General features: G+C 65.4%; 48 protein-coding genes (1 of these 48 running past the window's edge). 25 read left to right on the top strand and 23 right to left on the bottom strand.

What is annotated here, in order from left to right; translation table 11 throughout:
* Both GUI70_RS03205 and GUI70_RS03210 read right to left on the bottom strand, forming a co-directional pair.
* Positions 1-237, bottom strand: a 237-nt coding sequence (locus GUI70_RS03205; RefSeq protein ID WP_161880868.1) for an IS3 family transposase, incomplete at its 3' end; no start/stop codon positions are given.
* The gene (locus tag GUI70_RS03210; RefSeq protein WP_161880869.1) at positions 234-533 is read right to left on the bottom strand and encodes a transposase; all 300 of its coding nucleotides are present in this window, start codon (positions 531-533) and stop codon (positions 234-236) included. The genes GUI70_RS03205 and GUI70_RS03210, both read right to left, overlap by 4 nt.
* Positions 534-629: 96 nt before the next feature.
* Between GUI70_RS03210 and GUI70_RS03215 the strand changes: the two genes are divergently transcribed.
* The 7 genes from GUI70_RS03215 (at position 630) to GUI70_RS03245 (ending at position 7,782) form a co-directional block, all read left to right on the top strand.
* The gene (locus tag GUI70_RS03215) at positions 630-1,460 is read left to right on the top strand and encodes a transposase (protein WP_272952804.1); all 831 of its coding nucleotides are present in this window, start codon (positions 630-632) and stop codon (positions 1,458-1,460) included.
* Positions 1,461-1,673: 213 nt separating this feature from the next.
* Positions 1,674-1,859 carry a hypothetical protein gene (locus tag GUI70_RS03220; RefSeq protein WP_161880870.1) on the top strand — a complete coding sequence of 62 codons (186 nt, stop codon included), beginning with the start codon at positions 1,674-1,676 and terminating at the stop codon, positions 1,857-1,859.
* Between the two features lie 67 nt (positions 1,860-1,926).
* A complete protein-coding gene (locus GUI70_RS03225) occupies positions 1,927-5,055 on the top strand; it encodes an ATP-binding protein (protein ID WP_161880871.1) in 3,129 nt (1,042 codons plus the stop codon).
* Positions 5,056-5,178: 123 nt separating this feature from the next.
* Positions 5,179-5,613: a hypothetical protein gene (locus GUI70_RS03230; RefSeq protein WP_161880872.1), complete on the top strand. Its 435-nt coding sequence runs from the start codon at positions 5,179-5,181 to the stop codon at positions 5,611-5,613.
* A gap of 311 nt (positions 5,614-5,924) precedes the next feature.
* The gene (locus GUI70_RS03235; RefSeq protein ID WP_161880873.1) at positions 5,925-6,296 is read left to right on the top strand and encodes a hypothetical protein; all 372 of its coding nucleotides are present in this window, start codon (positions 5,925-5,927) and stop codon (positions 6,294-6,296) included.
* 237 nt (positions 6,297-6,533) lie between these two features.
* A complete protein-coding gene (locus GUI70_RS03240; RefSeq protein WP_161880874.1) occupies positions 6,534-6,818 on the top strand; it encodes a hypothetical protein in 285 nt (94 codons plus the stop codon).
* A gap of 208 nt (positions 6,819-7,026) precedes the next feature.
* Complete coding sequence (locus GUI70_RS03245; RefSeq protein ID WP_161880875.1) at positions 7,027-7,782, top strand: SDR family NAD(P)-dependent oxidoreductase; 756 nt, start codon at positions 7,027-7,029, stop codon at positions 7,780-7,782.
* Between the two features lie 329 nt (positions 7,783-8,111).
* On the opposite strand, the gene GUI70_RS03250 is transcribed toward GUI70_RS03245, so the two are convergent.
* The 3 genes from GUI70_RS03250 to dgoD form a co-directional block, all read right to left on the bottom strand.
* Positions 8,112-8,744: a bifunctional 4-hydroxy-2-oxoglutarate aldolase/2-dehydro-3-deoxy-phosphogluconate aldolase gene (locus GUI70_RS03250; protein ID WP_202630386.1), complete on the bottom strand. Its 633-nt coding sequence runs from the start codon at positions 8,742-8,744 to the stop codon at positions 8,112-8,114.
* Entirely contained in the window at positions 8,741-9,694 is a 954-nt protein-coding gene (locus GUI70_RS03255; protein ID WP_161880876.1) for a 2-dehydro-3-deoxygalactonokinase, read from the bottom strand. Before GUI70_RS03255 ends, GUI70_RS03250 begins: the two co-directional genes overlap by 4 nt.
* Positions 9,695-9,803: 109 nt before the next feature.
* Positions 9,804-11,000 (bottom strand): galactonate dehydratase, encoded by a 1,197-nt coding sequence (gene dgoD / locus GUI70_RS03260; protein WP_161880877.1) that lies wholly within the window; start codon positions 10,998-11,000, stop codon positions 9,804-9,806.
* 411 nt (positions 11,001-11,411) lie between these two features.
* On the opposite strand from dgoD, the gene GUI70_RS03265 reads away from it, so the two are divergent.
* Both GUI70_RS03265 and GUI70_RS03270 read left to right on the top strand, forming a co-directional pair.
* Complete coding sequence (locus GUI70_RS03265; RefSeq protein ID WP_161880878.1) at positions 11,412-12,023, top strand: AfsR/SARP family transcriptional regulator; 612 nt, start codon at positions 11,412-11,414, stop codon at positions 12,021-12,023.
* Positions 12,024-12,101: 78 nt separating this feature from the next.
* Positions 12,102-13,166, top strand: coding sequence for a hypothetical protein (locus GUI70_RS03270; protein WP_368733628.1), 1,065 nt, complete (start codon positions 12,102-12,104; stop codon positions 13,164-13,166).
* A gap of 621 nt (positions 13,167-13,787) precedes the next feature.
* Here GUI70_RS03270 and GUI70_RS03275 read toward each other — a convergent pair.
* Positions 13,788-14,468, bottom strand: a complete 681-nt coding sequence (locus GUI70_RS03275; RefSeq protein WP_161880879.1) for a winged helix-turn-helix transcriptional regulator — start codon at positions 14,466-14,468, stop codon at positions 13,788-13,790.
* Between the two features lie 182 nt (positions 14,469-14,650).
* Between GUI70_RS03275 and GUI70_RS03280 the strand changes: the two genes are divergently transcribed.
* The 4 genes from GUI70_RS03280 (at position 14,651) to GUI70_RS03295 (ending at position 17,865) form a co-directional block, all read left to right on the top strand.
* Positions 14,651-15,205, top strand: coding sequence for a dihydrofolate reductase family protein (locus GUI70_RS03280; protein ID WP_161880880.1), 555 nt, complete (start codon positions 14,651-14,653; stop codon positions 15,203-15,205).
* A 73-nt stretch (positions 15,206-15,278) separates the two neighbouring features.
* On the top strand, positions 15,279-15,827 hold the full coding sequence (locus tag GUI70_RS03285; protein WP_161880881.1) for a DUF4287 domain-containing protein: 549 nt from the start codon (positions 15,279-15,281) through the stop codon (positions 15,825-15,827).
* Positions 15,828-16,005: 178 nt separating this feature from the next.
* Positions 16,006-16,377, top strand: a complete 372-nt coding sequence (locus tag GUI70_RS03290; protein WP_161880882.1) for a VOC family protein — start codon at positions 16,006-16,008, stop codon at positions 16,375-16,377.
* Between the two features lie 27 nt (positions 16,378-16,404).
* Positions 16,405-17,865, top strand: a complete 1,461-nt coding sequence (locus GUI70_RS03295; protein WP_161880883.1) for a DHA2 family efflux MFS transporter permease subunit — start codon at positions 16,405-16,407, stop codon at positions 17,863-17,865.
* 47 nt (positions 17,866-17,912) lie between these two features.
* On the opposite strand, the gene GUI70_RS03300 is transcribed toward GUI70_RS03295, so the two are convergent.
* Entirely contained in the window at positions 17,913-18,728 is an 816-nt protein-coding gene (locus GUI70_RS03300; RefSeq protein WP_161880884.1) for an AAC(3) family N-acetyltransferase, read from the bottom strand.
* Positions 18,729-18,929: 201 nt separating this feature from the next.
* Here GUI70_RS03300 and GUI70_RS03305 point away from each other — a divergent pair, with 201 nt between their 5' ends.
* Complete coding sequence (locus tag GUI70_RS03305; protein ID WP_161880885.1) at positions 18,930-19,907, top strand: Gfo/Idh/MocA family protein; 978 nt, start codon at positions 18,930-18,932, stop codon at positions 19,905-19,907.
* Between the two features lie 413 nt (positions 19,908-20,320).
* Positions 20,321-22,630, top strand: a complete 2,310-nt coding sequence (locus GUI70_RS03310) for a diguanylate cyclase (RefSeq protein WP_161880886.1) — start codon at positions 20,321-20,323, stop codon at positions 22,628-22,630.
* A 22-nt stretch (positions 22,631-22,652) separates the two neighbouring features.
* Here the strand turns inward: GUI70_RS03310 and GUI70_RS03315 are convergent, their stop codons facing one another.
* The 3 genes from GUI70_RS03315 to GUI70_RS03325 all read right to left on the bottom strand — a co-directional run bounded on the left by GUI70_RS03315 (position 22,653) and on the right by GUI70_RS03325 (position 28,736).
* Positions 22,653-23,279 (bottom strand): hypothetical protein, encoded by a 627-nt coding sequence (locus GUI70_RS03315; protein WP_161880887.1) that lies wholly within the window; start codon positions 23,277-23,279, stop codon positions 22,653-22,655.
* A gap of 10 nt (positions 23,280-23,289) precedes the next feature.
* Positions 23,290-27,732, bottom strand: a complete 4,443-nt coding sequence (locus tag GUI70_RS03320; protein ID WP_161880888.1) for an alpha-2-macroglobulin family protein — start codon at positions 27,730-27,732, stop codon at positions 23,290-23,292.
* A 188-nt stretch (positions 27,733-27,920) separates the two neighbouring features.
* Positions 27,921-28,736, bottom strand: a complete 816-nt coding sequence (locus GUI70_RS03325) for a DUF1175 family protein (protein WP_161880889.1) — start codon at positions 28,734-28,736, stop codon at positions 27,921-27,923.
* A gap of 51 nt (positions 28,737-28,787) precedes the next feature.
* Between GUI70_RS03325 and GUI70_RS03330 the strand changes: the two genes are divergently transcribed.
* Positions 28,788-31,070 (top strand): ATP-binding protein, encoded by a 2,283-nt coding sequence (locus tag GUI70_RS03330; protein WP_161880890.1) that lies wholly within the window; start codon positions 28,788-28,790, stop codon positions 31,068-31,070.
* Between the two features lie 90 nt (positions 31,071-31,160).
* On the opposite strand, the gene GUI70_RS03335 is transcribed toward GUI70_RS03330, so the two are convergent.
* Together GUI70_RS03335 and GUI70_RS03340 are read right to left on the bottom strand one after the other, a co-directional pair.
* Positions 31,161-32,627 (bottom strand): glutamate synthase subunit beta, encoded by a 1,467-nt coding sequence (locus GUI70_RS03335; protein WP_161880891.1) that lies wholly within the window; start codon positions 32,625-32,627, stop codon positions 31,161-31,163.
* A gap of 73 nt (positions 32,628-32,700) precedes the next feature.
* Entirely contained in the window at positions 32,701-37,404 is a 4,704-nt protein-coding gene (locus GUI70_RS03340) for a glutamate synthase-related protein (protein ID WP_237724693.1), read from the bottom strand.
* Between the two features lie 383 nt (positions 37,405-37,787).
* Between GUI70_RS03340 and GUI70_RS03345 the strand changes: the two genes are divergently transcribed.
* Positions 37,788-38,885, top strand: coding sequence for a GGDEF domain-containing protein (locus GUI70_RS03345; protein WP_161880893.1), 1,098 nt, complete (start codon positions 37,788-37,790; stop codon positions 38,883-38,885).
* A gap of 81 nt (positions 38,886-38,966) precedes the next feature.
* Positions 38,967-40,736, top strand: a complete 1,770-nt coding sequence (locus tag GUI70_RS03350) for a hypothetical protein (protein ID WP_161880894.1) — start codon at positions 38,967-38,969, stop codon at positions 40,734-40,736.
* Between the two features lie 17 nt (positions 40,737-40,753).
* On the opposite strand, the gene GUI70_RS03355 is transcribed toward GUI70_RS03350, so the two are convergent.
* Both GUI70_RS03355 and GUI70_RS03360 read right to left on the bottom strand, forming a co-directional pair.
* Entirely contained in the window at positions 40,754-41,119 is a 366-nt protein-coding gene (locus GUI70_RS03355; RefSeq protein ID WP_161880895.1) for a hypothetical protein, read from the bottom strand.
* A gap of 47 nt (positions 41,120-41,166) precedes the next feature.
* Positions 41,167-42,189: an IS630 family transposase gene (locus GUI70_RS03360; RefSeq protein WP_161880896.1), complete on the bottom strand. Its 1,023-nt coding sequence runs from the start codon at positions 42,187-42,189 to the stop codon at positions 41,167-41,169.
* 70 nt (positions 42,190-42,259) lie between these two features.
* Between GUI70_RS03360 and GUI70_RS03365 the strand changes: the two genes are divergently transcribed.
* Positions 42,260-42,628: a hypothetical protein gene (locus GUI70_RS03365; RefSeq protein WP_161880897.1), complete on the top strand. Its 369-nt coding sequence runs from the start codon at positions 42,260-42,262 to the stop codon at positions 42,626-42,628.
* A gap of 10 nt (positions 42,629-42,638) precedes the next feature.
* Here GUI70_RS03365 and hpaI read toward each other — a convergent pair whose 3' ends face one another.
* From hpaI to hpaE, 9 genes are read right to left on the bottom strand one after another with little or no spacing between them, the layout of a single operon-like run.
* Positions 42,639-43,460: a 4-hydroxy-2-oxoheptanedioate aldolase gene (gene hpaI, locus GUI70_RS03370; RefSeq protein ID WP_161880898.1), complete on the bottom strand. Its 822-nt coding sequence runs from the start codon at positions 43,458-43,460 to the stop codon at positions 42,639-42,641.
* Positions 43,457-44,263, bottom strand: coding sequence for a 2-oxo-hept-4-ene-1,7-dioate hydratase (hpaH, locus tag GUI70_RS03375; protein WP_161880899.1), 807 nt, complete (start codon positions 44,261-44,263; stop codon positions 43,457-43,459). Before hpaH ends, hpaI begins: the two co-directional genes overlap by 4 nt.
* A gap of 13 nt (positions 44,264-44,276) precedes the next feature.
* Complete coding sequence (locus tag GUI70_RS03380) at positions 44,277-44,660, bottom strand: 5-carboxymethyl-2-hydroxymuconate Delta-isomerase (protein WP_161880900.1); 384 nt, start codon at positions 44,658-44,660, stop codon at positions 44,277-44,279.
* Positions 44,660-45,445, bottom strand: coding sequence for a fumarylacetoacetate hydrolase family protein (locus GUI70_RS03385; protein ID WP_161880901.1), 786 nt, complete (start codon positions 45,443-45,445; stop codon positions 44,660-44,662). The genes GUI70_RS03380 and GUI70_RS03385 overlap by 1 nt, the downstream gene beginning before the upstream one ends.
* 28 nt (positions 45,446-45,473) lie before the next feature.
* Positions 45,474-45,980 (bottom strand): flavin reductase family protein, encoded by a 507-nt coding sequence (locus tag GUI70_RS03390; protein WP_161880902.1) that lies wholly within the window; start codon positions 45,978-45,980, stop codon positions 45,474-45,476.
* 54 nt (positions 45,981-46,034) lie between these two features.
* Positions 46,035-47,021, bottom strand: a complete 987-nt coding sequence (gene hpaD / locus GUI70_RS03395) for a 3,4-dihydroxyphenylacetate 2,3-dioxygenase (protein WP_161880903.1) — start codon at positions 47,019-47,021, stop codon at positions 46,035-46,037.
* Positions 47,014-48,504 carry a 4-hydroxyphenylacetate 3-monooxygenase, oxygenase component gene (gene hpaB / locus GUI70_RS03400; RefSeq protein ID WP_161880904.1) on the bottom strand — a complete coding sequence of 497 codons (1,491 nt, stop codon included), beginning with the start codon at positions 48,502-48,504 and terminating at the stop codon, positions 47,014-47,016. The genes hpaD and hpaB overlap by 8 nt, the downstream gene beginning before the upstream one ends.
* A gap of 1 nt (position 48,505) precedes the next feature.
* Entirely contained in the window at positions 48,506-48,922 is a 417-nt protein-coding gene (locus tag GUI70_RS03405; RefSeq protein ID WP_161880905.1) for a hypothetical protein, read from the bottom strand.
* 3 nt (positions 48,923-48,925) lie between these two features.
* Entirely contained in the window at positions 48,926-50,434 is a 1,509-nt protein-coding gene (gene hpaE / locus GUI70_RS03410) for a 5-carboxymethyl-2-hydroxymuconate semialdehyde dehydrogenase (protein ID WP_161880906.1), read from the bottom strand.
* Between the two features lie 131 nt (positions 50,435-50,565).
* Between hpaE and GUI70_RS03415 the strand changes: the two genes are divergently transcribed.
* The 6 genes from GUI70_RS03415 to GUI70_RS03440 form a co-directional block, all read left to right on the top strand.
* Entirely contained in the window at positions 50,566-51,765 is a 1,200-nt protein-coding gene (locus GUI70_RS03415; RefSeq protein ID WP_161880907.1) for a PucR family transcriptional regulator, read from the top strand.
* 584 nt (positions 51,766-52,349) lie between these two features.
* Positions 52,350-53,711, top strand: a complete 1,362-nt coding sequence (locus GUI70_RS03420; RefSeq protein WP_161880908.1) for a replication initiator protein A — start codon at positions 52,350-52,352, stop codon at positions 53,709-53,711.
* A 299-nt stretch (positions 53,712-54,010) separates the two neighbouring features.
* Entirely contained in the window at positions 54,011-54,766 is a 756-nt protein-coding gene (locus GUI70_RS03425) for a GntR family transcriptional regulator (RefSeq protein WP_161880909.1), read from the top strand.
* Positions 54,763-55,950 (top strand): ABC transporter substrate-binding protein, encoded by a 1,188-nt coding sequence (locus GUI70_RS03430; protein ID WP_161880910.1) that lies wholly within the window; start codon positions 54,763-54,765, stop codon positions 55,948-55,950. The genes GUI70_RS03425 and GUI70_RS03430 overlap by 4 nt, the downstream gene beginning before the upstream one ends.
* A 57-nt stretch (positions 55,951-56,007) precedes the next feature.
* A complete protein-coding gene (locus GUI70_RS03435; protein ID WP_161880911.1) occupies positions 56,008-57,177 on the top strand; it encodes an ABC transporter substrate-binding protein in 1,170 nt (389 codons plus the stop codon).
* 113 nt (positions 57,178-57,290) lie between these two features.
* On the top strand, positions 57,291-57,671 hold the 5' end (the start) of the coding sequence (locus tag GUI70_RS03440) for a branched-chain amino acid ABC transporter permease (RefSeq protein WP_161880912.1). The gene runs 504 nt beyond the window's last position; 381 of the gene's 885 nt are visible here — the first part of the coding sequence; its start codon is at positions 57,291-57,293; its stop codon lies off the right edge, out of view.

Consider the following 57,671-nt stretch of genomic DNA (forward strand, 5'->3'; position numbering starts at 1 on the left):
CAGGACGCGTTTGTGATTGACGCCCTGCCCTCTGCGTGCCAGTTCGCGGGTGACCCGCCGATACCCGTAGCCGCTCCACTTCAGCACGACGGCCTCAATATCAGCAGCTAGCAGTTGGTCCTGGTCAACGATTTCGCGGTTTTGCTGACGGAGATACCACGAGCGACTGACCGCATGCAGCTCACACAGGCGACGCACCGACACCGTGGGATGCGCGTTTCGCGCATCCGAGATCATTTGGTGCCTTTGTTCAAGCGGTACGTCGCCAGCGATTTTTTCAAGATGGTATTTTCCAGGGCAAGCTGGCCGCAGTAGCGCTCCAGCTCAGCAATCCGTAGCTCAGTGCTGCGATCCGTGGTCGCGCCGTCGGTAAAGGCGGCTTCTCCACGCGCCTCGACCTCTTTACGCCAACGGTGGATCAGACTGGGCACCAACCCATGTTCCCGACTGAGCTGAGCGGTTGTTTGCTGACCGGAATTGACTTGATTGACCACCTGAAACTTGAATTCACGGCTGTGATTGCGTCCTGGCATTGAGGCTCCTTCGCGCTGTGAGCAGCCTAGCGGCTGGTCTGGGCGAAGTGGCTTGGCCGTTGGTCCGCTCGAGGGGGTTCATTCCAGCTTGAACTCATTGTTGATCTCACCTCGATCGCGAAGGAAGGTCGCTTCGAAGGGTTGGGAGACTGGATGCATACCTTGAATTCGGTGCATGGCATCCACGTTGTGCTGCTCTACCTGTGCTGCGGAGAGCTGCGCCTGCCGTGGTCCTTCCTGATCTGGCGGGGCAAGGGACAACCCTCGCCCACTCAACTGGCCTTGAAGCTCCTGCGCGGACTTCCCTCGGAAGTCCGCAACAGCACCAAGACGATTCATTTGCTGGCCGCTGGAGGATTCAGTAGCAAAGAGTTCATCCAGGGCGTCATCGCCCTGAAGTTTACGGGATTCATTGGGATGCGTGCAGATCGAAAAACCTCCACCGGGCAACACTTGCGAGACATCACGACATCCGGCCGGAAGATCGAACTGCACGATCTTCCTGGGGTCTCACTGTGGGTGACGTGGGTGTGGCTGCCGGCCAAAAAAGGTGACGCCCAGGAACGGCGCTTCATCGTCTCGACCGTGCCGCGCACCGCTCAAGTGATCAAGCGCACCGGGAAACGTCGCTGGAAAATCGAGGCCCTCTTCAAAACCCTCAAGAGTCGCTTTGGCTTTGGGATGTTCGGCCAACACAGTAAACGCGGCGTGCTGCGCTTCCTCTGCTTGAGTATCCTCAGCTTCTTGTTGTGCCACTTCGAGTTCTTGGATCGCCCGGATCCGGGCGATCCAGCCTGGCCGGACTGGGGCAAATTGGCACGAGACGTTCGACAAAAATTCCTTGCCGAGGTGCGCCTCGCGGAACTCTCTCTGGAAATGAATACGCTAAATGCCGTTCAGGACGCTCTTCTTCGTATGGAACTATAAACCGCAATATCTCAGTTCAATAACAGCATCGGGCAGTCCCAGCGATCTATAAGGATCAGGAGCGACAACAAGGGTTTAAGCAGCGGAAACGAGCGCAAAAATCCTTCGACCTACACGCCAGAATCGGCTGCCTTCACTATTACACTCGCACCAGCGTTTCTGCCTTACCCAGGAGAAACAACCAAAAACGAGCGTTGCAAACGTGGTCAATGATTGCCGCTGACGCAGTTCGTCAGCGATAAACGGCAAAAATTTCATGTTTCACTCGCGAATGGCACCGTAGCCAACCTCAACTCTTCGCAGTTGCTGTACATCCCGGTCACTGAGCGGGAACGGTGCGGCAGCCAGACGGCGGGCTGGATCATTGTTATTGAACACCGGGAGTGGTGGGGCTTGTGATCAGTCAAGGCCCCCACCCCACCGGTTAATCTGACACAACCATGCTGACCCTATCTTCGCCCTCCCCATGACGTACCCTGCCTCCTCTCTGCGCTCTCAGCTCCTGGCCCACTTGCGGCCCGTGCTCTCACGGCGGGTGGTGTCTCCCCAGATGGTGTGGGGCGACGCTGGGGTGGGGAAATCACACCTCGCGCGGCAGGTGCTGACCGAACTCGGGTGCCGCACCCAGACTGTGCAGGCGTCGGCCCCGGACGCGGCCTTGGTCCGGCTGCTCGACGGCAGCGAACTTCCCACCTGGGTGCGCCGGGTGATCGAGCGGACAGGGGTAGGGGAAACGGTGTCTGCTCCAGCCCTGGCGGACGCATTTGCGGCGGGACTGGGCACCCTTGCTCCCGTGGCGCTGCTCGTGGAGGACCTGCATGAAGCGGGGCCGGAGCGCCGGGCCTTCTGGATACAGGTGGCGAGCACACTGGGCCGCTCGAAGGGCGTGGGCCTTCTCGTTACGTCGCGCACACCGGTTCCGGAAGGCTTTGCGCCCTGGCACCTGGAAGAACTCCCGCCAGGGAAGGCGCTGGCCCTGCTGGAAGCCGAGGCGGGCGCAGCGTTGCCGGAAGATGCCGCGCGCTGGGTGCTCGCCCGCGCGGGCGGCAATCCCCTCTTTCTGAAGGAGTACCTGCGCTTTCTGACACGGGGCGGCTGGCTGTGGAGCGACGGGCGTACCTGGCATTGGCGCGCGCCAGCAGGCGAGGTTATGCCCGACACGGTAGAGGCGCTCATCTTCCGGCGCCTCCAGTCCGAGGGCGATGAGGGGCGCGCGGTCCTGGCCGCGGGAAGTCTGCTCACGCCGGACCAGTGCATGCGGCCAGGGCTGTGGGCGGCCCTCAGCGGCCTGCCTCCTGCCACCTTCGGACACGTCCGCGCGCGGCTGGAGGCGAGCGGCGTGCTGGTTTGCGCAGGCTTTGCCCAGCTTCTCTTCGCTGAGGTCACGCGGCGTGACCTGACCGCCCACGAACGGCACGGGGTGGCCCAGCGAGCAATCGAAACGCTCCGGGAGCAGCCTCGCGAGGCCGCCGCCTTCGTAGTGGACGCGGCGTTGCTCCCCGAGGCAGCGGCGGCCCTGCTGCTCCGGGCCGCCGAGAAAGCCCAGGCCGCCGGGGCCGAACGCGAGGCGGCGCACTGGTGGACCGCAAGGCTGCCTTTCTTGCCCGCCGGCGAATGGGCTGACGCGGCTCTGCACACCGCCCGTGCGTGGCGGCCTCATGACCCTGTGCGGGCCGAGGAGCAGGCCCGCGCCGTCTTCGAGGACTTCCGTGCGCCCGATAACCTGCGCGCGGAGGCGGCCCTGTTGCGCGCCGAACTCGCCTGGCAACTGGGCCGTGAGACGGAGGCGGAGGCCACCCTGCGCGCCCTCCCCGAAACGTGGAGGGCCCGTGTGGCGGACCGCTGGCACCTTGCCCTCATCACCCTGCGTGTGACCCGGCAAGACGCGGCGGGCGCGCTGGCCCTGTGGGACGCTCATCCTGAAGTGCACGCCCAGGCCAGCCCCGCCGACGTGTACGGCGTCGCCGACTCCCTGATGCGGCTTGGGCGGCTGGACGAGGCTGAGGCCCTGGTGTCTGAGCGGCTGGCGCACCAGGACCTTGGCGTGTCCGAACAAGCTGACCTACTGCTGGCCAGTGTGGGGGTGGCTTTTTTCCGGGGTGATCCCGTAGAGGCCCTGCGGCGGCTGGAGCAGGCAATGACAGTACTGGGTGAGGACACGCCGGACGAACCGCAGACCCTGACCCGTTTGCGTGAACTGGCCTCCTCGCAGACGGCTTATCTGCACTCGGTGGCAGGGCGCTACCCCGAGGCCCTGAGTTACAACCGCGCGTCGCTGGCCCTGCTGGAGCGGCTGGGCGACGGGCGGCGGGTGGCCCGGCAGGAGGGCTCGTTGGGCCTGACCCTGCTACATCTGGGGCGCTACGACGAGGCCGAGGATTTGCTGCTGCGCTCACAGCGCGAACTGGAGCGCCGGGGAGACCGGCTCTTTCTGGCGAGCACCAGTGTGCGGGGCCTGGTGCTGTTCGCCCTCGAAACCGCCCGCCCCCACGGTCCCGAACGTGCCTTGCGCCAGGCCCACTCGATCCTGCAACAGGCCCGTCGTCCGGGCGGCGAACTCATGCGGGGAGAGGCCCTGTGGCTCGCCGCGCTGGCTGAGGCGCGAGTGGGCGATGCCCAGGCGGCCCTGACCCTGCTGGACGAGCTCCCGGTGCCGGACGCCAATCAGGGGCAGCGGCAGTGGGTCCAGGGTCTGGCGCTCGCACGGCTGGGGAAGCGAGAAGAGGCGCAAGCGGCGCTGCAGTCTGCCGAGGCCCTGATCGGTGAGCAGGAAGGCCCCTTGCAGGCGGACCGCTGCGGCCTCGACCTCGACGCGCTTCTGGGCGACGAGTCCAGCGCACGCACCCGGCTGGCCCGCCTGGAAGCCGCCGGGCACGTCCACGCCGCCAATGTGGCCCGCCGCCTCTTTCCCACACTGGGGCACCCGGAGCCGCCGCTTGCGCCTGCCACACCTGAGTTCCGTATCGACATCCTCGGTCCTCTGCGCCTCACGGTGGGCGGCGAGAACGTGCGCCTGGGCGGAGCCAAGCGCCGCGAACTGTTGGCCCGGCTGGTGGAGGCCCGGCTGGGCGGCCATGCCAGCGTGTCCTCGCTGGACCTCGCACAGACGTTGTTTCCCGGCGAGGACGATCTGGAGACGCCCGCGCGGGTACAGCAACTCGTCTACCACCTGCGCCGCATGCTCGGCCCGGCCGCCGTCCAGACCACTGAAGACGGCTACGCGCTCGGCCCTGCCCGCCTGGACGCCCTGGATTTTCTGGAGACGGGCGACGGCAGCCTGTGGCGCGGTGCGTACCTGCAGGATCTGGGCGGCGGCCAGGACGAGGCAGCACGCGGCCTACTGATGGACGCGCTTCAAAACGCCGTGGAAGCGGGCCTGAACGCAGATCCCCGCGCCGCTGCCCGGGTTGGCCGCCTGCTGCTGGAAGCTGAGCCGTACAGCCGCACCGCCCTGGCCGTCACGCTGCGGGCCTTGCGTGCAGCGGGCAACCGCAAGGGCGCGCTCGCCGTGTACCGGCAGGCCAGGGAGCGCCTGCGTGAAGTGGACGAGGAACTCCCCGAAGGCTGGGCCGAGTTTCTGGCGGAAGAAGGGTAGGGGGAACGAAGGGGAAACGGCCACCTCGTTTCCTTCGCCCCGTTTCCCACCATCGGGCCGCAAGCAGGTGGGTAGCACACTCCTTTCAGGCGAGGAACGCTCGCCCCGACAAGGAGACTGACTATGCGACTGATCCTAACCCTGACCCTGCCCGCCCTGCTGATGCTCTCTGCCGCCCTTGCCGGAGCGCCTGGCGTGAATAACCTGCGCTTGACCACCGCGCCCGGCGGAGCCGCCACCAAGGTGCTGCGGACCGACACGCCCATGGTGTACGTGCTCGCCGATGTGAACGGCACCAAGGGCGCAGCGGCCCAGGTGGTGTGGATCGCCGAATCCGTAGCTGCCGACGTGCCGCCCAACACGGAGATTGACCGCATGAAATTGAGCCTGCCCGTGACCAGTGGGCGCGTTCTCCACAACACCCTGACGTTCTCGCTCTCCAGGCCCACGGCGGGCTGGCCGAAGGGGCATTACCGCGCTGACCTCTACGTGGCCCCTGCGCCGGGCGCGAAAGTGCCTGCCCACCCTACGGCCAGCATCGGCTTTGACGTGCGCTGAGCACTGCGCAAAAGCGCCCTTTTGCCCTTAGGTTTTTCTTTACTCCTTTGTTGAAGCGCAAGTTGAAGCTTAGAAGGACCGACAGGGAAGCGCCTTTTTCAGAAACCCTATTTCCTCCTCGCTTGGTTGCACCGCTTTGTAAATTCGCTTGATTTGCACATTGGCAAAACCTGTTGAACCGGAATCCGGATCACCTGTCATGCGGGAGACAGGTGGGCCTTCCCTTCCTCCCCACGGGACGCGCGTCTGCCGAGCCTGGCCTCTCCCGGAGGCTGGAGTGCCGCGCTGTCCCTGCCCCCTGGAGTCTTTCTATGCGCCTAATCACTCGCCCTGCCCTGACCCGCGCCGCCCTCGTGGCTGCCTTTAGCTTGAGTACCGCCCTCGCCGTCGACCTGTCGGGTACCTATACGGTCACGGGCACCAACCCCGACGGCACCCTGTACCGGGGACGACTCATTATCAAGAAAGTCGGCCCGGACCTTTACACCATGAACTGGAACGTGGGTGAAACCTACATCGGTACTGGCCTGTACAAGAACGGGTATCTGGCGGCGGGCTACACCTCCGAGGAGGACGACTTCTACGGGGTCAGCATGTATGCGCTGGAAGGCAGCAAGACGCTGCGCGGCATCTGGACGGCCTGCGGCTCGGTCCAAACGGGCGTGGAACTGGCCCAGCGCTGATATGCGCCGCTCACCCCACTCTTCTTCCGAGAATCCGCCGGACCGGGAGCTGGCCTTCGCTCTGTGCCCGAAGTGCTACCGCACGGTGCCCTGCGCCTCCCGGGAGCGGCACTGTCCAAACGACGGCGTCCTTTACGTGACGCAGTGCCCCGCCTGCACCTGCGCCATCACCTCTCCACAGGCCCGCTACTGCGTGAGCTGCGGCCACACGCTGACGGGTGCGCCAGAAACGCCAGGATGGTAATCATCCTGGCGCTGTTCGAGGCTGGAGTCGGCGTTCTGATTGCCGTGGTGCTGTTTCTGCTCGGCCTGCTGATCGGGCGGGCGCTGCCCTGGGCCCGTCCCCTATTCGGCGCACTGCTGTTTGGGGGCGCGGCCCTCGCCGGGTGGCTGGCCCTCACCTACATGCACAGCGGGCGGAACCCCGACGAACGGGTGATCTCGCAGATTCTGGCTCTGGGGCTGTTGCCGCCGCTACTCCTGGCACTGCTCGCTGGGTGGTGGCTAGTCCGGAGGCGGTAGCGAACAGGACGTTTCTTTAAATGAGAGGAGTGGCCCCAGAGCACACCTGTTTTCAAGATTGTGTTGCTTTGAGGCGCTCGGGGTCAGGTGACTTGCAAGGGCATAAATTCTGGTCCCATCTTTATTCTTGCAAGAGGTTTCGTTTCCCCGTGGATCGATCGAGACCAGTTGAGTGCGAACACGGCCCAGCCATGCTTCACTGGTAAGGATGACAACATTGGCTGGCAAAGTGGTGTTCGTGACGGGCGCGTCCCGTGGTATTGGAGCGGTAACGACAAGGAGCCTGCTCGAAGCGGGCGCATCGGTGGTGGCCCATTTCGGACGCACCGGTCAGGGCGCTGAGTCGTTGCTGGACACCTTCGGCCTGAACCGGGTGCATCCTGTGCAGGGAGACCTGGCCCGTGCGGGTGAGGCGACCCGCCTGTTCCAGGAAGCTGTGGCCTGGAAAGGTCGGGTGGATGTCCTGGTGAATAACGCCGGGATCGCGCCTTCACTGACCATCGACGTGCCGCTAGACAAATGGTCTGACGTTTGGGCTGAAACCCTGCAGGTCAACTTGCTCAGCGTTGCAGAGAGCTGCCGCGCTGCCCTCCTGCACTACGGTGAGCACGGCGGCGGAATCATCATCAATATTGCCAGTCGGGCAGCCTTTCGGGGCGATAACCCCGACGCAATGCATTACGCCGCTTCCAAAGGAGCAGTCATCACCCTGACCAAATCGATTGCGCGCGGCTTTGCTGGCCAGGGTGTCCTGGCATATTCGGTCGCACCCGGCTGGGTCATCACCGAGATGGCAGAGGCATATCTGGTGGAGCATGCAGAGCAGTTGCGCCGGGAATTACCCATGGGTCAGGCCGCACCACCAGAGGATGTCGCCAACACGGTTGTCTTCCTGGCTTCAGGAGCGGTACCGCATATGACGGGCGCGACCTTGGATATCAACGGCGCGTCGTATGTTCGGTAAAAGGAAGTTCTGCCAACGGGTCTAGAGCCGCCTACGGTCACTTCTAAGGTTGCTGGTCCATGCCGAGGTCAACTAGCAGGATCCGTATATGGAAAAAGTGAATTGGGCGCGGGGAAAATAGCCCCAGATACGTTGCAAGCGCAAGCTTGGTCCAAGTAACAGTCATCCTTTCATACAGACTCTGACTTGAAGCACTTTGCGGAAGCTGGTGAAATCCGACCAAAGTGGCTCCGCAGTAGGGGAGTCGTCCCATACGGGTGCTGCCCACCACATGATCTCAACTGGGTTTGCGTCGCTGAGCTTTCACACTGCAATGTCGCGGCGGTGTGTCACAGCGTAACCAGCGCAATAAGCTCTCTCGCGCGCAGGTCCAACGCGGCCCAATCCGGTGCCTGCCAGTCCGTGCGCGTCAGCGAGCCGCCGATCCCCGCCCCCACCGCGCCTGCCTGCATGAAGGCCGGAAGGTTCGAAGCGTCCAGGCTGCCGACCACCAGCAGCTTCAGGTCTGGATACGGCCCCAGCAGGCTTTTCACATAGCCTGGCCCCAGATCGCCCGCCGGAAAGAGCTTGACTACCTGGCTGCCCTGCTCACGCGCCTGCATGATCTCGGTGGGTGTCATGGCGCCGCTGATCAGGCCCAGGTTGTGCTCGGCGGCGTAGGCATTCACCTGCGGCACCAGGTGGGGCGTGAGGACGAAACTGGCTCCAGCTCGCCGCGCGGCATCGGCCCGTTCCAGCGTCGTCACCGTGCCCGCTCCCAGGTGCAGGCCCGGCAGGTTCAGCGTCCGAATGGCCCGCAAGCCCGGTTCACCGTGCTCGTCGCTGAAGGCGACCTCCAGCAGCCGGATGCCCGCCGCGTGGAGCTGGCGGGCCAGGGTGGGGGCGTGCTGCACTGGTACGCCCCGCAGGATGGCGATCAGGCGGTGGCGCTCGATGAGCGCTACCAGGTCAGGGCGGGTCATGGCTGCACCGGCATGGACGGCCTGTGCCCGGCCAGGTCGCGCCACAGGTCGTACAGATGGGCCGCTCCCGCGACGGCAGCCAGCGCCGAATCCGTCTCGGACGCGATCTGCACCGGGAAACCCCGCTCGGCCAGATAAGCGGCAAAGGGCCGCGTGACGGTTGAGCGCCCGTACAGCACAGTCAGGCGCTCCGGCCCTGCCTGCTCGATCCAGCGCCAGTTGCCCTCGGCCAGCGCCCCGAGCAGCCAGGACGTGCCCTGGCCCGGTGCCGCGCCGCGCAGCAGCCCACCGATTCTCACCAGAAAGGCCGCGCGGGAGAGCCCATGCTGACGGGCCGCCTCCAGTCCCTGCCGCCACCAGGAGAAGTCCACGTCCAGCAGCGCTGACGGGTCTTGTGTGCTCGATTTCAGAATGGTCTCCCCGGTCATGGCGCTCAGCAGTTCGCCGTTGAGGTTGGTCAGCGATCCCTGAATGCCGCCGTCGTCCGTCTGAATCAGCTTGTCGTGCGAGCCGAAGTGCAGGAAGTTGACCGGCCCGCGCAGGCCCAGCCTTTGCCGCAGGCCGGTGACCTCGGTTTCCTCGCCGCGCATCACGTCCATGTCCTGTGTGCGAATGCCTGGAATAAACAGGACGGGGCCGCAACCCTCGATCTCGCGGGACACCAGGCTGCGGGCGAGCCGTTCGGTGCTGACTGGAGCCAGAAGGTGCGGCACCTCGGTCAGGCCGGTGGGACTGGTGAGCATTCCGCAGGCCACCACCGCGTCAAGTGGGCAGAATTGCCTCGCCGTGGCGATCAGCTCCCGCACAGCTTCTTGCAGGGCCTGCCCACTTCCTTCAATCGCGCCGGTCCGGGCACCGATGGGCACGGCGGTATCCAGCCTGACGACCTGGCCGTCCCAGATTCTCAAGCGGGTTTGCGTGGTGCCGCCGTCCAGAAACGCGATCATCATTCCTCTCCCCTTTCAAAAGGCGTCAACCGCCGGGCCATGCAGATGGACGCTCGGGATGACACTCAGCAGTGTGGCCGCGTGCGCTCCAAATCTCGGTACGAGCATGCCTTCACCACTCGGCCACGCTACCGTCGTCGTAGCGCCAGACAGGATTCTTCCAGTTATGCCCGATCTTGGCCGCCTCGCGCACCTTGTTCTCGTCAATCTGGATCCCCAGCCCCGGCCCGGTCAGACGCTGCACGAAGCCCGCTTGATACTCGAAGACTGCCGGGTCGCTCAGGTATTCCAGCAGATCGCTGCCCTGGTTGTAGTGAATGCCCAGACTCTGCTCCTGAATAAAGGCGTTCGGTGTGCAGAAATCGACCTGCAAGCTGGCCGCCAGCGCAATCGGCCCCAGCGGGCAGTGAATCGCCAGCGCGACATCGTGGGCTTCGGCCATCGCCGCGATCTTGCGCGTTTCCAGAATGCCGCCCGCGTGCGCCGTGTCGGGCTGCACGATGTCCACGTAGCCGTCCTTGAAGACCTGCTTGAAATCCCAGCGGGTGTAGAGCCGCTCGCCCAGCGCAATCGGGGTGCTGGTGTGCTGCACGATGTCGCGCAGCGCCTCGATGTTCTCAGAGAGCACGGGTTCCTCGATGAACATCAGCTTGAATGGGTCCAGTTCACGAGCCAGCACCTTGGCCATACCCCGGTGAACCCGTCCGTGGAAGTCCACCCCGATCATCACTGATGGCTCCACCGCCTCGCGCACGGCAGCGATGGTGTTGACGGCGGCGGCGACTTTGGCGGGTGAATCGATCCATTCCATCCGTTCGCAGCCGTTCATCTTGAGGGCCGTGAAGCCCCGCCCGACGCTGGCGAGGGCCTCCTGCGCCACGTCTCTGGGCGAGTCGCCACCCACCCAGGAATAGACGCGCATGGTGTCGCGCACCGCGCCGCCGAGCAGATCATGCACCGGCACGTTCAGGGTCTTGCCCCGGATATCCCAGAGGGCCATCTCGATGCCGCTGATGGCGCTCGTCAGGATAGGGCCGCCCCGGTAGAAACCACCCCGGTATAAGGTCTGCCAGAGGTCCTCGATGCGGCTGGGGTCCTTGCCGATCAGGTACTCGGCGAGTTCTTCCACGGCGGCCTTGACGGTGGCGGCGCGGCCCTCGACGATCGGTTCGCCCCAGCCCTCCACGCCCTGCTCGGTGGTGATTTTGAGAAACAGCCACCTCGGCGGCACCGTGAACAGCTCCAGTGAGCGGATGCGGTCGGCGGACCGGGGGGCCGGAGCGGAGCTGGCAGGCAAAGTGTGGGTCATCTGGCTTCTCCCTGTCGGTGGAGGGCCTGGCAGATGCTGGCCTCGAACGGCTGAACCTGCCCGAGCATGGCCTGCTGCGCTCCCGACATCCGATACGATAGCCTCTTGCAGCTTCGCATGACCCCGCAGACTGGGTTCCAGACCGCCCTCGACGGACACAGTATAAAACCGTCCGACGCGGGTGATCTCGGTGATGGGCCGCATGGCGTCCAGCAGCCAGGGGATCGTGGTGCCTCGACCGGTGTCACGGCAGGCTGAGGGCCAAAGCAACCGCTTGAGCGGCAGGTTTCCTATAGTGAGGCTGTGTCCTCCCGCTCTTCAACCGTGACCTGAATCTTCTGGGCGCTCCGTCGCTGGTGGTGGCAGGCCAGGTCCGACTTCTGGAGCGCAAGATGGCAGGCGTTCTGGCGTATGTGTGCCTGGAGCGCCAAGGCGACGCGGGAGCGAGTGGCGGGCCTGCTGTGGCCCGATGTACCGGACCGGTCGGCGCGCACCAACTTGCGTCAGGTGCTCTGGCGACTGCGTTCCTACGGGCCAGACCTGGTGGTGGGTGAGCGACTGCTGACACTCTCCGGTCAGGTGCAGGTCGATGTGACGCAGTCCAATCTCGCGGCACTCGAGGGCCACGATCTGGAGCGACCGGCCTGGGCAGGCGAACTGCTGGCCGGAAAAGAGTTCAGCGACTGCCCGGCCTTCGAAGAATGGCTGCTTTTTGAGCGTGAACGGTACTGGTCTCTTCGCCGCGACGCGCTGTGGCGACGCTGCCGGGCCGATCAGGACGCTGGAGAGCTGGGCAGTGCCCTGCGGCACGCGGCGCGCCGGCTCGAACTCGACCCGCTGTCCGAGCCGGTCTACCGCTTGATCATGACCCTTCATGCGGGCGGGGGCGACCGTGCGGCGGCACTCACCGCTTTCCGCGAGTGCCGCGAGGTTCTGAGAGAGCAGCTGGGGGTATCGCCCATGCCGGAAACCCTGGCGCTGGCCGACCGGATCGGGCGGGCCGGAGGTGCAGGCGAAGCGTAGGGCCGACCCACGGCACCGGCAGCCTGGCAGCCTCCGCTGACGGGCCGCGACGCCGAATGGGGACGGCTGAACGCGGCGCTGAATGCCGGGCAGACTGTCATCGTCAGTGGTCCGCCCGGCATGGGCAAAACGCGGCTGCTGCTGGAGGTGCTGCGCGCGCGGCGCGGTGCTGTGCCTGGAGTCGCGCCCGAACGACGAGGCCGTGCCCTACCTGGCGCTGGGGCGGATGGCCCGCAGACTCCTGAAAGCCCACCAGGACGCGGCGCTGCTCGACCCGTCCCTCGCGCCCGAGCCGCTGGAAGGCTGGGTGCGTGCCCAGGTCGCACACCTGCTGCCGGACGTCTGGCCCGAGGAACCGGGACCGGGGCCACTCAGTTCGGCAGCCGCGCAACGCCGGTTTCTGGAAGCGATGACCCGGCTCGTCACCTCTCTGCGGCCGCTGGCGCTGGGCCTGCCGGGCGGCGGTGCGGGCAGCTTGCTGTTCGACGACGACCAGTGGACCGACGAGCGGAGCTGGGAAGCCTGGATGTTCATCTTCTCGCAGCCCGAATGGCGGGCGCTGGGCGTGCAGGTGGGCCTCACCTTCCGGCAGGGCGAACTCTCGCTGGCACGGCTGGAAACCATCAAGCGGCTGGTGGAAGGCTCGGCGGCAGTCAGCATCGATCTGCGTCCGCTGGACGAAGCCGGAGTCGAGAACCTGACCGACGCCTTTCTGGAGCACCGGAAACAAGACCCGGCGGCGGGGCGGGCCGTGGTCGGAGCCCTGTGGCGGCACACCGGCGGAAATCCACTGTTCGTGCTGGAAACGCTGCGCAGTCTGATGGACACCGGCGGAACCACGGCGCAGCAGAAAGAACTCAAGACGCTGCCGTTGCCGCCACAACTCGAAGCGCTGCTGCGCCGCCGTCTGGAACGTGTTTCGGCCCCGGCGCTGCGCCTGGCCCGCGTGGCCGCCGTGGCCGGGTCAGAGTTCGACGCGCAACTCGCCGCGCAGGTGATGGCCCCTCATCCCCTCGACCTGGTCCAACCCTGGGCCGAACTGGAGGCCGCCCAGACCATGAGCGGGGTGGGGTTCGTGCACGACATGATGGCGCAGGCGGCCCGCCAGGGGGTGCCGCTGCCGGTGCGCCAGCGCCGCCCTGAGTTACGCCACGGTGTAGGTGGCGGCTTACGCACCGCCACCTACACCGTACAAGACGTCTCAGTGGGCATGGGCGCGCATGTGGCCCTGCCCGGCAACCTCAATGCTGGAGCGGGTGCCGCACTGGTGCCTGCCAAGCGCACGTCGGTGTATGCCGCCAGTCTCAGCAAACAGGTGGAGGGCTGCGTTTCGGCGTTGGAGCCACCCTGACCACGCCTCCAGATACCGAATCGACGCTCACCACCCAAGCATCGGTGTCCGGGCAGCGCCAGCCCTGGCAGAGCAACCTGTACGCCTCGTATACCCGCAGTCCGACGAGTACCGCAGGGAGTGCCAACGGTACCTTCGGTTATGAGGCAGTGCAGAGCTGAGCGATCCCACACCCACCTTTCGCGTCTTGCCCTGATCTCTCACCTTGGACCCGTACCCAGCCCGAAAAGGTGCAACTTCAGTGGACAAGATGAGGTAAGAAGCAGGCGTGCAGACGCGGCATGATACGGACTCCGCTCCTCCCAGACGGGTTCCGTTCTGTCCAAGAATCAGTGGGCGCGAAAACGCGCATTCAGGAAGAAGACTAACGGAGCGTCATTTTGGCCCCATCATCTCTCCGGACAAATGCGCTCTTACCGGCGCTCAGGCGAGGCCACCGGCGTCGGCAGTGGAAATAGGGTCGCGTAGCGCTGAGCGAGCGCACGGTCGCCCAGCACGCTCAGGAGACCCGCCGCCTCGGCTTCTCCGATGGACTGGTCCCCCAAGAGCACCCTGCCGAGGGTGGCCACGTCGCCGCTCAGGGTCGCGTCTGCCGCCCCGCCGCCGGGTGTGATGTCCAGCGTGCCGCTCTCGATCCTGGCCGTGAAGCGTTCGCGCCCGACCTGCAGGGCCACTGCGCCCGCGATGCCGGTGGCGGCCTGGGCGCTGAACATGGTCTTTTGCGCGGTGATCAGGGTAGCGAGGCTGATTGGCGCAGGCGCCTTGTGCGGCGACTGCGCTCCCCAGCGGCCCAGCTGTTGCAAAACGGGTTCCAGCTCATGTCCCCAGGGTGTCAGAGCATACATCCAGCCAGCGGCGGGCGCAGGGAGCGGTTGGCATGTCAACACGCCGGTCCCTTCCAGATCGCTCAGGCGCTGGGCCAGCACCGTGGCGCTGATACCGGGCAGGCTGGTTTTCAGGTCCGTGAAGCGGCGTGGCCCGAGCAGCAACTCGCGCACGACCAGCAGGGCCCAGCGCTCCCCGATCAGGTCCAGGGCGTGGGCGGCTGCACAGCCGTCCTGATAGGAACGCTTTTCCCCCTTTCTTGAAGCCATCTCCAGAGTGTACCCGGTTCAATCTGGAAAACTGACGGAGTGGTTGCAATTTCCTACCGTTATGCTCTAAACTAAATAGGAGGAAGAATTACGATCTCTGAGAGAGTCAGCTCCTGTTTTGACCCGCTGCAGTGCTCGACTTTTCTCACCCTTTCCCGCCAATCTGGCACAGGAGCACCCACATGGGCCGACTGATCGTCTCGGAATTTCTCTCGCTCGACGGTGTCATGGACACCCCTGCCTGGACCGCGCCCTACTGGAACGACGAGATCGCGGCGTTCAAAGCATCGGAGACGGCGACGACCGGGGCCCTGCTCCAGGGCCGGGTGACCTACGACGGCATGGCGGCGGCCTGGCCCGCCAGAGGGGACGAGGACCCCGGGGCCGCGCTGATAAACAGCCTTCCCAAGTATGTCGTCTCGACCACCCTGGCAGAAGCCACCTGGAACAACTCGACCATCATCCGGGAAAACGTCGCGCAGGCGGTGCAGGCCCTCAAAGACCAGTACAGCGCAGACATCCTGGTGTACGGCAGCGGCGAACTGTCCCGGTTCCTGCTGGTCAATGGACTGGTCAATGGACTGAATCTGCTCGTCTATCCGGTCGTGCTGGGCCAGGGCAAACGCTTCTTCGGAGACCAGGCGGGGCCGCCACTGACCTTGACCGCCTCACGTGCCTTTGCCTCCGGCGTGGTGCTGCTTCAATACCAGCTCCCCGATACGGCTCAACAGCATTGATGGCACAGGTCGTCCTGCCGACGATCAGGTCGCCGGACAGCCTCGTCTTTTCAAGGGAACCCAAGGAGAAGCCATGTCATTTCAGGCGTATCTGGACAGCGTCGAAGCCCAAACCGGCAAAACAGTCGCCGAGTTTCGCACGCTGGCCGACGAGAATAAGCTGACCAAACACGGCGAGATCGTCGGGTGGCTCAAGGAGGATTTCGCACTGGGCCACGGCCACGCCACAGCGGTAGCGGCTGCGCTCCTGAAGGCCGACCACTTCAAGACACCCCGACTGGAGAAGGTAGAGGCCGTGTTCAGCGGCAAGAAGGCCAGCTGGAAACCCATCTACGACACGCTGTGGGCCGCTGTGCAAGGTTTCGGCGACGATGTGGACCTCGCCCCCACCGACAGCTACGTGAGCTTTATTCGTGGACCGAAACGCAGCAAGTTCGCCATCGTGCAGCCGGGGGCCGGTCACCTCGACCTCGGCCTTAAGCGCAAGGGGGTGGACGCCACCGGGCGATTCGAGGCGGCAGGGAACTGGAACAGCATGGTCACCCACCGTGTCCGCATCACCGACGCGGCCCAGATCGACGCTGAGCTGCTGAACTGGCTGCAGCTGGCGTACGAAGGGTGAGCTGACTGGGGTGAACCTCGCTCCGAATCTTACTGGCACTGCCATGCCATCAGCACCCTGCCGGAAGCGGAGCAGCGCCTGGTTCAACAGATCGGTGGGCCAGTCGTCCAGCAACCGTCACGCATTCTTTTCCGTTCCACCGCCACTCATTTTCGGTCTGCGGCAGTCAAGGAGTCCCATGTTCGAGCACGCTCCCGCCTTCAGTGGTTTTTCCGTCCGCGACATCAAAGCGGCCAAAGTCTTCTACGCAGAGGTCCTGGGCCTTCAGGTCAGCGAGGAGCACGGCATGCTCCACCTGCACGTCACGGGGGGAAGGCCCGTGCTGGTCTACCCGAAACCCAACCACAGCCCCGCCACCTACACCGTCCTGAACTTCCCGGTGAAAGATGTCGACGCGGCGGTAGCTGCCCTGGCCGGGCGCGGTGTGGACATGCTGCACTACGAGGGCATGAATCTGGACGCCAGCGGCGTCATGCGTGGGCAGGGGCCGACCATCGCCTGGTTCACCGACCCCTCCGGCAACGTCCTTTCCGTCATCGAAGACGCCTGAGTTTTCACTGACCCCGGAGGTCTGCCTATGCCTGCTGCACCCGATGTCCTGCCCGCCCGTGACCGCGCCGTGATCCTGATTTTGCTGGTCGCCACCTTCGTGGTCATCCTCAACGAGACGATCATGAACGTGGCCCTGCCGCGCCTGATGACCGACCTGCACGTGACGGCGGGCCGTGCCCAGTGGCTGTCGACTGCCTTCATGCTGACGATGGCGGTGGTGATTCCTGTGACCGGCTTCCTGCTCCAGCGCCTGAGCACCCGCGTGGTGTTCGGGGTGGCGATGGGCCTATTCAGTCTGGGCACGCTGCTGGCGGCGGTGTCACCCAGTTTCGTGCCGCTGCTGCTGGCCCGGATCGTGCAGGCCTCGGGCACGGCGATCATGCTGCCGCTCCTGATGACCACCGTGCTGACGCTGGTGCCGGAACGCGGGCGCGGGGCTGTGATGGGCAACATCTCGATTGTCATTTCGGTCGCACCTGCCCTGGGGCCGACCATCTCAGGGTTGATCCTTCAGGCGTTCTCGTGGCGGGCCATGTTCATCTTCGTGCTGCCGGTCGCGCTCTCAGCGCTGCTCTACGGCCTGCGGACCCTGACCAATGTCGGCGAGCGCCGCGACGCCCCACTGGACGTGCTGTCGGTTCCGCTCTCGGCGCTGGGCTTCGGCGGGCTGGTGTATGCCCTGAGCCAGTTCGGCACAGCGCATGGAGGCCTGGGTGACCCGGCCCTGAACCTGCCGCTGGGAGTGGGGACCGTGGCCCTGGGCCTGTTCGTATGGCGGCAGGTTGTTCTCACCCGGCAGGACCGACCGCTGCTGGATCTGCGTGCCCTGCGCTTCCCGATGTTTGCCCTGGGCGTGGGCCTGATGGTGATCACCATGATCGTGCTGTTCGGCGGAGCGATTTTGCTGCCGCTGTACCTCCAGAACCTGCGCGGCCTGAGCACCCTCCAGACGGGCCTGCTGCTGCTGCCCGGCGGCCTGCTGATGGGGCTGCTGGCTCCCGGCATCGGGCGGGCCTACGACCGTGTCGGGCCGCGCCCGCTGGCCTTGCCGGGTACCCTCCTGATGGCGGGCGTGCTGCTGGCGCTGGGCCGGATCGATACAGGAACACCGATCTGGGCACTCCTGGCCCTGCACCTCGCGCTCAGTGCCGGACTGGCACTGCTGTTTACTCCTGTGTTCACCAGTGCGCTGTCGGCCCTGCCGCCGCCGCTCTACCCGCACGGCAGCGCCATCCTGAATACCATGCAGCAGGTCGCAGGCGCGGCGGGCGTGGCGCTGCTGATCGCCCTGATGGCCGGGCGGGCGGCCACCCTCAGCGGGGCGGGCACGCCGGCGGTGGCGGCGCAGGTGGGCGGACTACACCTGGCGTTCAGCGTGGCAGGCCTGGTCGCCCTGATCGCGGTGGTCCTGGCCTTCTTCCTGAGGGCCGCGCCGCAGCCTGCCCAGGCGGAGACGTTTGAGGCTGCGGGACAGCCGGGCGACTGACTGCCGCCCTGAGCGACCCGCCAGCGTCTTGGCATCAGAGTGGACACTCAGGGCAACGAATCGGTCGAGGAATCAGCGCGCCACCACTGCACGGCAAAATCGACCAACGCCCGCTGAGACATGAGTTTCGCGGTGGCCGAACCGACCTTCCCAACCGTCACGCCGCCCCTTTGCTCGAAGGCGGCCTTCACGGGCGGGAAGGTCTTTTCGTCGTAGTCGCACTCATCGAAGGTCACCCACTGCGGCTGCCCATCCACCAGAAGAGGACCGCTGAACGCCACAGTAGACTGTTTCCCGGCCCGAACCTCAGCGAGGTGCAGACTGGTGTTGTTCTCTGTGCCCAGCAGCAGCACCCGTCCAGCCAGGTCATAGACGCGGGCCAGTGGTGAGCCTTCTCCCAGCGAGAAGGTCAGCGGGTGGTCTGCCGTGACGATCTCGGCGTGCCTGCCCCATGCGGCGAACGAACTGTGCGGATGGTCGCTGCGCTTCACGTCCGGCCAGGTCCGGAACAACTCGGCGATGCGTCCCATACCACGTGTGGGCGTCACGGCCGGATCGAAGGCAGGCATCTCGGCGCGAATGGTGTCCCACCACAACGGTGGCACGGGAGGGTTGCGCCAGTTTGCCGGATCACTCAGGTGCAGAGTGAAGGTGGGCATGACCAATGTTCCCGCTGGCGTCACGGCGTCCTGAAGCGCCCGGATGACGGCCACCGGGCCGCCCGCCACCCAGCCCAGCCGGCTCAGACTGCTGTGAACCATCAGCACGTCCCCCGCCTGCACGCCCAGCGCGCGGAGGTCAGCGGCGAGGCTGGCGCGGGTACGCGGAGCGTCCGCCAAGGCAACAGCTTCTGCTTCTGTCATGTTCAGTCCTTCACCCGTTCAGAACCTGGGAAAGCGAACGACCTCCCCCAGCTCCCGTCCTGGATTTGCGCTGCATCTGCACGTTGTCAAAACCTCTGGTATTTCACAAGGACGCTACCGTCAGGCGAAGCGGATCGGATGGGCCAGATGGCTTAGCTTGAGCTGCCGCCGACAAAACGGCTGGGGCGCTATGCTGGAGCCATGACTTTTCGCTGGGGCATTCTTGGAGCCGCCCGGATCGCCAGGGCCATGATTCCGGCCATCCGGGCCGCCGGCGGTGAGGTGGTGATGCTGGGCGCGCGTGAGCCGCAGTCGGCACGCGTTCAGCGGTACGCCAGCGACTGGGCCATTGGGCGGGTGGGCAGCTATCAGGACCTGATCGACGCTGATCTGGACGGCATTTACAACCCGCTCCCCAACGCCCTGCACCTGCCCTGGAGTGCGGCGGCCATGCGGGCGGGCAAGCCGGTACTGACCGAGAAGCCGCTGACCCTGAACGCGTTGGAGGCCCGGCAACTCGCCGACGTGGCGCAGCAGACCCGGCAGGTGCTGCTGGAGGGCTTTGCCTACCGCTTCACGCCGCAGCACCAGGCGCTGGCAGAGGCGGCCCGCAGCGGGCAGCTTGGTGAGTTGCGCGCCTACCGGGGCGCCTTCGGCTTCACCGTGCGCGATCCCGCCGACATCCGGCTCAGCCCGGTGCTGGGCGGCGGGGCGCTCTACGACATCGGCTGCTACCCGGTCAACGAGGCGCGGATGCTGCTCGGCGAGCCGTCAGCCGTGATTGCCCAGGCGCGCTGGACACCGGACGACGTGGACGTGTCATTTTCGGCGGTGCTCGACTACAGCCACGTCGGCGGCGGTGCACTGGCCAGCATCGACTGCGGCTTCGACTGGCTTTCGGGGGGCCGGGTCGGGCGCTCGCAGGTGCTGGGCACCGGCGGCGTGATGGAACTCGACCGGGCCTTTTTCAGCGACGAACCGGAGTTCACCCTGACCCGTGACAGTGAAGTGCAGGCGCTGGCCCCCGGCAACGGCTACGCCCTGATGGCGGCCCACTTTCAGCGGGTCGTGCGCGGTGAGGAAGCGGCGCTGTACCCGCCGGAAGACGCCGTGCAGCAGGCGCGGGTGCTCGACGCCCTACTCCAGTCGGCGCGCGAGGGCCGCCGGGTCGTGCTGTAGCGCCGGGGCCGCCGCCCCCTACGGACTGGGCTCAATTCCAAGCCACCCGAGAAAGCGCTTTGGTATTTCTACCGAGCGTCGTGAACGAGAACAGTGGCTCCATACGGGTGCTGTTCTGCTCGAGGCGGTGGCACTCAAGGAACGGACAAATGCGTAGGTTCGGCCACGCGCCCGCCTCTCTGCCCATTCGATCCGGCGTTCGTGACCGCGCTTCTTGAGCTACCCTAGAGGTCAGTTGATTCGCGCGAGTTCATGTGGTCGAGAATTGATACGCATTCCGTTTGTCTGGCAGGCAAACTGGGAAAAAGCTAGTTTGTCCGTTCCACGTTTGGAACTCGTTTTTTTTCTCCTTCCGTTGGTCGGATTTCACCGGTTCTATGCCCCGGTTCGATCGGAGTCCGTGTGAGGTGGAAATGAGCGCAATACCGATCTGGGCGGTGGGTGACGAACTCTTTTTCGCTATGACCCTGTTCGCGTCGTTCGCGCTGCTGACAGGCCTGAGCTTCCTGAACGTCCAGACCTGGAAAACCGCGCTGTTCCGGGCGCTGGTCTACCTGGGCGCGGGTCTGGCCTGCCTGATTCACGCCCAGCCACTCACGCCGGGCTTTTCCCTCGATTTCCAAGAAGTGCCGCTGGCGCTAACCAGCAGCTTCCTAGGCACAGGCTGGGGACTGGCGGTGGGCACGGGCCTGGCCTTCTTCCGCTGGCTGCTGCTGGGTTCGGCGGGCGCGGGGGTGAGTGCCGCTGGGATGGCCCCGGTCATCGTGATGGCGCTGCTGCTTCGCTGGGCTGGACTCAAGGCCGGGAAAAGCGTCAAGCAGGACGCCGCCCTGGCGGTCCTCACCCTCCTGCCGAGCGCCGCGATCACGTTCTGGCAAGTGCACTCAAGCGCCCTGCCGCTGCCGCTGCCGCTGCTGAGTGGGCTGGGACTGAGCAGCCTCAAGCTGATCGTCAGCGTGGCAGGATTCTGCTTGTGGTCGGCCATCGTTTCACTGACCTGGCACACCATCGGCAGCATGCAGCGCTACCAGAACCTGGCCACCCGCGATTCGCTGACCGGGCTGCCCAACCGGTATGTCTTCGAGGAAGACCAGGGACGACCATCAGAAGGCCACTTTCTGCTGCTGCTCGACCTCGACCATTTCAAGCGCGTCAACGACCAGCACGGGCATCTCTACGGCGATCAGGTGCTGCGGCAGTTCGGAGCGCTGCTCTCGGCCCAGGTGGCCGGGCAGGGCCGCGCCTACCGGGTCGGCGGCGAGGAGTTCGCGGTGCGGCTGCGCGGCAACCAACTTACTGCTGAGCAGTTCGCTGAAGCCCTGCGCGCGGCGCTGGCCCGGCTGCAACCGCAGCAGTTCGCCGACCTGGAGTTCCCGCTGAGCGTCTCGGGCGGGCTGGTGTCCGAGGGACCCGGTGCTTTTCAGCAGGCCGACGAACTGCTGTATGTGGCCAAGGCCGCCGGGCGCAATCAGGTGGTGGCTGCCTGGCAGCCCCGGCCCGCCGCGCTGCCGACCTCGCCGTTCAACACCGATTCGCCCGGCGCGGCCACCATCCGGTCGCTGCTGCGGTTCCTGGCCGAACAGGACGGCGAGCAACCGGGCGGGCAGGCCGGCGGGCAAACCAGCGACGAGCCGGATCTGCCGGGTCTGCTGAGGGCGGCCATCTTGTGCGTGCCAGGAGCTGAGGCGGGCAGCCTGGCGGTGCGCGAGGGCCACCAGTGGATAGTGCGCGCCCAGGTGGGCTACAGCCCAGCGCTGGTGGGGGTGCGTTACTCATCCTCGCAGATGCAGCACTGGCACGGCGACCCAGAACGCTGGCAGGGCGGCGAGCCGCGCCTCCTGACCGGCGCGGCGCTGGAAGCACGTTTTCAGGACAACGTTGAGCCGTCGGACTTGCCACTGGAGGTCAGCCGCCGCACCGAGTTGCAGGCCAATTTGCTGCTGCCGATTCTGGTACAGGGCGAGGTGGTCGCCGAACTCAACCTCGACAACCTTCACGACGAGCAGGCCCTGGGCGAGACCTCGCTGGAAGTGGCCAAGGAATTCGCGCTGTGGGCCGCTGCCGTGCTGGCCGCCCACGAGCGCCGCCGCCAGTCGCAGGCCGGGCAGGAAAGTGCGCTGCTGATGCTGGGGCTGGCGCTCGAAACCCGTGACGACACCACCCAGGGCCACACCCGCCGGGTCGTGAAACTGTCCGAGGCGCTGGGCCGCCACCTGCAGCTCGACGCGGCGCAACTCCAGTCACTTCGTCAGGGCGCTTATCTGCACGATCTGGGCAAATTGCAGATTCCCGACCGGGTGCTGCTCAAGTCCGGTACCCTGACCCCCGAGGAAGAGAGGCTGATGCAGCGCCACGTGCTGCTGGGCGCACGGCTGGCCGAGCATTTTCCCAACGTCTTGCCGGGTGCCCGCGAGGTCATCGGCTTTCACCACGAGCGCTGGAACGGCGGGGGCTACCCGCAGGGCGTCTCGGCCCAGGCGATTCCGCTGCTGGCCCGCATCTTCGCCGTGGCCGATGTCTACGACGCCCTGACCAGCGCCCGCCCCTACAAATCCGCCTGGTCACACGAGGCGGCTCTGGAAGAAATCGCCCGCCAGCGCGGCGAGCAGTTTGACCCGGCGGTGGTGGACGCCTTTCTCGACTTGCACCGGCCCACCAGCGCCGCGCTCCCCGACCCGGCACTCGACGACCCGGCCCATATTACAGCTGAGCCGCGCGCCTGAGAAAACACGGCTCCTTCCCTGCTCAGGGTATTCCGGCGGCCTTCAGTGCACCCCGGTAGCCGCGCGCCCTGACCAGCGCCCCGGCCCGGCGGGTGGCCTCCACATAGGCCGCCGCCAGGCGCACAGGATCGCGGCTGAGCAGCCGGGCACTGAGGGCCTCACTGCTGAGCGAGGCCAGCCCCGTTAGTCCCGGCGGATCGCGGCGGGCCTCGCCACTGAAGCTGCGGGCCAGCCCCTCGGCCAGCCAGCGCGGAATGCCAGTGGGCTGGGTGGTGTGAAAGGCCTCATGCCGGATAGTGAACGGCAGCAAGCCGCTGCGGGCCAACGCCGTAAAACGCTGGGTGCGAATCACCGCGCCCTGGGTGCTGGCGGCGATGTTGGCCGGTTCACGGGTGCGGGCCGCGAAATCCGCCGCGCTGAGCGCCGCCTCGATGCGGGTCGGCGGCGGCGGCAGCCCCAGCGCCCGCAGATCGCGCGCCGCCGCGTCCCAGGCCTGGAAGACCCCGCCGAGTTGCTGACGGTCGCGGGGGTCCTGGTATATCACCGTGAGGAAACCGTGCCGGACCTCGAAGGCCAGCGCCCCAGAGCTGAGGAGCAGGGCCAGCAGAGCCACTTTCAGCGCCCCAGCAATCAGGCCACCAGGCTTCACTGGCCCCGATTCATTTGCCCGTGTCGCGCACGGTGAAGGTGGCCGCCGAGGCGTAGCCTTCCACGTCCGGGTCGTACATCAGGAAAGCGTGGGTGGGCAGTGCGGTGAAGGTGCCGGGCGTCTGGGCGCGCAGCAGGTAAGTCATCTTCTGCTGGCCCACCAGATAGTCGGCGTAGAGGTCCACCCGGTCGTCGAGCAGATCGCGCCCGGCGTACCAGTAGTTCCAGTCTTCCCAGTTGTACTCGTCGGGGTCCTGAAGACCCGCAATCGCCAGGCTGCGCTCGTCGAGGGCCTTCATGCCCGCCGGGATCGGGTCGCTGACCAGCAGGTAGCGGGCGCTGTGGTTGGTCGGCTGCACATTCAAGGTCACCAGAATGAGATCGCCCACGCTTACCGGCTGCATCTGCCCGCCCTTGAGGAGCGGCGTGCGCCGGTAGGTGTAGCGCTTGTCCTTGTCGTCCCAGACGGGGTCGAGGCGCTGGTACTGGCGGCTGAGCCTGAAGCCGTGCTGGGCGTCGCTGGCGAGCGTGGCCGGTTCGCGGCTGTAGCTGAGCTGACTGCTGAAACTCAGGCCTGCCGGAGCGCCCTGCACACTCAGGGTGTGCGGCCCGGCCCCGAGTCCGGTGGTGGGCAGCTTGAGGGTGGCCGCGCTCTTGCCGTCCAGGGTGGCCTCGCCCGCCGCCTTGTTGTCGAGCAGCACCTTGACCTGAGCGCTCAGGGCCGGGGCTGGTTTGAGTGCCAGCGCCGCGATGATGACGCTGGTGGTGTCCTGGGTGCTGAGCCACTGCGGGCCACGCCGGTTGGAGAGCAGCCACTGCGAGACGCCGGGAATCAGCGGACTTTGCGGCTCCAGGGTCGCCAGCGCTTCGAGGGCGGTGGCCGTCACCTGAACGCTGTTGTCGTCCCAGAAGTCAAACCAGTAGTCGTTGCCGCGCTTGGCCGTTTCCCAGTGCAGCAGCGCGCCGCCACCTGTACCGATACGCTTGGCCTTGAGTCGGTCGAGCACGTCGCGGGCAACCTGAACCTGGCCGGTTTTCTGGAGGGCCAGCGCCGTGAGCGCGAGCGCATACGGCTCCAGATCCTTGCGGCGGGCGAACTGGGCGAGCGCGGCGTTGTCTGCCCGGCCCGCGTCGGCCAGGGCGCGGTAGGCGCTGGCCTGCTCGGCCTGGCGGGTCTTCTTCTTGCCCGCATTCTTGGCGAGGTAGTTCAGGCCGCTGTCGAGCATGCCGTTGTCGACTTTCGCGCCGAGCGATTTGGCCCGCAGCAGCCCCTCCACGACGTAAGCGCTCATCTCCACAGTGCTGTCGTCCCACTGCCAGAAGTTCCAGCCGCCGTCATCGTGCTGGAAGAGTTGCAGCCGGGCCAGGCCCGCACTGGTGATGTCCGGCAGGTTCTTGATCACGCTCTGCGGGAGGGCGGCGCTGCCGAGGTTCTGGCGGGCCAGCAGCGCGGGCAGAAAGCGGCTCATGGTCTGCTCGGTGCAGCCGTAGGGATAGCCCACCAGGTATTCCAGCGCGGGCGAGACCGCCGACAAGAGCGAGGGCGTCAGGCTCAGGCTCAGATCAAGCGTGCCGGGGTTGGCGTCTTTCGGCACATTCAGCTTCACGCTGGGCTGGTCGGCGCTGCCCACCGCCGTCTGCTTGACCTGGTAGCCGCGTGCCTTGATGGGCAGCGGCAGCTTGAGGGCGTCGTTGCCGGACGCGGTGCGGGCCGTGAAGGTCACGCTGGCCGTACCCACGTTTCCGGCCCGCACCTGCACATCGCTGCGCACCCGTGCCCCCGCCGCCAGCTGGATGGCCGCGCCCGCCGGGGTCAGCGCCGCGCCGCTCAGCGCAGTCAGGCCGCTGAGACTGGCCGTCGCCGTGCCCTGCACCGGGGTCGTGAGCGTGTTGTTGACGATGCCCGATAAGGTCGCCGTGTCGCCGCGCACCAGAAAGGTCGGCAGGCTCAGGCGGGCGATCACGTCCTTGGTGGTCAGGGTGGTGGCGCTGGCCTGCCCGAAGCGCGGCAGCTGGGTCTGGGCACGGGCGGTGGCCACCCAGGTGGTCAGGTTGTCGGGAAACTTGACGTCCACCTCGGCGTGGCCCTGCGCGTCGGTGAGCAGGTTGGGCAGCCACAAAATGGTGTCCTTGAAGTCCTGGCGCGGTGTGACCGGGTCGGCGGCGCTGGCCGAGTCGGCCGTCCTGGTCTGCTTGTCCTGGGCGAAGGCGGGCGTCGGAGCGATGCTTCTCGGTGCGGCGGCCACGTCACCCACCTGCGAGAAGTAGAAGTCGAGGCTGGAGTTGGTGCCCACCGCGTTGTCGCGCGGCGCGTCGAAGACCTGGGCGATCGGGGTGCTGCGGTCCGGCTCTACCAGGTAAATGGCCTGATCGACGACGCCCAAAGCCACCTGCGAGGCCACACCCTTGCCGTCTGCCGACTTCACGTCCACGCTCAGCTTGCCGCTGTCGCCGGGTGCGTAGCGGGCCTTCTGGGGCGTCACCTTCACGCTGAGGTTCGCGCCCACGCGCGGCACGCCGACGCGGGCGTCGCTGCTGTAGAACTGCCCGTCGTTGAACGTCGCCGCCGCCACGTAGATGTTGGGGGCCATGTCGGCCGTGATCGGGAACGCGTAGGTCAGCACCGCTCCCGCGCCGCGCAGCACCACCGCCTTGCGCAGCTTGTCACCTTCCAGGGTCAGCAGCACCGGGGAGCCGGGATTGGGGTTGCCGACGAGTACGGTTGCGCTGTCGCCGGGCGCGTAGGCCTTGCGGCCGAGCTTGACGGTGAGGTCGCGGTAGTTCCAGCCGTAGTCCTCGCCGGGCTTGAGCACCCACAGGTAATTCTCGGAGGTGCTCACGCGGCCCTGGGCATCGGTCACGCTGGCGCGCAGCAGGTAGCTGCCGCCGCGCGGGGCGCTGAGGGTGGCCGCCGCCGTGCCGCCTGCACTGGTCTGTACCTGGGTGCGAGACAGGCGGGTCTCGGTCAGCACCCAGGTCTTTTTCTTCTTGTCGTAGTCGTAATTCTGGCGCACCAGTTCGAGCGTGACCGGCGCGGCGCGGCCCACGTCCTTGAGGTCGCGGGTGTCGAGCGACACGTTGATCGGCTTGCCCACGTTGTAGAGGTAGCCGTCGGCATTGGCCTCCACGTTGAGGCTGGCCGGAAAGGTGATCACCTGGGTCTGGGCGCTGACGGTGCGGCGCGATTCGTCCTCGACCTCGGCCTCGATGCGGTAGCTGATCGGCTGGCCGCCCGCGTCCTTTTCCAGCGGCAGCGTCAGGTCGAGGTTGCCCTGCGCATCGAGGCGGGTCTCGTCCTGGATCACCAGATCGGAGCCGTAGTCACTGCCGCTGTCGTCGCTGCTGTCCGGCAGGGTATCGGTGTCGAAGCCCGGCGGGTAGTAGGTGGCGCGGGTCACGTTGTAGGTGACTTTCGCGCCGCTGACGCTGCCACCGAACAGGTAGCGCGCCGAGATGCGGATGTTGACCCTGTCACCCTGCACCGCCCGGCGACGGTCCGGTGCGAGGGTCACGGCGTATTCGGGTTTCTGGTAGGCTTCCACCTGAAAACTGCCGCCGATGTCGCTCTGGTCATCCCCGTCCGCGTTCTGGGGCTTCAGGGAAAAGGCGTACTCGCCCAGCTTGGCCCCGGCGGGCAGGTCCAGCCCGGCGCCCAGCGAGCCGTAGGCGTCGGTGGTCAGCGACTTGCGAAACACCTGATCGTCGTCGGGCGACCGGAGCGTGACCAGCACCGTGGTGTTGGCCAGCGGCTGCAAGGTACCGGTCCGGCGCAGCACCGCCTTGAAATCGACGTGCTGGCCGGGGCGGTAGACGGGGCGGTCGGTGTAGACGTAGCCGCGTACCTTCGGAGCGGCGTAGCTGTTCCAACTGGCGCTGGAGATGGCCCAGTCGTTGCCGAAGCGGGCCAGGAACGTGCCGATTTCAGCGTTGCTGCCCGCCTTCGTCGTGAAGCGGGCCACACCGTCGGCGCTCGCCTGAACCGGCGGCGTGTTCTCGCCCAGCACCGTCACCACCGCCGCCCGCGTCTGACCGCTGCCCCGGTCGGCGGTGTAGGCCAGGGTCTGCGTCTGGTCGCGCTTGACCACCAGGCCGAGGTTGCTGACGATGACCACCGCCGAGAGCTGCCCGGTGCGGACCACGTAGACGCCGCTGGGCAAGGCCCCGAAATTGAGACTGCTCTGCTTGCGCGCGAGCTTGACGCTGCGAACGACCTGAACGCTGGCCCCGGCGGGCAGGCGCGGCTGGTGCGGGTCTTTGGTGGCGCTGAACAGCCCCGCCGGATCAAGGACCCGCGCGATGGTGAAGACCGTCCCGGCGGGCGCGTAGGCTTCCACCTTGACCGCCTGCCCCCCCCGGTAACTGCCGCCGTAAAGAGAAACGCCGCGCTGGGCTGGGGCCAACCCCGCCAGCAGCAGTCCCGAAACCAGAGCACCCTGAATCCATCTGCGCTTCATGCTTGCCCCTTTTGAGCCGTTCACGTCTTTATTCAGTGTAGATGAACTGTGGGTTTGGGTGCAGAGTTGAGCGAACCTTGAGCTGCGCTGGCGTTCATCTGGCCGTGAGGTCGGCGCAAAACAGGACGAAGTCAGCCTTCAGCTTCGTCCCACGCCCCACTTTCCGCGCACCCCACCTGACCAGCGCCTCAGTCCAGAATCTTCCAGCGGTAGACACCCAGAAAATTGGAATTACTGAGAGCCGGATGGAAGGCCCGCTCGGCGTAGCGCAGCAGGCTCTGCACACTCAGCAGCCGCACCTCGCCGCCCTCGGCCGGGCTGGCCCCGGTGTGGTACACGACCAGGTTGCCGCCCAGGTACACCATGCTGTGATACGAGCGCAGGTTCGGGCGAATGAAGATCAGCACGTCGCCCCGGCGCGCGCGATTGATGTCGCGCGATACCTTCACCATCGCGTAGGTCGCCAGATACTGCACGCCGCTGCGCCCCACCAGCTTGCCCGCCGCGATGTCGCCCGGCTGGTAGGCCCCGCCCGCCACCCGGAACACCGAGCGGCTGATGACCGGCAGCGGATAGGTCAGCGCCTGCACGTCCATTTGATGGGGGCGCGGCAGGTAGTTGAACTTGGCGAACCAGGCCGCGTCGTGGGCCGCCAGGGCATTGATAAAGGCGTAGCGCAGCAGCCCGCCGCAGTCGCGGTCCTGCGCCGCCCAGTCCCTGTTCATACCGTAGTACTGGCTCTGGGCAATGGCCGCGAACCAGTCGGCGAAGCGCGCGCGGTCCTGACCGACGAGTTCGTCGGCGTCGGGATAGCCGTCTGCGTCGCTGTCGGCCACGCGGCCCGCCGCACCTGGCGCAGTCTGGGTAGCCGTCTGAACCGACCCCTGGGTCTGACTTTGAACCGGCTGGGCCAGGCCGCCGGTCAGCAGAGCCAGCCCGAGCAGGCCGCCGAGCCAGCCTGAGGAAAGACCCCGCCGCCACACCGTCGTCACCGCTCGCTCCACCCGGTCAGTATGGCAGCCCGCACCCGCCCCGGCACTCTATGCTGGAGGCGTATGCCCGACGCCGCGCCGCCCACCTTGCTCGAACACCTCCAATCGGTCACCGAACAGTTGGCGGCGGCTCGGACGCCCTCGGCGGTCTACGACATCGTGCTGACCCCGGCGCTCAGCGCCCTGGGCGCACTGGCGGCCATGATCTTGCAAATCGGGGCCGAGCTGCTGGGCAGCGCCGATCCCGCCCTACAGATCATGGCCGTGCGCGGCGACCTCGGCACCCTGCCGCACATCTGGCAGGAAACGACCCTCAGCGACGTGCGGCCCACCACCGACGTGCTGCGCACCGGTCGGGCGCTGTATTTCGAGGGCGGCGGCGACCTCAGCACCGCGTACCCGGACCTCGAGGTTCAGACCGGGGCGGTGCCGCCGGTGGCCACCGCCGTGCTGCCGATGCTGCTCGACGGTCAGCCGCTGGGCGTGCTGCTGCTCGACTTCCGCGAGCCGCACCACTTTACCCCCGACGAGCGGCTGTTTCTGGAAACACTCTCGGCCCAGTGCGCGGTGGCGCTCGGGCGGGCGCAGGCCCAGCAGTTTCTGGAGCAGCAGGTCCGGCTGCGCACGCGGGCACTCGAGGAACAGAGCGCGGCGCTCGACGCCTTCGTCAAATTCACCGAGGCGGCAGGCACCCAGACCGATGTGGCGGACCTCGCCCAGCAGGCCCTGACCCTGCTCTCACAGCGCTTCTCAGGCAGCAGCGGGGTCTTTTACCGCCCCGACAACCAGATGGGTCCGCAGGCGTGGCGGGCACAGCGCTGGACCCCCGATCTGGAAGAAAGCCAGGTGCGCCTGGGTGAGCGGGCACTGGCCGCGACCCTGCCGACCCTGTCGGAGGCCGCCAAGCGTCCCTGGGCCACCTTCAGCGGACCCGGCGAACTCGGTCAGCGGGCCTGCGCCGTCTACCCGCTGTGGATCACCGCCCAGCTCTCGGGCCTGCTGATCTTGCACCTCGCGCCGCAGCAGGACTGGACCGAGCAGGGCAAGCTGCTGCTCAGCTCGGTGGGGCGCAGCTTCAATCTGGCACTGGAGCGTGCCCAGCTCACGGCCCGGCTCTCGCGCCAGAACACCGAACTCGAGGCCCGCAGCGTGATGCTCGAGCGCTTTGCCCTGCTGGCCCGCGATTTCGCCTTCGAGACCGATCCGTATCTGCTGGTCGGTAAGGCCCAGGACATCGTCTTGCCGCTGCTGCCCAGGGGAGCGGCAGCCTACTACGAACTCGACGGCGGCACCTGGCGCATCAAGGTGCAATCGGGCCAGCGGGTCAACGAGGATCTGTGGACGGTGCTGAATGCCGGGCTGCCCTACGCCCGCACGCCGGTGCTGAGCGTGCCCTGGCAGACCCGCCAGCCGTATTACCAGGATGTCTACGACCCGGCGCCCGATCAGCTCAGCGGCCCGGCCGCGCACGTGGGCGCGAGTGCGTCCATGCCGGTGCTGGTGGGCGGGCAACCTTACGGGGTTTTCGTGGTGGGACTGCACGAGGCCCACCACTGGTCGCGGCTCGACAGAGCGGTGCTGGGCACCGTGACCCACAGCCTGTCGCTGGCTCTGGAGCGTGCTCAGAGTGCGGCGACCCTGCGCCAGCGCACCCAGGCGCTGGAGGCGGCCAACGAGGAACTCGAGGGCTTTACCTACTCGGTGTCGCACGACCTGCGCACACCGGTGCGCCACGTCGCGGGCTTCACCACCCTGGCCCGCCGCGCCCTTAAAAGCGGCCAGAGCGAGAAGGCCGAGCGCTACTTCGACATCGTCGAGCAGGCCGCCGAGCGCATGAACGCTTTGGTGGACGCCATGCTCGATCTGTCGCGCACCTCGCGCCAGGCCATGACCCTGGAAGTCGTGGATCTGAATGCGCTGCTGGCCCAGGCCCAGGATGCCCTGAGCCCCGATCTGGCGGGCCGCCAGATCGACTGGCAGCTCAGCCGCCTGCCCTCGGTGCTGGGTGACCGCGCCACCTTGCAGCAGGTCATGACCAACCTGCTCAGCAACGCCGTCAAGTTTTCGCGCGGGCGTGAACCAGCCCACATCGAGGTCTGGGCGCAGCCGCGTCCCGGCGAGTGGGCCGTTTTCGTCAAGGACGACGGAGCCGGGTTCAATGCCACCTACCAGCACAAGCTGTTCGGCATGTTCCAGCGCCTGCACCGCGCCGACGAGTTCGAGGGCGCGGGTGTGGGACTGGCCACCGCCCGGCGCATCGTGGCCCGGCACGGCGGCCAGATGTTCGCCGAGAGCGAGGTGGACCGGGGCGCGACCTTCGGATTTACCCTGCCCCGCCAGGAGTAGAGCAGACAGCGAGAGCGCCTGTACGGGATGCGGAACCGTACAGGCGCTTGCTCTGTTGATTGAGTCGACTGGGCCGGGTGGCCCGGTGATTTACCTCGGCAGCAGCGAACGACCCATCAGGAAGCGGTCCACCTCGCGCGCCGCCTGCCGGCCCTCGCGGATGGCCCAGACGACCAGCGACTGGCCCCGGCGCATGTCGCCCGCCGCGAAGACGCCCGGCACGTTGGTGGCGTAGCCGGTCTCATCGTCGGTTCCGGCCTGGGCGTTGCCGCACCCGTCGCGCTCGACGCCGAACTTCTCCAGAATGCCGCCCACCGGACTCATGAAGCCCATCGCCAGCAGCACCAGATCGGCGGGCAGGAATTCCTCGCTGCCCTCGACCTCCACCATCTTGCCGCCTTCCCACTGAACCCGCACGGTGCGAATGCCCGTGAGCTGGCCGTTCTCACCGACGAACTCGCGGGTGGCGATGGCAAATTCGCGTTGCCCGCCCTCCTCGTGGCTGCTGCTGGTGCGCAGGCGGTAAGGCCAGTACGGCCAGCTCAGCGGCTTGTACTCTTCCTCGGGCGGCATCGGCATCAGCTCGAACTGGGTCACGCTGTGGGCCCCCTGGCGGTGGCTGGTGCCCATGCAGTCCGAGCCGGTGTCGCCGCCGCCGATGACGATCACGTTCTTGCCGGTGGCCAGAATCTGCCCGTCACCGCTCCAGCCGTGATTGACCCGGTTTTGCTGCGGCAGGAATTCCATCGCGAAATGCACGCCGCGCAGCTCGCGCCCCGGCACCGGCAGGTCGCGGGGATGCTCGGCCCCGCCGGAGAGCAGCACGGCGTCGAACTCGGCCTTGAGGTCGTCGGGGCTGATGGTCTCGGTGTGGTGCGAGGTCACTTTCATGTTCGCGGGCAACTCGCCCACCAGGACGCCGGTCCGGAAAGTGACGCCCTCGGCTTCCATCTGCGACACCCGGCGGTCGATATGGTATTTCTCCATCTTGAAGTCGGGGATGCCGTAGCGGAGCAGGCCGCCGACCCGCTCGTTCTTCTCGAATACGGTCACGCTGTGCCCGGCGCGGGCGAGCTGCTGCGCGGCGGCCAGCCCGGCGGGGCCGCTGCCGACGACAGCCACCGTCTTGCCGGTCGTGAAGGCGGGCGGCTGCGGCGTGACCCAGCCTTCCTGCCAGGCCTTGTCGATGATGCTGCGCTCGATGCTCTTGATGCCCACCGCGTCGCTGTTGAAGTTCAGGGTGCAGGCCGCCTCGCAGGGCGCGGGGCAGATGCGCCCGGTGAATTCGGGAAAGTTGTTGGTGGAGTGCAGCACGTCGATGGCCGATTTCCAGTCGTTCTGGTACACCAGATCGTTGAAATCGGGAATGATGTTGTTGACCGGGCAGCCATTGTTGCAAAAGGGAATGCCGCAGTCCATGCAGCGCGCCGCCTGCTGCCGGGCGTCGCCCTCGGCCATCGGCAAGACGAATTCGCGGTAGTGCCGCAAGCGGGCCTCGGCGGGTTCGTACGTGTCTTTGACTCGGTTGTAATCCAGAAATCCGGTGACTTTGGCCATTGATGTTCTCCTGCACGGGGGCGTATGGCGTGTGGCTTGTGAGAAAGGAGATTTCCTCCCCTTCCCCAGCCCTTTATTTCGTGTGCGTGGCGATTCCTGCGGCCACCTCGCCGGGAATGGTTCCGGCCTCACGGCTGACCTGAGGGCTGTTCATGGCCCCCAGGGCGCGGCGGTACTCGTGCGGGTAGACCTTGACGAACTTGCCGAGGGCCGCTCCCCAGTTGTCGAGCAGGTCGCTGGCGCGCAGCGAGCCGGTCCAGGTGTGGTGGTCCTCGATCAGCTTGCGCAGCTGCTCCTCGTCGGTCAGGCCCCAGTGCAGGTGGCCGTCGTCCTGGCCGCTGCGGAGCTGCTCGAGTTGCGCTTCGGCGGTGCGCAGCGGCTGGATGTCTACCATGCTGGTGTTGCAGCGCTGGCGGAAGGTGCCGTCCTCGTCGTAGACGTAGGCCACGCCGCCGGACATGCCCGCCGCAAAGTTGCGCCCGGTCTGGCCCAGCACCACCACCGTGCCGCCGGTCATGTACTCGCAGCCGTGATCGCCGGTGCCCTCGACGACCGCCGAGGCTCCGCTAAGCCGCACCGCGAAGCGCTCGCCCGCCACGCCCCGGAAAAACGCCTCGCCGCTGGTGGCTCCGTACAGGGCGGTGTTGCCGATGATGATGTTGCGGGTCGCGTCGCCCCGGAAGTCGATGCTGGGCCGGATGGCGATGCGCCCGCCCGATAGCCCCTTGCCGGTGTAGTCGTTGGCGTCGCCGATCAGGTAGAGCGTGATGCCCGTCGCCAGGAACGCGCCGAAGCTCTGGCCGCCGGTGCCTTCCATCTGAATGAAGATGGTGTGGTCGGGCAGGCCATCGGGTCGGCGGCGGATCAGCTCGCCCGAGAGCATTGCGCCCACCGAGCGGTTGACGTTGCGCGCCGGATGCAGAATCTGGATGGCCTCACCCGTGTCGATGGCCGATCGGACCTTCTGAATCAGCACGTGGTCGAGCGCTCTGTCCAGGCCGTGGTCCTGCCCGCTTTCGTGGCGGCGCACGTACTCGCCCTCGGGGCGGTAGAAGACCCGGCTGAAATCCAGGCCGCGCGCCTTCCAGTGCTCAATTCCGGCGCGGGTGTCGAGCAGGTTGCTGCGGCCCACCAGATCCTCGAACCGGGCGATACCGAGCGAGGCCATGATGGCGCGCACCTCCTCAGCCACGAAGAAGAAGAAATTGATGACGTGCTCGGGCTTGCCGGTGAACTTCTTGCGGAGTTCCGGGTCCTGGGTCGCCACGCCTACCGGGCAGGTGTTGAGGTGGCACTTGCGCATCATGATGCAGCCCTCGGCCACCAGTGGCGCGGTGGCGAAGCCGAATTCGTCCGCGCCCAGCAATGCGCCGATGACTACGTCGCGCCCGGTCTTCATCTGACCGTCGGCCTGAAGGCGCACCCGGTCACGCAGACCGTTGAGCACCAGGGTCTGCTGCGCTTCGGCCAGGCCCAGTTCCCAGGGGGTTCCGGCGTGCTTGATCGAGCTGTACGGCGAGGCTCCAGTGCCGCCGTCGTGTCCGGCGATCACGATGTGGTCGGCCTTGGTCTTGGCCACGCCCGCCGCAATGGTGCCCACGCCCACTTCCGACACCAGCTTCACCGAGATGTCGGCCTGAGGATTGACGTTCTTGAGATCGTGGATCAGCTGGGCCAGGTCCTCGATGGAGTAGATGTCGTGGTGCGGCGGCGGCGAAATCAGGCCCACGCCCGGCACCGAGTGGCGCAGCATCCCGATGTACTCGGTCACCTTGCCGCCGGGCAGCTGGCCGCCCTCGCCGGGCTTGGCACCCTGCGCCATCTTGATCTGAATCTGGTCGGCGCTCACCAGGTACTCGGTGGTGACGCCGAAGCGCCCGGAAGCGACCTGCTTGATCTTGCTGCGCAGGCTGTCACCATCTTGCAAGTCGTAGTCGGCCAGCGAGCGGCCCTCACCGATGATGTCGGCCACCCGGGTTCCGGCACTGATGAACTCACCGGCGCGCTCGGCACGGTAGCGGGCCGGGTCCTCGCCGCCCTCGCCAGTGTTACTTTTGCCGCCGATGCGGTTCATGGCGACGGCCAGGGTGGTGTGCGCCTCGGTGCTGATGCTGCCCAGCGACATGGCCCCGGTGGCAAAGCGCTTCACGATGTCGGCGGCACTCTCCACTTCTTCCAGCGGAATGGCCTGGGCCGCATCCGCCTTGATGTCGAACAGCCCGCGCAGGGTCATGTGGCGCTTGGACTGGTCGTTGATGATGCCGGAGTACTCGCCGAAGGTCTTGGCTTGGTTGGCGCGCACCGCGTGCTGGAGCTTGGCCACCGCGTCGGGGGTCCACATGTGGTCCTCGCCACGGGCGCGCCAGGCATACTCCCCGCCCACGTCGAGCATGTTGGCCAGCAGCGGATCGTCACCGAAGGCCGCCGTGTGGTTGCGGATGCTCTCCTCGGCCACCTCGAAGATGCCGATGCCGCCGACCTGGGTGCTGGTGCCGGGGAAGTACCCGTCGACCAGCTCGCGGCTCAGGCCGACCACCTCGAAAATCTGCGCGCCGCAGTAACTCATGTAAGTGCTGATGCCCATCTTGGACATGATCTTGGACAGGCCCTTGCCGATGGCCTTGACATAGTTGTAGACGGCCTTGGCGCTGTCGGTCCCGGCACTCTCGCCCTTGCCCTCGGGGTCGGCGTGCAGGGCGATCAGGGTTTCGAGCGCCAGGTACGGGTGAATGGCCTCGGCTCCGTAACCCGCCAGCACCGCGAAATGATGCACCTCGCGGGCGTCGCCGGTCTCGACGACCAGACCCGCCGAGGTCCTGAGGCCCTCGCGCACCAGATAGTTGTGAATGGCCGACAGCGCCAGCAGGGCGGGCACCGCCACCCGTTCGCGGCCCAGCTTGCGGTCGCTGATGATCAGGATGCTGGCCCCGCCCTTGATGGCGTCCACCGCCTGGGCGCGCAGCGAAGCGATCTTGGCCTCCACACCCTCGCGGCCCCAGCTCGCCGGGTAGGTGATGTCGAGTTCATGCGGCTTGAACTTGCCGCGTGTGTGCTCACTGATGGCGCGCAGGCGGGCCATGTCGTTGAAGTCCAGAATCGGCTGCGAGACTTCCAGGCGCATGGTCGGGTTGGCGGCATTGATGTCGAGCAGGTTGGGTTTGGGGCCGATGAAGCTGCGCAGCGACATCACCACCGCCTCGCGGATCGGGTCGATGGGCGGGTTGGTGACCTGGGCAAACAGTTGCCGGAAGTAGTTGTACAGCGGCTTGCTGCGGCTCGAGAGCACCGCCAGCGGCGAATCGTTGCCCATCGAGCCGATGCCTTCCTCGCCGAGCATGGCCATCGGTCCCATCAGGAACTTGAGGTCTTCCTGGGTGTAGCCGAAGGCCTGCTGACGGTCCAGGCGGCTCTCGGTAAAATGGCCCACCTCGCCTGACACGTCGATACTGGAGAGGTTGACGCGCACGTTGTCGATCCACTGGCGGTAAGGCTTGGCCCCGGCGTACTGGGCTTTGAGTTCGTCGTCCTCGATGATCCGGCCCTGGTCGAAGTCGATCATGAACATCTTGCCCGGCTGGAGTCGCCACTTGCGGACGATCTGGCGCTCGGGAATCGGCAGCACACCCGACTCGGACGACAGCACCACCAGATCGTCCTTGGTGACGATGTAGCGCGCGGGCCTGAGGCCGTTGCGGTCGAGCGTCGCGCCGAGCTGCCGTCCGTCGGTGAACACCATCGCGGCGGGGCCGTCCCAGGGTTCCATCATGGCGGCGTGGTACTCGTAAAAGGCCCGGCGGCGGTCGTCCATCAGCTCGTGCTGCTCCCACGCTTCGGGAATCAGCATCATGGCGGCCTGGGCCATCGGGTAGCCGGCCAGGGTCAGCAGTTCGAGCGCGTTGTCAAACGTGGCAGTGTCGGACTCGCCCTCAAAAGAAATCGGGTAGAGCTTCTTGAGGTCGTCACCCAGAATCGGGCTGCTCATCACGCCCTCGCGCGCGCGCATCCAGTTGAAGTTGCCCTTGACGGTGTTGATTTCGCCGTTGTGGGCGACCATCCGGTAGGGGTGCGCCAGCGGCCACTCGGGAAAGGTGTTGGTCGAGAAGCGCTGGTGGACGAGCGCCAGCGCCGAGACGACCCGCTGGTCTTGCAGATCGAGGTAGTACTGACCCACCTGATCGGCCAGCAGCAGGCCCTTGTAAATGACGGTGCGGCACGACATTGATGGCACGTAGTACTCGCCGCCGTGCGTCAGCTTGAGGTAACGGATGGCGTTGGAGGCGGTGCGGCGGATCACGTAGAGCTTGCGCTCCAGCGCGTCGGGCACCAGCACATCGGGGCCGCGCCCGATGAAGACCTGGCGGATCACCGGCTCCTTCTCGCGCACGGCGGGCGACATCGGCATCTCGCGGTCGACCGGCACATCGCGCCAGCCGAGCACAAGCTGGCCCTCGGCGATGATGGCGCGCTCCAGCTCCTGCTCGCAGAAGCGGCGTGAGGCGGCTTCCTTGGGCAAAAAGATCATCCCGACGCCGTACTCGCCTTCGGGCGGCAGGCTCACGCCCTGCTGGCTCATCTCGGCGCGGTAAAAAGCGTCGGGAATCTGAATCAGAATGCCCGCGCCGTCGCCCATCAGCTTGTCGGCCCCGACGGCTCCCCGGTGGTCGAGGTTTTTCAGGATGCTGAGGCCCTGCTCGACGATGCGGTGGGCCTTCTTGCCCTTGATGTGGGCCACGAAGCCCACCCCGCAGGCGTCACTCTCGGTGGCCGGATTGTACAGCCCTTGTTTGGCAGCCTCGGCCCGGCGGACGTCGCTGCCGGTTTGCTGGGCATTGGTCGATGAAGGATCGCTCTCCAACTCTTCATAGAGAGCAGGCTGGACATCTTCGGCGTTTGGAGTATCTTGACTTTGAATCACAACTTGACCCTTCTTCTGATCCTGCATTCGCTTTGCCTCCAAGACTGCCGGGCGGGGCCGGGAAAGTTTGATCTGCGCACAATAGCGAATCCAGCCGCTCTCAACGGGGGGTTTGTGTATGCGTCTTTATGAAGTGGGGCGCGCCGCCCGGTTCAGAAACCCCAGGTCAGACAATCGGTTCAGGCCGTTGCCAGAACGTGAGAAAACGCTGAGCGCCCGAAAGCCAAATTTGCCACACTGAACTGATGCCCAGCTTCCGGCCGCTCGATGACCTGACCCGTCTCCCCTTGCGCGACAGTCTCAGGAACGACTTCGAACATCTGGGCACGGTCCGCCCGGCCAGCTTGCTGCTGTGTGACCTCGATTACCTCAAGCTGATTAACGACAGCCTGGGGCACCTGGCAGGCGACGAGGTGCTGCGTTCACTCAGCGCCACGCTTCAGTCGCGGCTGGGACCGAACTGGCGGGCGTACCGCTTCGGCGGCGACGAGTTCGCGGTGCTGGCCCCGGTGAGCGCCGCCGAGCTGGAAGGCTGGGCCGAAGCGTTACTGGCAGCGCTGGCGCAGCATCCCCAGCCGATCAGCCTGAGTATCGGCCTCACCGAGTTGCCCGCCGGGGAAGCCGATCTGAGCGAGGTGATGGCCGAGGCCGACCGCCGCCTGTACGCGGCCAAACGGCGTGGCCGGGCGCGGGTGGTGGCCCACAATGCGCCGCCGGGCGGGTTCGAGATTCCGCTACGCCGGTTGCTGGAGCGCGAAAACGCCAGCGCCGAAGCGGCCCGCTGGCTGAGCCGGGCACGCCATCAGCGCGGCGAGCTGGACGTGCAGGCTCCTCCGGGCGGCGGGCTGAGCGCTTTTCTGGAACAGGTCGGGGTGGTGGCGCGGACGCTCGGCTACCAGACGCTGCACCTCTCGGGCCACGCCGCCAGGGCCTGTCAGCACCTGGGCAGCTGGCACCACGCACTGCTCGATGGTCAGCGCCTGCCGCCGGAGCTTGAGCCGTCCGACTTCCGGGCCGGAGCCAGACCGCTGGCGCTGCTGCTTGATACCCCGGAGCGCTTCGACGCAGGCACGGCGGCCTGGCTGCGCCCGCTGCTCGGCCAGGCCCAGGCGGTGGTGCGTGCCCAGACCGGAGCGCAAACGGCAGGCCGCAGCGGCGCGCTGATCCGCCTCGCGCCGCTGAGTGAGCAGGCTGTCGGCGCGCTGCTGACCGGGCCGGACGGAGCTGACAAGGTGGCCAGCCGCTGGCTGTGGCAGCGCTCGGGCGGGCGGCCCGCGCCGCTGCACCGCTGGATGCGCGTTGTGCGGCTGGAAGCCGAGCTGCGCCGCGAGCCGCTCGGTTAGCTTCTCGGACGGGAAAACGCCGAGTGGGAAGCGGACCTCATCTACCAGTTCGGCGAGGCGCTGCTGTGGCCGCGCCCGACGTTGTATGGCCGCCAGAATGAGCTGAGGCAGGCCAGAGAGCGGCTGGAACACTCGGCGCTGCTGAGCGTCACTGGCCCGGCCCAGCGCGGCAAGACCCGCTTTGCCGAGCAGCTGATGGGCGAACTTGCCGGGTCGTTCGAACGCACGCTGCACGTGGCGCTGCCGGGGGGCCTTCCGTCCGGCAGCGATCCGGCCCCGCTGCTCTCCCGCATCGCCGAGGCCTTGCTGGGGCGGCCCAGCGCCCACGTGGGTGCGGCCAGCGTGGGCCGGTTGCTGGCCCGCCAGCCCACGCTACTGCTGCTCGACGTCCCTGCCGGGCACCCACCGCTGCCCGCGCGGCAGATCGAGACGCTGCTCGACCACGCGCCGCTGAGCCGCATCATCGTCGCGGCACCCACTCCGCTGGGCGCGCGGCATGAGAGCGTTCAGGCCCTGGCGCTGCTCGGCGAGCAGGCCGTGAGCGCCGCGCTGCTTGACGCCCGGCCCGACCTCGCCGAGCGGCCCAGGGCCGAATTCGCGGCCCTGCTGGAATGGATCGGCGGCGAGCCGCTGCGCCTGGAGACCGCCACCGCCGTGCTGCGCCGCGACCAGACTGTGGTGGCCGGGCCAGGTCCTCAGCGAATGTTCGACCTGCTCGGGGAAGCGGACACCACGGGCGACTTCAGCGCTGCCGGGCCGCTGTTCGGTGAGCACGAACAGCGGGTGCTGGCGGCGCTGGACCACGTCGGAGAGGCCGTCGATCTGAGCTGGGCCGCACAGCTCTCGGGAGCCTCGCCGTTCTTGCTGGGCGCACTGCGCGACCAGCAATACTTGCAAGCACTCGGCGGCGGCCTCTACCGCCTATCTGGTGCGGCGCGGCACGCGAGCGGCCACCCTGCCCGCTCGCCTGCACTGCGCCGCCAGGTGACGCGGCGCTTGCTGGATCGGCTGAGCGTGCTGCTGGGGGCCAGGCCGCCGGGGAGCGCGGCCTGGTACGCCCAGCTCGATCAGCACTACCCGAGCCTGCGGGCGGTGACCACCAGCCTGGTCTCCGGCAGTCTCGCGCCTCGCCGCGCGACCAAACCTCATCGGGGTGGGCCGCAGTCGTCCGACGCGCGCCTGGCCAGGGTGCTGCTGAAGCTGACGCCCTACCGCCTCTCACGCGACTATCTGCACGACGCGCGCACCGAACTGCAAGCGCTGCTGCGCCGCACCAAGCTGCCGCACGACCTCAGATTACCGCTGCAGCTCGCGGCGGTGCAGGTCTTGCAGCAGCTCGGTCAGCACCAGGCGGCCCAGCAGCAGCTCGACGAACTGCCGCCTGAGGCCCACGCACAGCCGCACACCGCGCTGGTCCAGGCCCGCTTGCTGCACCGGCGCAGCCAGTACGACGAGAGTCTGGCCCTGTTCGACCGGATTCGCGCCCAGCTCGGCGACCAGCCCGGCGAACTGCTGATTCGCGCCCAGGACGGCAGCGCCCGCAGCGCCATCTACCTGGGCCAGCTTGGCCATGCCCAGCCCATGATCGCGCTGGCGCTGGCCCAGGCCCGAGCACTGGCCGAGCCGCTCCTGCTGAGTGACGTCCTCAACACGGCGGCGCTGGTGGCCACCGAGCAGCGCGAACTGGAGGAAGCCAGTCGGCTGTTTGGGGAGGCCATTGAGATTCACCAGCTGTTCGGCCACCGCGCCGGGTTGACCCTCAATCTGACCGGGCTGGCCTGGGCGGCACTGCTGGCCGGAAACGCCGCTATTGAGAACGACAGAAGTTGGGTATTGAGACACCAGCTTTGAGCGTGCGACTTGGAGTGTCAGCTGTTTTCGAGGGAAGCGAGCTGCTGCTGAGCGTTGTTTTCTAAGTTCAGTACTGCCGTTACACTGCCATAGGCGAAAGCATGCGCATACTTCAGAACGAATGGCGTGCCAGCACCAATACGCCCAAGTTGGGGCAGTGGATCTTGAAAGCGCAGGTAGACCGCTTGTGACTCACCAGGCCAAACCCATGGTGCATCGCGAAAGTGCAGCCAGACGTGCCAGTTTTCGTTGGTGTAATGAAAATGCGCCCAAGCGCCACTCTGCAAACCATTTTTGAGCCCACCATCGCCCGTTGGGAGGAAGTGGACCAGGGCTTCGACGTCGTACAAATCCTCTGAGGTGTTGTCAAAAGGATTCGTCACCCCACGACTTTACCCCACCCACACCCGTGCTCTGTGTCATTGGGGCGTCAACAAAGGTGCGACACAGCTGAGGCAGCGAAGAAGGACGACACCAAGTTCTTCCGCCTTACCCGGCTAAACCCCACTCTCCAGCGTTGCTTCAGCTCCCCTAGCGTTCGGACGCAAGCGTTTCCCAGCACGTTGCGCTTGACGTAGGCCCATAACCACTCAATTGGATTGCACTCGGGTGCATACGCGGGGAGATACTCAATGGTCAGTCTCGGTTCGGCTTCTACGAAACCTTGCACAGTCTTGGCCCGGTGAATCGCTGCGCGATCGAAGAAGACAATTACTTTCCCAGGAATATGGTCCAGTAGGTGCTGCAAGAATTCCTGCACCTGCACAGCTTTGACTGAATGATCGTACGTGTGTTGGTAGACCTTGCCCGTGTTGGTAATGCCTGCGATGATTGACAGGCTCTTCCAGTTCAGCTTGGTCTTCACTGTTGGGGTTTGTCCGCAGGGTGCCCAGGTCTTCACCACGGTGGTCTTCAGGCTGGAGCCTGATTCATCGGCAAAAACAATCGTGGCACCCTGCTCTACGGCTTTTTTTGCGATCTCAGGATAGATGTGCTCAGTCCAATGACCGATGGTTTCTTCGTCGCGTTCCACCGCACGTTTTTCGGGTTTCTGGTACGTCCAGCCAAGCTGATGGAGCACTCGACCGACATGATCCGGGTGGTACCAGACGCCGAAAGTCGTACCGATGAGGTCAGCAACCTGCTTGGTCGTCCACAGCGCCTGTTGGTGGCCATGTGCTCGCGGCCCTTGGCATAACTTCTCAATCAGCGTGTTCTTCTGGTCCTCTGTTAGCCCAGCTGGACGGCCTGAGGAAACGGTGGCTTTCAGCCCTGCCTCTCCTTCAGCGCGGAAACGCTTGATCCAGGTGTTGATTGTAGTCAAGGAAACGCTGAAGTGCCGGGCAAGTGTATGACGGGTGTATTCGCCTTGGTGAATGAGCTTGGCGGCTTCCAGCCGACGTTCTTCAAGTTGCTGTCGGGTGAGCTGTTGAGGAAACCAGGCCGATTGCATCCCAAGACCCTACAAGACCAGTTATGAGACTTTTGTCGCCGTCAGTAGGAGTGCCGACCTCAGCCGCCAGGTGCTGCGTCAGGCCCAGGACGCCGGGCGCACCTGGGAAATTGCCAACGCGCTGATCAACCTCGCCCACGCCCTGTGCCGCAGCGGCCAGACAGCGCAGGCCAAAGAGATCTACTGTCAGGCGGCGGAACTGGCCCGCGAGCACGACGCGCCCTCGCTGATCGCCGAGGCGCTGGGCGGGCTGGCCGAGGTGCTGTACCGCGAAGGCCACAGTGGGGCCGCCGCGCAGGGGCTGGCCGCCGCCCTGGCGCATCCCGGCGCGAACGCCGAGATGCGCCAGTATTTCGCCGACCTGACCGCCCGACTTCAGCCGCCGGAAACCTGGAACCCGGCCCGACTCGACGGGGCAATGGCGCATCTGCTGCGCTAACTCGCGGGCTTCAGTAGACCGAATTGCCGGGTGGGCCGCTCTCGCTGCCAGACCCTGCGCTGCCAGTCGATTTGAAGCGCCCTGCCAGATCGCGCGCCGCCTTGGCCAGCAACGAGGTGTCCACCCCCACCGCCACGAAGGTGCAGCCGAGGTCCAGATAATGCCGGGCCTGAGCCTCGTCGGTGGCGAGAATGCCTGCCGCCTTGCCCGCTGCCTGAATGCGCCGCACGGCGTCCTCGATGGCGCTCAGCACTTCCGGGTGGTTGGGGTTGCCCAGGTGACCCAGGCTGGCGCTGAGGTCGGCAGGACCGATGAACAGGCCCGAGACCCCTTCTACAGCGGCGATCTCGTCCAGCGCGTCCAGACCTGCCCGCGACTCGATCTGTACCAGCAAGCAGATTTCAGCGTCCGCCCGCGTCAGGTAGTCTGGCACCTGATTCCAGCGCGAGGCGCGGGCCAGGGCGCTGCCCACACCCCGGACGCCCTGCGGCGGATACTGGGTGGCCCGCACCAGCGCGCGGGCCTGCTCAGCGCGCTCCACCATCGGCACCAGAATGGTCTGCACCCCCACATCAAGGTACTGCTTGATCATCCAGGTCTCGCCGCTGGGCGGGCGCACGATGGGCGTCACCGGATAGGCCGCCAGGGTTTGAAGCTGGCGCAGGGTGCTGCGAACATCGTTGGGCGCGTGCTCGCCGTCGATCAGCAGCCAGTCGAAGCCCGCCCCGGCGCTGATCTCGGCGCAGTAGGGGTCGGCCAGGGCCAGCCACAGGCCGATCTGGGGCTTTCCAGCCCGCAAGTTCAGGGCAAAGGTATTCAGAAGATCCGTCATAGAGAGAATCTAAACCCGATGCCGCCCAGTTCGCCGTAATCAGCGTGAAAGGTGTCGCCGGGAGAAGCGTCCACCGGGCGGGTAAACGACCCAGCCAGAATGAGTTGCCCCGCCTGAAGCGTGACGCCGTGCGGGTGCAGCTTGTTGGAGAGCCACGCCACCCCGTTGGCTGGATGGTTGAGCACACCCGCCGCCACACCCGTTTCCTCAATCACGCCGCTACGGTACAGCAGCGCCCCCACCCAGCGCAGGTCGAGGTCGTGCGGGCGCACCGGGCGGCCCCCCAGCACAATGCCCGCGTTGGCGGCGTTGTCGCTGATGGTGTCGTAGACCTTGCGCGTCACGCCGCTTTCCCTGTCAATGCGCTCGATGCGGGCGTCGATGATCTCGATGGCCGGAGTTACGTAGGCCGACGCCCTCAGCACGTCGAAGATGGTGCAGTTGGGGCCGCTCAGATCGCTTTCCAACAGGAAGGCCAGTTCGACCTCCACCTTCGGCTGGGTAAAACGTGAAGATGGCAATTCGGAGCCTTGCTGAAACACCATATCGTCAAGCAGCACGCCGTAATCCGGCTCGGAGATGTTGGACGAAAGCTGCATGGCGCGGGAAGTCAGGCCGATTTTGTGACCGTACACTGTGCGGCCCTGGCTGAGCTTGTGATTCACCCAGGCGGCCTGCACAGCGTAGGCGTCGTCAATGGTGATTTCGGGATACTGCAGCGAAAGCTGACGAATCTGAACGCGGCTCTGCTCGGCTGCGTCAAGCCGCAGGGCGGCGTCCTGAATCTGGGCGGGCGTCAGCATGGCTTTGGACCCTTCACAGCGCCACCTTCTGATAGCGCCGGTGGATGTTGTTTCTCTTCCACGTTTCCACCTCGCCAATTTCGAGTGAGAGGGCCAGATTCCTTGAAGCAAAGTCATCGGCAAAGTGGTCCGTCAGCACCGCAAACAGCTCGTCTCCGGTGGCCTGCCTCACTTCTTCGCTGCGGCCCGTGCCAATCTTGAGCGTGACATGCACGAAGGCGTCGTCGTGCTGACCGTCGGCGACCACATACTCGGTGAGTTTGAGGGCGCGGGCGCGAATGCCACCGATGGGATAGATATCGCCGCGTGCAATCAGAACGGCGTTCAAGTTGGACAAGAGTTCAGGAATGCGCGGCTCGGCGAGGTTATCGGTGTATTCCACCGTCAGATGCGGCATTAGGTCCGCGCTCCTTCCTCGGCGATCAAAGGCTCAGCGCTTTCATCTTCAAGCTGGATGTCGTTTTCCAGGGCTTCCAGGCCGTCAATTTCCAAGCGCATCACGTCACCCGGCCCCACGTGGCTGACCCCCTTGGGCGTGCCAGTCAGAATCACGTCGCCCGCTTCCAGGGTCATGAAGCGCGACATGAATTCGATCAGTTCCGGCGCTTTGAGGATCATGTCACGGGTGTTGCCTTCCTGCCTCAGTTCGCCGTTGACGTAGGCCCGCAGGCCCAGGTTATAAGGATCGGGCACCTCGTCGGCACTGACCAGATACGGCCCCAGCGGTCCGAAGGTGTCCCAGCCCTTGGCCCTCATCGGCGGGCGGTAATAGTTGGAGACGTAATCGCGCACCACCAGGTCATTGGCGATGGTGTAGCCGCCCACGTACTCCTCGGCGTCCTTGGCCTTGACCCGCCGGGCGTCGCGCCCGATCACGATGCCCAACTCCACCTCATAGTGCATGAACTTCGCCCCACGCGGATAGATCACCGTGCCACCGTGCGGCAAGAGGCTGGTGTTGGGCTTGAGGAACATCACCGGCTCTTCGGGGGCCTTGAAACCGAGTTCGGCCACATGGTCGGCATAATTCAGCGCCAGCGCGATGACCTTGCCGGGCCTGAGCGGCAGCAGGAATTGAACATCCTCGGGGCGGTGCGTCTCGCCCGCTGCGTCGTAGAGCAGGCCGTCTTTGAGGACGCCGTTGTGCTGGCGGCCTCTGGAGATGAATCGGGCGGTTTTCACAGGTCGAATCCTTTTGAAGAACAGTCTCTCATAGCATCACGCCCATCCGGGCGACTTCCGGCGGCAGCACGTCGGTCAGCCCCCGGTAGGTGCCGCCGAAGTAAGCCAGCGGCGCTTTTTCGGTGAGGCGGGTGGCCTGCACTTCGCCCACGAACAGGGTGTGGTCGCCGCCGTCGTACGTCTGGTATTTGGTGCAGGCCAGTTGCGCCGCCGCGCCGTCCAGCACCGGCAGGCCGCCGAGCTCGCTCCACGGCAACCGCAGGCCCGGATCGGGTCGCCCGGCAAAGTGGTCACTCAGGAGTTGCTGACTTTGCGAGAGGATATTGACGGCGAACGCCTGTCCCGCTTCCAGCACGGCGTGCATGGCGGCCCGCTTATCCACACTCACCAGAATCAGCGGCGGATTGAGGCTGACCGAGACGAAAGCGCTGGCAGTCATGCCGCGTTGTTCGCCGTCTTGCCGGGCCGTGATGATGGTCACGCCGCTGGCAAAGCGCGAGAGGGCGGCGCGAAAGTCCTGGGATGAGACGGGCATGGCAGGCTCCTTTGAGTGGCGGTAAACGGTGACGGTTGCCGAAATCTGCCGCGCTCAGATCACATGCACCGGCAAGCCCACCAGTTCGCCCGATGCGGGCTCAATCCAGCCGCCCCCGAACGCTTCGAGCGGCATGGCCTGTTCAAACCAGCTTCTGGGCGTTTTCGCGCCCCACAACGTCTGGCGGCGCGGATCGTCCAGCGCCCAGCGTATCGGCTCGAAGTCGGGGTCGGAGGTGACGTAATCGTTGGTATACAGCTCGATGCGGTGGCCGTCAGGGTCGCGGATGTACAGGAAAAAGGCGTTGCTGACGCCGTGCCTGCCGGGACCGCGCTCGATGGCTTCGGGCATTCTCGCGGCAGCCAGAATGTCGCACAAACGAATGATGCTCTGCATATCCGGCATCCAGTAAGCGAAGTGGTGGAGCCTCGGCCCGGTGCCGTTGGTGAGCGCCAGATCGTGCACGCTGCCCCGACGCTGAATCCAGGCGGCCCAGATGCGGCCCTGCTCGTCCTCGGTAAACTCGCTGAGCCGGAAGCCCAGATGGTCCATGTACCAGCGCATCACGCTCTCCACGTCGGGGGTCATGACATTGATGTGGTCGATGCGCTGGAGGCCCGCGCCCCGGTGCAGATGGTAGTCCTGAAGCAGCCACTGATGCTTGACCGACTCGGCGTAGAAGGCCACCGGCACGCCGAAGGGGTCCTGAAAGCGCAGCAGCCTGGGACGGTCCAGCTCGGTTTCCCAGCGGTAGGAAATGCTTTGAGCGTCCAGCAGGGCGGTCATGGCGTCCAGGTCGGCATTCGTCCCAACCCGGTAGGCCAGGTGCTTGACTCCAGCTTCTGCTGCCAGTTCCAGCTTCAAGGTCCACTCGCGGTCCTCGTTGCCGCGCAGGTAGAGTGCGCCCTCCGTTTCGTGGAGGATATTCAGGCCCATCAGATCGACGTAGAAATACCTGGAACGCGCCAGATCGGTCACGTAGAAAATACCGTGGGCGATGCGGATGACGTTCGGCTGCCGAATTGAAGCCGCTTCAGTCATCGGCGCTCACCGGCTCCTGTGCCGCTTGATTCAAGAAGACTTGAATCCGGGCCACAAACGGCTCCTTGTCATAGACCTCGTAAAACGCGCTCGCCATCCGGATCGGGTCACCGAAGAAGTGCTTCTCGTAGAGGTTCTGCCTCGCTCCGAAGCTGCTCAGCGTCATGTCCCAGGCCAGCCGGAAGAGTTTGAGCCTTTCTCCGGCGGTGGCGTTGGCGGCCTGCAAATGCTTCTCGATGAACGCGCCCATCGGTCCCTCGCGGTCAGCCTTGCCCGGCATCATGATGATGCCCGACGCGCCCAGCAACTGAATGATCTCATTGAGGCGCGGATAGATGGCCGGGTAGTAGTTGCGGGCGGCGTCCAGCGGGCCGCGGGCCGGGGTCATCACACCGTACGGGTTGAGTGTTGCACCCTCCACCGCCGCGACTTCCAGCGCCTTCATGATTTCCAGCGTCACGATGATCTCGCTGACTTTTTGCTGCACGTGCTGAAATTGCCCGCTGCCCACCGCGCCCACGATGCTCTGGGCGATGCCGAGAAACGCACCGGTTTTGGCGATTTTCTGGTTGACCACCTGATAAGCCATCTGCAACACGGCGTCGGTCTTGGCGTAGGCCTGGTTGGCGAGCATCATGTCGTACATCAGGAAGACGCGCTCCCAGGGCACCAGCACGTCGTCGAAGATTACGAAGGCGTCCTGCTCGTCGAAGCGGCTACTCAGCGGGTGGTCTTCGGTGTCGCGCCCCAGGTCAAACGGCTCGCGGCACTGGAAGTACAGCCCCGGTGTGTTGGTCGGCAGCCCGAAGCCCATCGCGTAGCGGCTCTTGTCTCCGTTCTCCTTGATGACGGTGGACGGAAAAATCAGGATCTCGTCGGCAATCGGCAGGGTCGCCAGCATCCGTGCGCCTCGCACGATCACGCCTTCCTCGGTCTCGCGCACGATGCCCATGGCAATGTACGGGTCGGGCAACTCGGAAGCCTGCTTGCTGCGGTTGACCTGTGGATTGGTCAGCGAATGTGTCAGGCACAAATCGTTGTCGCGGACGTACTCGTAATAATTCCGCATATTTTCGGCGAAGTTGCGCCCGCTGCCGATCTCGCCGCTGCTCTCGGACTGATCGAAGTAAGTGCTGGCCATGCCCGCCGCCATCACATTGGTGTTCATGTAATCGGGAGCACGACCCAGCGTGCCCAGCGAGTAGTCCGCCCGGATGCGGTGCGCCTCGCCGATCTGACGAAGATCATTCTTGCTGCGCGGCACCTTGAAGCTCATGGCGTAGCGCTCCCCGCCCTCTTCGTAGGTGAGCTTGTCTTTGAACTCCGGCGAGAGCTGCAGATCGTAAAGGCCCGCCAACGAATGGGCGATATTTTTGGTGGCGGGATGCGTCGTCGGGTCGCTGACGGCGGCTCCATCTACGTAAAGGTTCGGCGGGTTGTGGCGCAGACGGTCCAGAAACTGTTTTCCGGTTCTTGCGGGCATGTCAATTCTCCTCTCGCCACTGGGCCAAAAGCTGTTCACCCTCACTACGGCGTTGATGATCCGCGAGGAACCCCGGAACATCTTTGAGACGCTGAGGATACTTTGTGCCTGTCGTGTGGTTGTGCGCAAAGCCTGCTCGCACCAATTGCTCGGCCAGCTTCCAGGCTTCCACGTCAGTTTGCTTGGGAGCGCGGAAGTTCTTGCCGACGGGCGTCATCAACTGATGGCACTGGGGACAAGGGAAAGTGGGATCGCCCAGCACCACGCCAGCAGAACGAAATTTGCGATTTCTGGTTCTCTGGCCCAACGCTTTGGCAGGTTTTTGAAATTGTTTGCGGCAATCAAAACAGACATGATGACTGCTCCGGGTCGGCTGCGCATAGATTTGAACCGTGTTTTCAGGCGTCCAGCTTTTCATGGCTCACACCCCCAATTTCGCCGCCCCACGTCCGTCCAGATTCACAGCAATGTTCTTGGTTTCCATATAAAAGTCAAAGCTGTAGTCGCCACCGTCGCGCCCGATGCCACTGGCTTTCATGCCGCCGAAGGGGCTGGGCAGGTGGCGTACATTTTCCGAGTTGATCCAGACCATGCCCACGTCCAGCCCCTGCGCGAAGCGGTGGGCGCGGGTCAGGTCATTCGTCCACAGGTAACCCGCCAGACCATACGGCACGTCGTTGGCGATCCGCAGGGCGTCGGCCTCATCGTCGAAGGGAAGGACCGTCAGCACCGGGCCGAAGATTTCTTCCTGGGCAATCCGCATCTCGCTGCGGGCGTTGGTGAACAGCGTGGGGCGCACGTAGTTGCCGCTCTCCCCTATCCGCTCGCCGCCCACTGCCACCGTCGCGCCGTCTGCCCGCGCGATGTCAAAGTAGCTGCACACTTTCTCGAACTGACGCGGATGAATCAGCGGCCCGACCTCGGTGGCGGGATCGAGCGGATCGCCGACCTTGATGTTGGAGACGCGCTCGGCCAGCTTTTTCACGAAGTCGTCGTGAATACTACGTTCCACCAACAGGCGGCTCGAGGACGTGCAGCGCTGTCCGTTGAGGCTGTAGAGCATGAAGATAGCGGCGTCGAGTGCCCGCTCCAGATCGGCGTCGGCAAACACCACCACCGGGTTCTTGCCGCCGAGTTCCAGGTGGACGCGCTTGAGGGTAGCTGCACCCTGCTTCTGAATCGAGCTGCCGGTGCTGCTCTCGCCGATAAAGGCAATCGCCTTGATATGGGGATGCTCGGTGAGCGCTCTGCCCGCCGTCTCGCCGTAGCCGTGAACGAGGTTCACCACCCCCGCCGGGATGCCCGCCTCGTGCATGATCTCGGCCAGCAGTGTGGCGGTCACCGGGCTCCACTCGGCGGGCTTGTGCACCACTGTGCAGCCGGACGCCAGCGCGGGCGCGATTTTCCAGCTCGACAGCATGAACGGCGTATTCCAGGGGGTGATGATGCCGACCGGGCCAATCGGCTGGCGGATGGTGTAATTGAGAAATCCGTCGGCGGGTAAGCTCAGCCCGTCCTGGGCAGCCTCGGCGCGGTCGGCGAAGAAGCGGAAGTTCTCTGCAGCGCGAATAGCCGCCGATTTCATGAACCGGATCGGCTGCCCGGTGTCCATACTCTCGGCCAGCGCCAGCTCCTCAGCGCGGTCTTCGATTAGCGCGGCAACTTTGTAAAGCAGCTTGCGCCGGGCCTTGCCGTCCAGGGCTTTCCAGGCGGGAAACGCGGCCCAGGCCGCCTGCGCGGCTCGGTCAATGTCGTGCTCGTCGCCACTGGCCGCCGCTGTCAGCAAGGAGTTGTCGGTGGGCGTGTGAACTTCAAAGGTTTCACCGCTGGCCGAATCTTGCCACTCACCACCGATGAAGTGCTTGAGGGTGCGCTGGGAAAGCTGCTGGCGAAGTTGCTCGGCGGGTTTGGGGGAAGAAATGGCCGTCATTGAACCTCCTGGGCGCGAAAACTGCACGAACGCTGGCGCAAGTTGTCTTTCGCCAAGCCTAAGGCCACAGCTCAGGCCAAAACAAGGTATGAAACAACAAAAAACCGGTCCTCTTTTGTAGAATTCACCAGATGCCCCGCCTTAACGATCTGCGCTCGGCCCTTCATCTGCCCGCCGGCATGGAGGCCAGCTTTCAGACACTTGAAGAGGCACAGAGGCTTCTCCCAAACGCGCCCAGATCGGCCCTGAATATGGCGGCGCTCCGCTTGTTGGCGCAGGAGAGCCTGCATAATCTGCCCGCTACTGCTTCGCTGCTCACGTCGCTGGCCCAGACCCTGCACAGTTCCCGCCCAGAGCGTGAACTGGTGCAGTGGCTCGCGCTCGTCACGGGCGGGCGCGCGGAGTTGCGCTCCAGTTGGGGCGACCCGGTATCCAGTTCCGGCACGCCGGGTGGTCCACGGGTTGAGCAGCGCCTGACGTATGAGGGCAGGCCCATCGGCAGCCTTCACCTGTGGGCCGGAACAGAGTGGCAGCCGCTGTTCTTGCTGGCCGCAGAGTTCGCCAAGCTCGCCCGCCTGCAAGCGGCGGCGGCGGGCGCGGCAAGGCGGCGCACTGGTGAACGCCTGCTGGAAGCGCTGCTGTCGGGCGACGTGAGCGGTGCACCCGACCACGAAGCAGGCACGCTGGCGGCCCTACGCCTCATCCAGCCCTTGCCGCGCAGCGAACGCAGCCGCGAAAGCCATGTGGCATTGCTGGACGTGCTGTGTGGTGTGGGCGAGGGGTACTTTCGGGAACGGGGCCTGAAGTGCCTGACCACCATTCGCGGCGACAAGGCGCTGTGGTGGTGGGCCTGCCACGACGCCGAGCGCGAGGCGGCGGGGTTACTCTCGGCGCTGCGATCGGCCTCCGACACCGGATTCAAGCTGGGCGTCAGTGCCATGCAGGAAAGCCACGCACAAGCCAGAACCGCCCTTGAGCAAGCCGAGCAAGCGCTCAGTGAAGTGACGGAGGCACGAAATCTAGTGATCTTCTCGCGTCCCGACCTGCTGCGCGAGCTGCTGGCGAGCGCTGCAGCCCGATCACTGACCGAGCAGCTCAGAAGCCGCTTGAGCGCCGCCGACCCGGACGGCAAGCTGGAAGAAACGCTGCGGCGCTACCTCGCGCACAGCAACTCACTCGGTGAGCTGGCCCAGGAGTTGAACATTCACGTCAACACCCTGCGCTACCGCTTGGGCCGTGTGGAGGATGTGCTGGGCGGTCAGTTGAGCGAACCGGCCTTCGTGGCGCGGCTCTACCTGGCACTGTCTACGGAAACTGGTAGCGAGCGTTAACGGAGTCAAGGTCGGCCGAACATCGGGTCAGAAACCATACAACATATAGTAATTATTGTCACATTGTAAGACTGGGGTAGTGTTGCGGACTTGTGGAATTGCTATTGCGGACTTGTGGAATTGACTCCAGAAGGTACTGCGGACTTGTGGAATTGCTATTGCGGACTTGTGGAATTGACTATCGAAAGGCTATTGCGGACTTGTGGAATTGGGTGCGGAGTGTACTGCGGACTTGTGGAATTGCGGCAAACTGGGTATTGCGGACTTGTGGAATTGCTATTGCGGACTTGTGGCGTTTTCTCGGCCTGACCTTGCGGACTTGTGGAATTGACCCCCCAAAAGTATTGCGGACTTGTGGAATTGCTATTGCGGACTTGTGGAAATCGCCTGTTCGGTGCCGTCCCAGACGGCCTCCAGAGGGCCTCTCTGATGATGTATCATCAATCTTTTAAAACAATCTTTTAAAGATCAGTAACAGAGAAATCTTTGATCATCAATCATCAGCTCGAAAACTCGGCTTGCACCTAATGGCCCATCGCTTGCTGTTGGCGGCTGCCTTGAGCGGTCACGGAGTAAGATTGGGCGTGGCCCGTAAGACAGCTTCACCGAACGAGGCGGGACAGGATCTGGCCCTTGGCGGCAACGAGGAGCGCAACCTCAACCGGCTCTCTCTGGTGCTGGCCGCCGCCCGCGTCCCTGATAACCTGACCTACTGGGAGCGCTCCTGGTCGTCATCGGACCACCTGGGCGTCACGGTGCATGTCAGTTGCGTCGCCAGCGCCAACGGCGTGGTGCCGCACGGCATCGACAACGACATTCTGTTCGGGTTGACCAACGCCTACATCGGTGCGGGCAGTCCCCAGGACAACACCTTCCGGGTCACGGCCTATCAGCTCCTGATCTACGCGGCACTGCCCATCGGGGGCCACAGCTACGCCGCGATCCGGCCCAGTCTGACCCGGCTTCGCAACAGTACCTTCACCATTCAGGACAGCTGGTACGACCGCAAGGAAGAGACCTACCAGTCGCTGAGTACCAGCTTGGTCCAGAACTGGAAAGTTATCGAGAAGCGCCGTGCCCCCAAGAGTTTCGTGGACGAATCGGTCAACGCCGAGGCGCTGTTTCAGGTCACCATCGACCCGGATCTGGCCCGCAGCATCCGCCTCGGTTACATCAGGCCGGTGGATCTCAACATCCTGCGAAATCTCAGCCAGCCGCTGACCCGCACCCTCTACCGCAAGCTCGAAGACGAAAAACACCCGGTGGACCGCCCCGAACAGCTCATCTACCAGAGCGCACTGGTGCCCTGGGCCGAGCGGCTGGGCATCAATGGCCGCCCCGACACCATTCGCCGCGCTCTGCTGGCCCCCCACAAACAGCTGCTCGACTGCGGTTTTCTGGCGCAGGTCAATTACCTGGGGCGTGGCAAGGACCAGGATGTGCAGTACGTCTTTGCCAAGACCACCCAGCCTCCAGCCCGGCCAGAGGCGGTCGCAGCCCTGACCAAGCGCCGGGTGACCCAGGGTGCGGCCGTGCAGTACGCCACCGAGTACGGCCTGGACGCGGTGAATGAGGCAGTTCGGCGCTTCGACGACCTGCTGGCGGCGGGTTATCAGGCCAAGAGCGGCAGCGGCCTGCTGATTGACATCCTGAAAAACCCCCTCAAGTACCAGACCATCTCGGCGGATCTGGTGGGATCGGCCAGGCCTGCAGCTTCTCAAAAGCCGCTGCTGATGGAAAATGGCGTCGAGGACGAACTTCCACCTCGCTCGCTGCAAGCAGCGCTGTTCGTCCTGAAAAAAATTGTGCTGCCCGAATCGTTTAAGGCCGAGGCCGCCGAACTCTACTTGCAGGAATTGGTCAGCATCGAGGAGCTGAGCGCCCTCAAGCAGGAGATTGACCCGGCCAACACCATTCTGAGCTGGAACGCCAGGAAGGCGCGTTGAAATCCACAGATGAACTCGAATACTAGAGAGAGCTTGCTGGGGCCTTCACGTGGCTTCTGTGCGCCGCAAGAGGCATTCGAGGTCTGATAGACCCTTAAATCTTCTAGAAGCAGCCCGTTTCAGAGTTGACGGTGGCGCAGGCCGCTTGCGCTCCTCACACTTTACATGTAACATGCGCTCACCCAGATTTCATCCGATTGCATTTCATTCACGTACCGCCCTGACCCCCGACGTTCCGTTCGGTTGGTTTTTTCAGCGAGGTCTCTAGCTATGCCGCGAAGGTCGCCGGGTTTTTGTTCATGAATCTGCTTCAGCCGCTCCATTCGGTTCGGGTGGTTGATGCGGTTCGTGAGCGTCTGCGGCAAGCCATTCTGGTGGGTGAACTGCCACCTGGAGCGCGGTTGAGCGTGCCGGACCTGGCACGGCGACTCGGCGTGTCACGCAGTCCGATTCGTGAGGCGGTACTGCAACTGGTGTCCGAGGGGCTGGCTGTCGAGCATTCGCGGCGCGGTGTCGAGGTGGCACGAATCGATCTGAGCGATCTGCTGGAGATTTATGCGCTGCGGGCGGCACTGGAGGGTGTGGCCGCCCGGCTATGCGCAGAGTCGATGAGCGCCGCCGACCTGACGGCCCTGCGCGGCGTGCTTGACGCCCAGGGCGCGCCTGCGGTAAGCCGCGACGTGGCCCGCTACCGCGAACTCGACCAGCGCTTTCATCAGATCATCGTGCAGAGCTGCGGCAATCTGCGGCTGGCCAAGAGTGCCGAGCAGCTCGCCGCCGAGTTGAGATTGGCCCAGCGCCTGCTGGCCGACAGCGCCGAGCACCTGCGGGCCAGTCACACCGAGCACCGCCGGATCGTGGCCGCGCTGATCGCCCACGCGCCCGAAGAAGCCGAGAGCGCCATGCGTGACCACCTGGCGCGGGTCGCCAGCGCGGCCCAGGCCAAGGTCTCTGCGGAAGGCCACCCGCCCAGCGGTCCCGAGCCGCCTGGTTTGTCGCATTCCGGTCTGCCCACCACCCTGTCCGCCGACCTTCCAACAGGAGGAACACCATGAAAAACACATTCCCCGTCCGATTCCGACTTCCCCAGGCCCTCTGCACTTTGGCGCTCAGCAGTCTGCTGCTCGGCGCGGCCCAGGCCCAGGGCACCGTCAAGATCGGGGCCATCACCTCGCTGACGGGCCGCTTCGCCGAGTTCGGCAAGCAGCAGATGGCAGGCTTCAAAGTCGCCGTCGACGAGATCAACCGCAAGGGCGGCATCAACGGCCAGAAAGTCGAGTTGCAGGTCGAGGACAACGCCAGCGACGTGAACAAGGGCCTGGCCGCCGCCGAGAAGCTGGTCAACGCCGGTGTGGGACTGGTCATCTGCGAGTATTCCAGCAGTCTGGTCAAGGCGCAGGCACAGTATCTGGCGCGCCAGAAAGTTCCAGCCCTGGTGACCACCAGCAGCGGCGACGACATCACCAATCCCGGCAGCGACTACATCTTCCGACTCAACCAACCGGCCACCGAGTACGCCAGAGTGCTGTTCAACATCTTCCGCGACAACAAATTCAAGACCGTCGCCATGTTCACCGGCACCGGAGCCTTCGAGAAATCGGTGGCCGACGCGGCGCGCGGCTTTGCCAAGCAGTACGGCATAACCATCGTCGAGGACCAGAGCTACGACAAGGGCCTGACCGACTTCCGGCCGGTCCTCAACCGCATCAAGGCCAAGAACCCCGACGCTCTGTTCATGGTCAGCTACGCCGAGGATTCGGTGGCGCTGATGCGTCAGGCCCGCGAGGTGGGCGTCAAGCCCAAGCTGTTCGCGGGCGGCGCGGCGGGCTTTGCCCTGCCCGACTTCATCAAGGACGGGGGCAGCGCTTCGGAGAACGTGCTGGTCGCCACCGCCTGGATCAAGGAACTGCGCTACCCCGGGACCCAGAAGCTCAACGTGGACCTGATCAAGGCGCTGGGCGGGAGTGATCCGAGCTACCACGCGGCCCAGGCCTACGCGGGCGTGCTGGTGGCCGCCGACGCCATCAGGCGGGCGGGCAGCAGCGACCGCGAGAAGGTCAAGGCGGCACTCAACACCACCAACCTTCAGACTGCTTTCGGACCGATCGTCTTCAAGGATTTCGAGGGCTTCAAGAACCAGAACCCGATCGCCATGGTGGCGGAGCAGGTGCAGAGCGGCAAATTCGTGCCGGTGTATCCCAAGACAGCCTCGCCCCTGAAAATCAAGTTCGAGCGCTGAGCCGCTTGGGGCGTTGCCAGAACGCGTGCCCCTATTTCCTGGGATGTAGGAGGTTTCATGAAACGGACGTTGCTCAGTCTCACAACCCTGCTCTTGGCGGGCGCGGCCTGCGCCGAAACCATCAACGTCGGTGCGATCACCAGTTTGACGGGCCGGTTCGCCACTTTCGGAAAGATGCAGAAAGCCGGATTTCAGGTGGCCATCGACGAGATCAACGCGGCGGGCGGCGTGGGCGGCAACAAGCTGGCCCTGCTGCTCGTAGATGACGCCAGCGACACCAACAAGGCGCTCTCGGCCGCCGAGAAGCTACTCAACCAGAAAGTGCCCCTGATCATCGGCTCGTATTCCAGCGGCATCACCAAACCGCTGTCGCAGTACATGGCCCGCCAGAAGGTGCCGCTTTTGGTCGCCACCGCCGTGGACGAGACCATCACCAAGCCCGGCAACGCCTACACCTTCCGGGTCAACAACCAGTCGAGCGTGTACTCGCGCAGCCTGCTCGATCTGTTCAAGCGCATGAACGACACCAAGGCGGGCACCATCAAGACGGTGGCCGTGCTGACCAGCAACGACGCCTTCGGTAAGAGTGTCTACACCGACGTCACCACCCTGTTTACCAAGGCGGGCTACCAGGTCGTCTCCAAAGATACCTACGATCAGGGCCTCACCGATTTCCGGCCCATCCTCAACCGCTATAAGGCCCTCAATCCCGACGCAGTGCTGCTTGCCAGCTACGAGCAGGACGCGGTGGCGGTGGCCAAACAGGTCAAGGAAGTGGGCCTGGCGCCCAAAGTCATCGCCGGTATTGCCACCGGCTTCGCGCTGCCCAATTTTCTGGACGGCGCGGGCAGCGCCGCCGACAACATGCTGGTGGCGATGGTCTGGAATCCGGACGTGATTTATCCGGGAGCGCAGAACCTGTATGCCCGGCTCAAGAAAGCGCTGGGCGGTGAGGAACCCAGCCAGCACGCCGCGCAGAGCTACGCTGCCATGCTGGCCGCCGCCGCCGCCATCAAGCAGGGCGGCAGTGACCCCGAGAAGGTGCGCGAGGCGCTCACCAAGATCAGCATCAACACCGCTTTCGGCCCGGTGAAATTCCGCAATTACGGCGGCTACCAGAACCAGAACGCGGTGGTCGGCTTGATCACCCAGGTACAGGGCGGCAAGTTCGTGACGGTCGCGCCCGCGACGGCGGCCAAGGGCAAGCTGGTGATGCCCAAGAAGTGAAGCCGGGTTCGTGAAGTCCAGTTCAACATGCAGCGGGTGAGGCCCGGCAGACGGCTTGCCGCGCCCCACCGATCTGCTGCACCCATCAAGCCGTTTCCACTAAGGAGAACCCAGTGGACCCAAACACCCTGGCCCTGTTTCAGACGCTCGCGCAGGGCTTACTGACCGGCGGCATCTACGCTCTGATCGGCACCGGCCTGAGCCTGATCTTCGGCGTGATGCGGGTCATCAATTTCGCGCACGGCGATTTTCTGGCCGTCGGCATGTTTATCGCCCTGTTTCTCTTTCAGCGCTTTCACCTCGACCCCTACCTGAGTCTGCTGATCGCCGCGCCGCTCGGCTTCGGGCTGGGCTACCTGGTGCAGCGCTTCTTGCTGGCGCGGCTGGGCGACCGGCTGGAGAGCAGCTCACTGCTGGCGACCCTGGGCCTCGGGCTGATTCTCAGCAACGGCCTGCTGCTGGGCTTCGGCGCGCAGCCGCAGAGTATCAACGTG

Origin of the sequence: Deinococcus alpinitundrae (genome assembly GCF_009982895.1) — a bacterium.
Taxonomy (GTDB): domain Bacteria; phylum Deinococcota; class Deinococci; order Deinococcales; family Deinococcaceae; genus Deinococcus; species Deinococcus alpinitundrae.

Excerpts from the sequence above, each read along its gene's own strand:
- GUI70_RS03210 (WP_161880869.1), bottom strand. The coding sequence starts at position 533 with ATGCCAGGACGCAATCACAGCCGTGAATTCAAGTTTCAGGTGGTCAAT.
- GUI70_RS03225 (WP_161880871.1), top strand. The coding sequence starts at position 1,927 with ATGACGTACCCTGCCTCCTCTCTGCGCTCTCAGCTCCTGGCCCACTTG.
- GUI70_RS03230 (WP_161880872.1), top strand. The coding sequence starts at position 5,179 with ATGCGACTGATCCTAACCCTGACCCTGCCCGCCCTGCTGATGCTCTCT.
- GUI70_RS03235 (WP_161880873.1), top strand. The coding sequence starts at position 5,925 with ATGCGCCTAATCACTCGCCCTGCCCTGACCCGCGCCGCCCTCGTGGCT.
- GUI70_RS03240 (WP_161880874.1), top strand. The coding sequence starts at position 6,534 with ATGGTAATCATCCTGGCGCTGTTCGAGGCTGGAGTCGGCGTTCTGATT.
- GUI70_RS03245 (WP_161880875.1), top strand. The coding sequence starts at position 7,027 with ATGACAACATTGGCTGGCAAAGTGGTGTTCGTGACGGGCGCGTCCCGT.
- GUI70_RS03250 (WP_202630386.1), bottom strand. The coding sequence starts at position 8,744 with ATGACCCGCCCTGACCTGGTAGCGCTCATCGAGCGCCACCGCCTGATC.
- GUI70_RS03255 (WP_161880876.1), bottom strand. The coding sequence starts at position 9,694 with ATGATGATCGCGTTTCTGGACGGCGGCACCACGCAAACCCGCTTGAGA.
- dgoD (WP_161880877.1), bottom strand. The coding sequence starts at position 11,000 with ATGACCCACACTTTGCCTGCCAGCTCCGCTCCGGCCCCCCGGTCCGCC.
- GUI70_RS03265 (WP_161880878.1), top strand. The coding sequence starts at position 11,412 with ATGTGTGCCTGGAGCGCCAAGGCGACGCGGGAGCGAGTGGCGGGCCTG.
- GUI70_RS03275 (WP_161880879.1), bottom strand. The coding sequence starts at position 14,468 with ATGGCTTCAAGAAAGGGGGAAAAGCGTTCCTATCAGGACGGCTGTGCA.
- GUI70_RS03280 (WP_161880880.1), top strand. The coding sequence starts at position 14,651 with ATGGGCCGACTGATCGTCTCGGAATTTCTCTCGCTCGACGGTGTCATG.
- GUI70_RS03285 (WP_161880881.1), top strand. The coding sequence starts at position 15,279 with ATGTCATTTCAGGCGTATCTGGACAGCGTCGAAGCCCAAACCGGCAAA.
- GUI70_RS03290 (WP_161880882.1), top strand. The coding sequence starts at position 16,006 with ATGTTCGAGCACGCTCCCGCCTTCAGTGGTTTTTCCGTCCGCGACATC.
- GUI70_RS03295 (WP_161880883.1), top strand. The coding sequence starts at position 16,405 with ATGCCTGCTGCACCCGATGTCCTGCCCGCCCGTGACCGCGCCGTGATC.
- GUI70_RS03300 (WP_161880884.1), bottom strand. The coding sequence starts at position 18,728 with ATGACAGAAGCAGAAGCTGTTGCCTTGGCGGACGCTCCGCGTACCCGC.
- GUI70_RS03305 (WP_161880885.1), top strand. The coding sequence starts at position 18,930 with ATGACTTTTCGCTGGGGCATTCTTGGAGCCGCCCGGATCGCCAGGGCC.
- GUI70_RS03310 (WP_161880886.1), top strand. The coding sequence starts at position 20,321 with ATGAGCGCAATACCGATCTGGGCGGTGGGTGACGAACTCTTTTTCGCT.
- GUI70_RS03320 (WP_161880888.1), bottom strand. The coding sequence starts at position 27,732 with ATGAAGCGCAGATGGATTCAGGGTGCTCTGGTTTCGGGACTGCTGCTG.
- GUI70_RS03330 (WP_161880890.1), top strand. The coding sequence starts at position 28,788 with ATGCCCGACGCCGCGCCGCCCACCTTGCTCGAACACCTCCAATCGGTC.
- GUI70_RS03335 (WP_161880891.1), bottom strand. The coding sequence starts at position 32,627 with ATGGCCAAAGTCACCGGATTTCTGGATTACAACCGAGTCAAAGACACG.
- GUI70_RS03345 (WP_161880893.1), top strand. The coding sequence starts at position 37,788 with ATGCCCAGCTTCCGGCCGCTCGATGACCTGACCCGTCTCCCCTTGCGC.
- GUI70_RS03360 (WP_161880896.1), bottom strand. The coding sequence starts at position 42,189 with ATGCAATCGGCCTGGTTTCCTCAACAGCTCACCCGACAGCAACTTGAA.
- hpaI (WP_161880898.1), bottom strand. The coding sequence starts at position 43,460 with ATGACGGATCTTCTGAATACCTTTGCCCTGAACTTGCGGGCTGGAAAG.
- hpaH (WP_161880899.1), bottom strand. The coding sequence starts at position 44,263 with ATGCTGACGCCCGCCCAGATTCAGGACGCCGCCCTGCGGCTTGACGCA.
- GUI70_RS03380 (WP_161880900.1), bottom strand. The coding sequence starts at position 44,660 with ATGCCGCATCTGACGGTGGAATACACCGATAACCTCGCCGAGCCGCGC.
- GUI70_RS03390 (WP_161880902.1), bottom strand. The coding sequence starts at position 45,980 with ATGCCCGTCTCATCCCAGGACTTTCGCGCCGCCCTCTCGCGCTTTGCC.
- hpaD (WP_161880903.1), bottom strand. The coding sequence starts at position 47,021 with ATGACTGAAGCGGCTTCAATTCGGCAGCCGAACGTCATCCGCATCGCC.
- hpaB (WP_161880904.1), bottom strand. The coding sequence starts at position 48,504 with ATGCCCGCAAGAACCGGAAAACAGTTTCTGGACCGTCTGCGCCACAAC.
- GUI70_RS03405 (WP_161880905.1), bottom strand. The coding sequence starts at position 48,922 with ATGAAAAGCTGGACGCCTGAAAACACGGTTCAAATCTATGCGCAGCCG.
- hpaE (WP_161880906.1), bottom strand. The coding sequence starts at position 50,434 with ATGACGGCCATTTCTTCCCCCAAACCCGCCGAGCAACTTCGCCAGCAG.
- GUI70_RS03415 (WP_161880907.1), top strand. The coding sequence starts at position 50,566 with ATGCCCCGCCTTAACGATCTGCGCTCGGCCCTTCATCTGCCCGCCGGC.
- GUI70_RS03425 (WP_161880909.1), top strand. The coding sequence starts at position 54,011 with ATGAATCTGCTTCAGCCGCTCCATTCGGTTCGGGTGGTTGATGCGGTT.
- GUI70_RS03430 (WP_161880910.1), top strand. The coding sequence starts at position 54,763 with ATGAAAAACACATTCCCCGTCCGATTCCGACTTCCCCAGGCCCTCTGC.
- GUI70_RS03435 (WP_161880911.1), top strand. The coding sequence starts at position 56,008 with ATGAAACGGACGTTGCTCAGTCTCACAACCCTGCTCTTGGCGGGCGCG.